Annotated in this window: 51 protein-coding genes and 2 pseudogenes (1 of these 53 running past the window's edge); 20 read left to right on the forward strand and 33 right to left on the reverse strand. The window is 61.8% G+C overall.

Annotated elements, in window-relative coordinates:
* Window positions 1-59 precede the first annotated feature (59 nt).
* The 11 genes and pseudogenes from hisG to WC026_RS02525 form a co-directional block, all read right to left on the reverse strand.
* Window positions 60-749: pseudogene (gene hisG / locus WC026_RS02475) on the reverse strand (ATP phosphoribosyltransferase); the annotation flags it as partial.
* Window positions 746-1924, reverse strand: a complete 1179-nt coding sequence (locus tag WC026_RS02480; RefSeq protein WP_372709222.1) for an ATP phosphoribosyltransferase regulatory subunit — start codon at window positions 1922-1924, stop codon at window positions 746-748. The pseudogene hisG and the gene WC026_RS02480, both read right to left, overlap by 4 nt.
* A gap of 193 nt (window positions 1925-2117) precedes the next feature.
* Entirely contained in the window at window positions 2118-3707 is a 1590-nt protein-coding gene (hisS, locus tag WC026_RS02485) for a histidine--tRNA ligase (protein WP_372709223.1), read from the reverse strand.
* A gap of 116 nt (window positions 3708-3823) precedes the next feature.
* The gene (locus tag WC026_RS02490; protein ID WP_372709224.1) at window positions 3824-4990 is read right to left on the reverse strand and encodes a GNAT family N-acetyltransferase; all 1167 of its coding nucleotides are present in this window, start codon (window positions 4988-4990) and stop codon (window positions 3824-3826) included.
* Between the two features lie 190 nt (window positions 4991-5180).
* On the reverse strand, window positions 5181-5948 hold the full coding sequence (gene cobS / locus WC026_RS02495; protein WP_372709225.1) for an adenosylcobinamide-GDP ribazoletransferase: 768 nt from the start codon (window positions 5946-5948) through the stop codon (window positions 5181-5183).
* A complete protein-coding gene (gene cobT / locus WC026_RS02500) occupies window positions 5945-6994 on the reverse strand; it encodes a nicotinate-nucleotide--dimethylbenzimidazole phosphoribosyltransferase (protein WP_372709226.1) in 1050 nt (349 codons plus the stop codon). Before cobT ends, cobS begins: the two co-directional genes overlap by 4 nt.
* Window positions 6991-8355, reverse strand: coding sequence for a glycolate oxidase subunit GlcF (gene glcF, locus WC026_RS02505; RefSeq protein ID WP_372709227.1), 1365 nt, complete (start codon window positions 8353-8355; stop codon window positions 6991-6993). The genes cobT and glcF overlap by 4 nt, the downstream gene beginning before the upstream one ends.
* Before the next feature lie 26 nt (window positions 8356-8381).
* The gene (locus WC026_RS02510; RefSeq protein WP_372709228.1) at window positions 8382-9605 is read right to left on the reverse strand and encodes an FAD-binding protein; all 1224 of its coding nucleotides are present in this window, start codon (window positions 9603-9605) and stop codon (window positions 8382-8384) included.
* A 14-nt stretch (window positions 9606-9619) separates the two neighbouring features.
* A complete protein-coding gene (locus tag WC026_RS02515) occupies window positions 9620-11092 on the reverse strand; it encodes an FAD-binding oxidoreductase (protein ID WP_372709229.1) in 1473 nt (490 codons plus the stop codon).
* Window positions 11093-11752: 660 nt separating this feature from the next.
* Entirely contained in the window at window positions 11753-13135 is a 1383-nt protein-coding gene (locus tag WC026_RS02520; RefSeq protein ID WP_372709230.1) for a glutamate--cysteine ligase, read from the reverse strand.
* A 109-nt stretch (window positions 13136-13244) separates the two neighbouring features.
* Entirely contained in the window at window positions 13245-13991 is a 747-nt protein-coding gene (locus WC026_RS02525) for a 16S rRNA (uracil(1498)-N(3))-methyltransferase (RefSeq protein WP_372709231.1), read from the reverse strand.
* Between the two features lie 114 nt (window positions 13992-14105).
* On the opposite strand from WC026_RS02525, the gene ubiA reads away from it, so the two are divergent.
* Both ubiA and WC026_RS02535 read left to right on the forward strand, forming a co-directional pair.
* Entirely contained in the window at window positions 14106-15068 is a 963-nt protein-coding gene (ubiA, locus tag WC026_RS02530) for a 4-hydroxybenzoate octaprenyltransferase (protein WP_372709232.1), read from the forward strand.
* 263 nt (window positions 15069-15331) lie between these two features.
* Window positions 15332-15610, forward strand: a complete 279-nt coding sequence (locus tag WC026_RS02535; RefSeq protein WP_372709233.1) for a DUF4170 domain-containing protein — start codon at window positions 15332-15334, stop codon at window positions 15608-15610.
* 25 nt (window positions 15611-15635) lie between these two features.
* Here the strand turns inward: WC026_RS02535 and WC026_RS02540 are convergent, their stop codons facing one another.
* On the reverse strand, window positions 15636-16373 hold the full coding sequence (locus WC026_RS02540; RefSeq protein WP_372709234.1) for a tyrosine-protein phosphatase: 738 nt from the start codon (window positions 16371-16373) through the stop codon (window positions 15636-15638).
* Between the two features lie 202 nt (window positions 16374-16575).
* Between WC026_RS02540 and WC026_RS02545 the strand changes: the two genes are divergently transcribed.
* Window positions 16576-18579: a glycosyltransferase N-terminal domain-containing protein gene (locus tag WC026_RS02545; protein ID WP_372709235.1), complete on the forward strand. Its 2004-nt coding sequence runs from the start codon at window positions 16576-16578 to the stop codon at window positions 18577-18579.
* A 3-nt stretch (window positions 18580-18582) separates the two neighbouring features.
* Entirely contained in the window at window positions 18583-19611 is a 1029-nt protein-coding gene (gene lpxK / locus WC026_RS02550; protein WP_372709236.1) for a tetraacyldisaccharide 4'-kinase, read from the forward strand.
* Here the strand turns inward: lpxK and WC026_RS02555 are convergent.
* Both WC026_RS02555 and xseA read right to left on the reverse strand, forming a co-directional pair.
* Window positions 19608-19844, reverse strand: coding sequence for a DUF2093 domain-containing protein (locus WC026_RS02555; protein WP_372709237.1), 237 nt, complete (start codon window positions 19842-19844; stop codon window positions 19608-19610). The genes lpxK and WC026_RS02555 overlap by 4 nt on opposite strands.
* Before the next feature lie 112 nt (window positions 19845-19956).
* Window positions 19957-21423, reverse strand: a complete 1467-nt coding sequence (xseA, locus tag WC026_RS02560) for an exodeoxyribonuclease VII large subunit (protein ID WP_372709238.1) — start codon at window positions 21421-21423, stop codon at window positions 19957-19959.
* 68 nt (window positions 21424-21491) lie between these two features.
* Here xseA and purD point away from each other — a divergent pair, with 68 nt between their 5' ends.
* The gene (purD, locus tag WC026_RS02565) at window positions 21492-22766 is read left to right on the forward strand and encodes a phosphoribosylamine--glycine ligase (RefSeq protein ID WP_372709239.1); all 1275 of its coding nucleotides are present in this window, start codon (window positions 21492-21494) and stop codon (window positions 22764-22766) included.
* Between the two features lie 78 nt (window positions 22767-22844).
* Entirely contained in the window at window positions 22845-23783 is a 939-nt protein-coding gene (locus WC026_RS02570; protein ID WP_372709240.1) for a patatin-like phospholipase family protein, read from the forward strand.
* A gap of 453 nt (window positions 23784-24236) precedes the next feature.
* Here WC026_RS02570 and WC026_RS02575 read toward each other — a convergent pair whose 3' ends face one another.
* A complete protein-coding gene (locus WC026_RS02575) occupies window positions 24237-24710 on the reverse strand; it encodes a nucleoside deaminase (RefSeq protein ID WP_372709241.1) in 474 nt (157 codons plus the stop codon).
* A gap of 36 nt (window positions 24711-24746) precedes the next feature.
* Here WC026_RS02575 and WC026_RS02580 point away from each other — a divergent pair, with 36 nt between their 5' ends.
* From WC026_RS02580 to WC026_RS02590, 3 genes are all read left to right on the forward strand, one after another.
* Window positions 24747-25592: a pseudouridine synthase gene (locus tag WC026_RS02580; RefSeq protein ID WP_372709242.1), complete on the forward strand. Its 846-nt coding sequence runs from the start codon at window positions 24747-24749 to the stop codon at window positions 25590-25592.
* Complete coding sequence (gene rsmD, locus WC026_RS02585) at window positions 25589-26146, forward strand: 16S rRNA (guanine(966)-N(2))-methyltransferase RsmD (protein WP_372709243.1); 558 nt, start codon at window positions 25589-25591, stop codon at window positions 26144-26146. Before WC026_RS02580 ends, rsmD begins: the two co-directional genes overlap by 4 nt.
* Before the next feature lie 142 nt (window positions 26147-26288).
* Window positions 26289-27245: an alpha/beta fold hydrolase gene (locus WC026_RS02590; RefSeq protein WP_372709244.1), complete on the forward strand. Its 957-nt coding sequence runs from the start codon at window positions 26289-26291 to the stop codon at window positions 27243-27245.
* Here the strand turns inward: WC026_RS02590 and WC026_RS02595 are convergent.
* A complete protein-coding gene (locus WC026_RS02595; protein WP_372709245.1) occupies window positions 27200-27760 on the reverse strand; it encodes a DUF2239 family protein in 561 nt (186 codons plus the stop codon). The genes WC026_RS02590 and WC026_RS02595 overlap by 46 nt on opposite strands.
* 72 nt (window positions 27761-27832) lie before the next feature.
* On the reverse strand, window positions 27833-29113 hold the full coding sequence (locus WC026_RS02600; RefSeq protein ID WP_372709246.1) for a sugar MFS transporter: 1281 nt from the start codon (window positions 29111-29113) through the stop codon (window positions 27833-27835).
* A gap of 383 nt (window positions 29114-29496) precedes the next feature.
* Between WC026_RS02600 and WC026_RS02605 the strand changes: the two genes are divergently transcribed.
* Together WC026_RS02605 and bfr are read left to right on the forward strand one after the other, a co-directional pair.
* A complete protein-coding gene (locus WC026_RS02605) occupies window positions 29497-29832 on the forward strand; it encodes a bacterioferritin-associated ferredoxin (protein WP_372709247.1) in 336 nt (111 codons plus the stop codon).
* Between the two features lie 141 nt (window positions 29833-29973).
* Window positions 29974-30465: a bacterioferritin gene (gene bfr, locus WC026_RS02610; RefSeq protein ID WP_372709248.1), complete on the forward strand. Its 492-nt coding sequence runs from the start codon at window positions 29974-29976 to the stop codon at window positions 30463-30465.
* Between the two features lie 96 nt (window positions 30466-30561).
* Here the strand turns inward: bfr and mutL are convergent, their stop codons facing one another.
* The 9 genes and pseudogenes from mutL to WC026_RS02655 all read right to left on the reverse strand — a co-directional run bounded on the left by mutL (window position 30562) and on the right by WC026_RS02655 (window position 43034).
* Entirely contained in the window at window positions 30562-32343 is a 1782-nt protein-coding gene (gene mutL / locus WC026_RS02615; RefSeq protein WP_372709249.1) for a DNA mismatch repair endonuclease MutL, read from the reverse strand.
* 29 nt (window positions 32344-32372) lie between these two features.
* Window positions 32373-33725: a glucose-6-phosphate isomerase gene (locus WC026_RS02620; protein ID WP_372709250.1), complete on the reverse strand. Its 1353-nt coding sequence runs from the start codon at window positions 33723-33725 to the stop codon at window positions 32373-32375.
* Between the two features lie 106 nt (window positions 33726-33831).
* Entirely contained in the window at window positions 33832-35247 is a 1416-nt protein-coding gene (locus WC026_RS02625; RefSeq protein WP_372709251.1) for a M16 family metallopeptidase, read from the reverse strand.
* 4 nt (window positions 35248-35251) lie between these two features.
* Window positions 35252-36667 carry a M16 family metallopeptidase gene (locus WC026_RS02630; protein WP_372709252.1) on the reverse strand — a complete coding sequence of 472 codons (1416 nt, stop codon included), beginning with the start codon at window positions 36665-36667 and terminating at the stop codon, window positions 35252-35254.
* A gap of 254 nt (window positions 36668-36921) precedes the next feature.
* On the reverse strand, window positions 36922-37395 hold the full coding sequence (locus WC026_RS02635) for a hypothetical protein (protein ID WP_372709253.1): 474 nt from the start codon (window positions 37393-37395) through the stop codon (window positions 36922-36924).
* Between the two features lie 63 nt (window positions 37396-37458).
* Entirely contained in the window at window positions 37459-37983 is a 525-nt protein-coding gene (lspA, locus tag WC026_RS02640) for a signal peptidase II (RefSeq protein ID WP_372709254.1), read from the reverse strand.
* Window positions 37984-38083: 100 nt separating this feature from the next.
* On the reverse strand, window positions 38084-41278 hold the full coding sequence (ileS, locus tag WC026_RS02645; RefSeq protein ID WP_372709255.1) for an isoleucine--tRNA ligase: 3195 nt from the start codon (window positions 41276-41278) through the stop codon (window positions 38084-38086).
* A 332-nt stretch (window positions 41279-41610) separates the two neighbouring features.
* Complete coding sequence (locus WC026_RS02650) at window positions 41611-42537, reverse strand: bifunctional riboflavin kinase/FAD synthetase (protein WP_372709256.1); 927 nt, start codon at window positions 42535-42537, stop codon at window positions 41611-41613.
* A 59-nt stretch (window positions 42538-42596) separates the two neighbouring features.
* Window positions 42597-43034: pseudogene (locus WC026_RS02655) on the reverse strand (MaoC family dehydratase).
* Window positions 43035-43278: 244 nt separating this feature from the next.
* On the opposite strand from WC026_RS02655, the gene WC026_RS02660 reads away from it, so the two are divergent.
* Entirely contained in the window at window positions 43279-44079 is an 801-nt protein-coding gene (locus WC026_RS02660) for a DUF1013 domain-containing protein (protein ID WP_372709257.1), read from the forward strand.
* Between the two features lie 11 nt (window positions 44080-44090).
* Here WC026_RS02660 and WC026_RS02665 read toward each other — a convergent pair whose 3' ends face one another.
* Together WC026_RS02665 and WC026_RS02670 are read right to left on the reverse strand one after the other, a co-directional pair.
* Complete coding sequence (locus WC026_RS02665) at window positions 44091-45806, reverse strand: SulP family inorganic anion transporter (RefSeq protein WP_372709258.1); 1716 nt, start codon at window positions 45804-45806, stop codon at window positions 44091-44093.
* Between the two features lie 54 nt (window positions 45807-45860).
* The gene (locus WC026_RS02670) at window positions 45861-46181 is read right to left on the reverse strand and encodes a helix-turn-helix domain-containing protein (protein ID WP_372709259.1); all 321 of its coding nucleotides are present in this window, start codon (window positions 46179-46181) and stop codon (window positions 45861-45863) included.
* Window positions 46182-46491: 310 nt separating this feature from the next.
* On the opposite strand from WC026_RS02670, the gene WC026_RS02675 reads away from it, so the two are divergent.
* The gene (locus WC026_RS02675) at window positions 46492-48117 is read left to right on the forward strand and encodes an acyl-CoA synthetase (protein ID WP_372709344.1); all 1626 of its coding nucleotides are present in this window, start codon (window positions 46492-46494) and stop codon (window positions 48115-48117) included.
* A 54-nt stretch (window positions 48118-48171) separates the two neighbouring features.
* On the opposite strand, the gene WC026_RS02680 is transcribed toward WC026_RS02675, so the two are convergent.
* The gene (locus WC026_RS02680; RefSeq protein ID WP_372709260.1) at window positions 48172-48444 is read right to left on the reverse strand and encodes a hypothetical protein; all 273 of its coding nucleotides are present in this window, start codon (window positions 48442-48444) and stop codon (window positions 48172-48174) included.
* Window positions 48445-48740: 296 nt separating this feature from the next.
* Here WC026_RS02680 and zigA point away from each other — a divergent pair, with 296 nt between their 5' ends.
* The gene (gene zigA / locus WC026_RS02685) at window positions 48741-50000 is read left to right on the forward strand and encodes a zinc metallochaperone GTPase ZigA (RefSeq protein ID WP_372709261.1); all 1260 of its coding nucleotides are present in this window, start codon (window positions 48741-48743) and stop codon (window positions 49998-50000) included.
* A 193-nt stretch (window positions 50001-50193) separates the two neighbouring features.
* A complete protein-coding gene (locus WC026_RS02690; protein ID WP_372709262.1) occupies window positions 50194-51174 on the forward strand; it encodes a catalase family peroxidase in 981 nt (326 codons plus the stop codon).
* A 55-nt stretch (window positions 51175-51229) separates the two neighbouring features.
* Here the strand turns inward: WC026_RS02690 and WC026_RS02695 are convergent, their stop codons facing one another.
* The 4 genes from WC026_RS02695 to WC026_RS02710 all read right to left on the reverse strand — a co-directional run bounded on the left by WC026_RS02695 (window position 51230) and on the right by WC026_RS02710 (window position 53202).
* Window positions 51230-51760, reverse strand: a complete 531-nt coding sequence (locus WC026_RS02695; protein ID WP_372709263.1) for an SRPBCC domain-containing protein — start codon at window positions 51758-51760, stop codon at window positions 51230-51232.
* A 58-nt stretch (window positions 51761-51818) separates the two neighbouring features.
* Window positions 51819-52325, reverse strand: coding sequence for an SRPBCC domain-containing protein (locus WC026_RS02700; protein WP_372709264.1), 507 nt, complete (start codon window positions 52323-52325; stop codon window positions 51819-51821).
* A complete protein-coding gene (locus tag WC026_RS02705; RefSeq protein WP_372709265.1) occupies window positions 52303-52659 on the reverse strand; it encodes an ArsR/SmtB family transcription factor in 357 nt (118 codons plus the stop codon). The genes WC026_RS02700 and WC026_RS02705 overlap by 23 nt, the downstream gene beginning before the upstream one ends.
* Before the next feature lie 267 nt (window positions 52660-52926).
* On the reverse strand, window positions 52927-53202 hold the full coding sequence (locus WC026_RS02710; protein ID WP_372709266.1) for a YdcH family protein: 276 nt from the start codon (window positions 53200-53202) through the stop codon (window positions 52927-52929).
* A 152-nt stretch (window positions 53203-53354) separates the two neighbouring features.
* Between WC026_RS02710 and WC026_RS02715 the strand changes: the two genes are divergently transcribed.
* From WC026_RS02715 to WC026_RS02735, 5 genes are all read left to right on the forward strand, one after another.
* Window positions 53355-53561, forward strand: coding sequence for a DUF465 domain-containing protein (locus WC026_RS02715; protein WP_372709267.1), 207 nt, complete (start codon window positions 53355-53357; stop codon window positions 53559-53561).
* A gap of 56 nt (window positions 53562-53617) precedes the next feature.
* Window positions 53618-54637 (forward strand): ligase-associated DNA damage response exonuclease, encoded by a 1020-nt coding sequence (locus WC026_RS02720; protein ID WP_372709268.1) that lies wholly within the window; start codon window positions 53618-53620, stop codon window positions 54635-54637.
* Between the two features lie 2 nt (window positions 54638-54639).
* Window positions 54640-56646, forward strand: a complete 2007-nt coding sequence (locus tag WC026_RS02725; protein WP_372709269.1) for a cisplatin damage response ATP-dependent DNA ligase — start codon at window positions 54640-54642, stop codon at window positions 56644-56646.
* Window positions 56647-56976: 330 nt separating this feature from the next.
* On the forward strand, window positions 56977-57471 hold the full coding sequence (gene purE, locus WC026_RS02730; protein WP_372709270.1) for a 5-(carboxyamino)imidazole ribonucleotide mutase: 495 nt from the start codon (window positions 56977-56979) through the stop codon (window positions 57469-57471).
* An 11-nt stretch (window positions 57472-57482) separates the two neighbouring features.
* Window positions 57483-57671 carry the 5' end (the start) of a 5-(carboxyamino)imidazole ribonucleotide synthase gene (locus WC026_RS02735; protein WP_372709271.1) on the forward strand. The gene runs 906 nt beyond the window's last position, so 189 of the gene's 1095 nt are visible here — the first part of the coding sequence; the start codon lies at window positions 57483-57485; its stop codon lies off the right edge, out of view.

Consider the following 57671-nt stretch of genomic DNA (forward strand, 5'->3'; position numbering starts at 1 on the left):
CTTCTTATCGGAAAACCGGTGCCCACTTTTCCGGAAGCACTCTAGGCGCTCGGCGCACGTGCGAGGCGTTCGCCGATTCCATCGCAGAGAGAGCGCAGTTCCGGCGTCCAGGCCGCCACGTTCGACGCGAAGAGGTTCGCCTCGGATTTCAGGATCACGCCATCGTCGAGAATGCGCAGTCCGTTGGCGCGCAGCGTTTCACCCGTTGTCGTAATATCGACGATCAGCTCGGCCGTGCCCGCGGCGGGTGCCCCCTCGGTCGCTCCGGCGCTTTCGACGATGCGATAGTCGCCGAACCCCTTCGATGCCAAGAAACGGCGCGTGAGGTTCATATATTTGGTGGCGACGCGCGGCCAGCGGCCGTGCCGCCTGCGGAACGGCATCGCGATGTCTTCGAGATCAGCAACCGTCGAGACGTCGATCCAGCACGCGGGCACCGCAACGACGACGTCGGCAAAGCCGAAGCCGAGCTTGTGCACGAAACCGATGCGCGTCGCGGCGTCCGAGATGTTTTCACGGATCAGATCCTCGCCGGTGATACCGAGGTGAATGCTGCCCGCCTTCAACGCTTCCGCAATTTCCGACGACGACACATAGGCGACGTCGACCTCGGGCAGGCCGTCGATCTCGCCGCGATAACCGCGCGCATGTCCGACCTTGCGGACGATCAGCCCGGCGCGGGCGAACATATCGGTCGTCCGCTCCATCAGACGGCCCTTGGAGGGAATAGCCAGCGTCAGCCTGCTCATGGTGAGCCTCCCTGAAGGGCTGCTAAAAGACGCTCGGTGTGGATCGCGGCGCCGACGGCGGCCACGTCGATGCCCGCGCCTGCGGCCCGCATCAGTCCGTCGTAACGGCCGCCCGTCGCGAGCGGGCTCTGCGGTCCGAGCGTCGTGGCGCGAACTTCGAATACGAGGCCGGAGTAGTATTCCAGCGTGCGTCCGAACTCAGCCGAGAAGGTCACGCGGTCGAGATCAATGCCGGCGTTTGCGAGCAGCGCGAGGCGACGATCGTAGGTTTCCAAAGCCGCGCTCGAACCCACCGGCGCTCCATTGACGAGTTCGGCGATCTTTGCGCCCGCCGTGCGTGCCGGGCCTGAGATTTCGGTATAACGGCCGATAAGCGCTGCGGCGGCCGGAGCGAGAGGCTTTTCCTCGCCGCTCTCCTTGATGCCGATCAGGTGCTCGGTGATATCGGCAAGCGTGCGCGTGCCGATCAGTTCGATCGCGTTGTCGTCGAGATACGTCGCAACAGCCGTTTCGCTGGCCGCAAGATCGGCGCCATTGAGTGACGCCAGCAGCGCGCCGGGTACGGACAGACGCGGCGCGGCGCTTCCAGCAGCGAATGCCTTCAATGCTTCTCGAAACGACTGCGGTTTCAGGAACGCGTCATCGAGGCGCTTCTTCCAGCGCGGTGAAATTCCGGCGACATCGAGGATGCTCGAAAAGAGTCCGAGGTCGCCGAGACGCAGCGTCCAGTCTTTCAATCCGACTTTCTCGATCGCGCTGATGACGATAGCGATGACGTCGGCTTCGGCCGCCTCGCGTTCGGTATCGCCGAAACGCTCGACGCCAGCCTGGCGAAACTCGCGCGGGTGCGAGGCATCGACGCCCTGCGGTTGGAACCGGAACGCGGCGCCGCGATAGCAGTAGCGCGCGGGCGTCGCCGGATCGGGGTGACGCGCGAGGTGCAGCCGGCACGTCGGCACGGTGATGTCGGGCCGGAGGCAAAGCTCAGCGCCATCCGGATCGGTGAAGACATACGTGCGCGCGCGCAGGCTTTCGCCGATGACGTCGAGGAAGACATCAGCAGGCTGAATGATCGCTGGCGCGACGGCTTCATAACGGGCCTTGGTGAAGACCGACATCAGCGTCTGCGCCTGCGCTTCCAGCGCTTCAAACTCTCGCGTCGTTTCCGCGGTCATGGGCTGATCCCTTCTCGCGCTACGTGTCCGCCCGAGAAATCGCACACGCGCGGCCCCCCCACCCCTAACCTCTTCCCGCATTGAGGGAGGGGAAGAGCGGAAGATGCTACCGCATTCCTTGCGACGCGTTGGGGGAGGGAAAAAAGTGGGAGCGTGCGCATTTCGTTCGAAAGGTTAGGAGACGGCATCGCGATCAATCCTGATGCCGCGCGACGAGCTTTTTGACTTCGTCGATCAGGTCCGATTCCGAAACGGAGAACTGCGCCGGGCGCGCTGCCTTCCATTCCTTGTTGTCCTTGATCGCGGCTGCCGCCTTCGCCCCTTCGATCAGGTCCTTGATCGTGACCTCGCCCTTGGCGCGTTCGTCGGAGCCTTGAATAATCGCGCACGGCGCGTTGCGCTTGTCGGCGTATTTCATCTGCGCCTTCATGCCCGACGAGCCGAGATACATTTCGGCGCGAACTCCGGCGTTGCGGAGCGCTTGCGTCATTTTCTGATAGGTCGCGACCTCGCCCTTATCCATCACGAGCACGACGACGGGGCCGAGGGCTTCCGCCTTCTTGTCGCCGATGAGCGACAACGCAGCCTGCAGGCGCGAGACGCCGATCGAGAAGCCGGTCGCGGGAACCTTGTCGCCGGTGAAACGCGCGACGAGGTCGTCGTAACGGCCGCCGCCGCCGACGGAGCCGAAGCGCACCGGCTTGCCGTCGTCGCCCTTGACCTCGAACGTCAGCTCGGCCTCGAGGACGGGGCCGGTATAATATTCGAGGCCGCGCACGACCGTCGCATCAACGCGTATACGATCTGCCCCAAAATTAGCGAATCTGCATAGATCAATAATTTGCTGCAATTCCGCGACACCGGCTTTTCCGATCTCATTGTTTTCAAACAGCGCAAACCAATCATTCAACTTAGCGTCGTCATCAACAGCAAGTGTCCCAGAAACACCTGTAAATACTTTAGCTAGCGATCCTGGACCTCCAGTGAAGTTCTTATTGCTGAGCTTCCGGACTTTGCCCTGAAGAAATGCTGCAATAGTCTCAATCTGATCAACACCAAGCCCAGCACCCTTGGTGAAATCGCCGCTCTCGTCCTCTCTGCCAGGCCCTAGCAACTGGCGCACGCCGTCTAAACCAAGACGGTCGAGTTTATCAATTGCGCGCAGCACTATTAGTCGCCGCGCCGCATTCTCAGGTCCGGCAAGATTCGCTGCTTCCATTACGCCATCAAGGATTTTACGGTTATTGACCTTGATGACGTACTTGCCTTTCAGCCCCAGCGCTTCCAGCGTATCGGCGGCGAGCATGCACATTTCGGCGTCGGCGGCGACGCTTTCGGCTCCGACGGTGTCGGCGTCGAACTGCATGAACTGGCGGAAGCGGCCGGGGCCGGGCTTCTCATTACGATAAACGTTGCCGAACGCATAGCGGCGGAACGGCTTCGGCAGTCCTTGGAAATTCTGCGCGACGTAACGCGCGAGCGGCGCGGTCAGATCGTAGCGCAAGCTCATCCATTGCTCGTCCTCGTCCTGGAACGAGAAGACGCCCGCATTCGGCCGGTCCTGGTCGGGGAGAAATTTTCCGAGCGCATCAGTGTATTCGATCGCGGGCGTTTCGAGCGCCTGGAATCCATAGCGCTCGTAGACGTCGCGGATTTTCGCGATCATCTCATTCAGGCCGCGCAACTCCGCCGCCTCGATATCGCGGAAGCCTTTCGCGAGACGCGGTGACGGTGCGGTTTGCGCCTGCGGCGTGGGACGCGCGCTGGTAGGATCTTTGGACATGAGGGCTATGGGAACCGTGATTATAATAGTTGCCGTATCATCTTAAACGCCCGGCGGGCGAGCCCGCCTTATATCGGATCGCCCGAGCGGGCGAAAGTCAGGTTCAACGCCTGGAATTAACGGGAAAAACGCGACCTCAGATTGCGATACACCGACTTGAGGCGGGCACTCGCGGGCAGACGGCCCTTCAGGCGGTGGTATATCGCGTGCGGCGCCGACGCGAGATCGCAGGCAACGATCAGATCGTAGATCGGCACAGGCTCGACGCCGAAGCCGTGCTTGAACGGATGATCGCCGAGCCCAAGGTCGAATCGCCGGACATCGCGGGCGAAAAAATACTTCATCGCCTCGATCATCGCGAGGCGGCCGGGCGAGAGATGGCTCCATGCCTCGCTTGTGCCGAGATGCAGCAACGTGAACGTGTTCTCGTGGACGATGCCAAACAGCGTGGCTGCGATCTCGCCGTTGGCTTCGAGCGCAAACAGCGATGCCAGTCCCGCCTCGGAGCCGTCGATGGCGAGCCGCTCGCTGAACGCGCGGTAAGCCGCATCATCGAACGTGCGCTTGCTTCCCGTCGTGCCGTGACGCGGGGCCAGCTGCTCTTCGAGCACGGCATGGATATGCGCCGCGGCCTCCGGTGTCTCGGCGCGATAGAAGCGCGGCGTCCCCTGCTTTTCCCAAAGGCGAAAACAACGCTCGACCTCCTTACGATACTTCTTGCCGAGCCCGTTCAGATACGCATCGACGCTTTCCGGAATGGTCAGCAGGCTGGCGGAGCACCGCGCGTTCGCAATGCCCCATCGGGTCAGAAGCGGGTTGGGCCGGTCACCGATTTCGGCGGGCATGCGCTCAAGCCGAATGAGATCGACATCGGGCATCGCGCGAAGAGCCGAGCGCCAGACGCGCCGTATCGATCGCCGCCCTTCGGTATGCGCCGGCCCAAGGATCGGGCCGCCATAGCCGCCGACGCCGAGATTGGCGAAGCGCGCGACCGTCTGCCTACGTTTCTTCTGAATGAGCAACGGCAGAATGAGCGCGACCTCGCCGCTACGGCGATCCGTGACAACGACGAGGCGCGGCATCGCTCGTTGCGATGACGCCATCTCCTCGTAAAAAACAGTCAGCCAGTCGAGCGTCTGGAAACCGGTCGAGACAAGTCCGCCCTGCACGGCATCGAGCGCGGCCAGAGCTTCATCGGCTCCGTCGAAAACTTCCGCTATGTAGCGAGGTGCGGGCCATAGCGACAAACGCGCGTCAGCGCGTTGTGCGGCTACAAAAGCCACGCCGTTCCCCACATCAGCCGTCGCCATACGCATTACACTCAATAGGCGATTTCTGATTACCCTCTGCCCAGTCGCATCCGCCGCGAGGCAATCATTGCATCGTTTCGCTTGAGATCAAGTCTCAAGATGACCCGATAAGTGCTTTGATATTTGGCAAATGCGGCGCGGATTTTCTTCGCAGCCGCACGCGTCAATGCGGTCCGGCGATGAGGGCCGCGGCGGCGACGAAGAATACGGCTTCGAAAACCTGCTCGACCGCGCCGAGGACGTCGCCTGTGTAGCCGGAGATTTTACGGCGTGCGATCAAGGCGATAAGGCCCGCCGCAGCAAACGCCAACAACGCAGCAGCGATGAATGTCGTTGCGCCCAAGACGAGCGATCCCGGGATTAACCCTAAAGCGAGTACGACGGCGATCTCGGACGGCGTCAGTTCCGAGATCTTCTGGCTGACCTTGGCGACGCCGCCACCGGCGTGGGGCAACCTCGCCATCGTGACGATCGCGGCGAGGCGGGCCCCCGCATGTCCGGCGATCATGACGAACGCTGCATTCCACGGGGCCAGCGCAACGAGCGCCGCGCCCTTCAGCGCGAGCACAGAAATCAGCGCAAGGGTGCCATACGTCCCGATGCGGCTGTCACGCATGATTTCGAGACGTCGCTCGCGCGTGCGGCCGCCACCGAAGGCGTCCGTCGTATCGGCGAGGCCATCCTCGTGCAGTGCGCCGGTTATCGCGACGGCGACGATCAAGCCGATGACCGTCGGCAACGGGACCGGAAGAAAGACGGCGCTGAGGATAATCGAAGCGCCCGCGATGGCGCCGACGATAGCGCCAACGAGCGGCATGTATTTCGCGGAGCGCGCCAGCCAGTCCGGCGGACAATCGTGAATTGAACCGACCGGCAATTGCGTCAGGAATTGCAGCGCGATCTTGAAGAGCCATATCTCGCGGGCGATCATGCCGGATGCTCGCCCGGCAGATCGGCCATGTCGCGCAACATCAATTCAGCCGCGCGGACGAGCGGGATCGCCAGCGCCGCGCCCGTGCCTTCTCCGAGCCGCATATCGAGCGCGAGGAGCGGTCGTGCGCCAAGGTACTCAAGAAGCGCCTTGTGCCCCGGTTCGGCGGAGCAATGCGCAAAGACGCAGCACGCGCGCGTTTCAGGGCGGAGCGCGATCGCCGCAAGAGCCGCCACCGTCGAGATGAAGCCGTCGACGACGATGATCCGGCGTGCTGCGGCGGCAGCCGTCATGGCTCCCGCCATCATCGCGATTTCGAAGCCGCCGAATTGCCGCAGCGCTTCGCGGGCGCGCTGGCGCGGATCGCCGTCGCGAAGATTTGCGCGAGCGAGAACGGCTTCGAGAACCTTGCGTTTGTGGTCGATGCCAAGGGCGGGTGCGCCCGCGCCGGGGCCGACGAGCAAGGCTAGATCGATCCCGGTCACCGCGTGCGCGATGAGCGCCGCTGCACTGGTGTTGCCGATGCCGATCTCGCCATATCCGACGATGCCGACGCCCGAAAGCTCTGCGTCGATCGCCCGCCCGGCTTCGAGCGCCTGTGTGCACTCGTCAGGAGTTATGGCCGGTTCGACGTTGGAATTTTTTGTCCCCGCCGCGATGCGGCGGTCGATCAGAAAGTCATGCGGCGGCAGCGGTTCGAGCATTCCGGCGTCGACGAGCACGACATCAATAGCGGAAGCGCGCGCAAAGACATTGATGCCCGCGCTGCCCGCGAGAACCATTTTCGCAATCTCGCGCGTGACGACCGAGGGATACGCCGTCACGCCCTCCGCCGTCAGGCCATGATCGCCCGCGAAGACAAGAATTTTCGCGCTGCCGAGATCGGGCCGCAGCGTACCGCTCACCATTCCGACTTGCAGCGCGAGGTCTTCGATGCGGCCGAGCGAGCCGACGGGTTTGGCCTTGCCGCGAATACGTGCGCGAAGCCCAGCCTCAAGCTCCGTGTGCGCCGTGTGCGCCGCGGTTTCCTTATCGATGACGTTCATGCTCCGATATAGTCCTCAACGCTGCGCTTGGGTTGCGGAACATCCGTCGAATATTGCGCGAGACCTTCAAGGCCGGTGGGCACGGGACCGCCGTGCGCCCAGTCCAGCAGCTCGATGGTATGGACGACCGGGATGTCCAACCCCGATTGCAATTGCTGAATGCATCCGATGTTTCCTGCTGCCACGACATCGGGGCGCAGCGACTTGATATTTCCCGCCTTGCGATCACGTAGCGCACCCGCGATCTCGGGCTGCACGATGTTGTAAATGCCCGCCGAGCCGCAGCAGAGATGGCTTTCCGGAATATCGAGCACCGTGAAACCGGCTTTTTTCAACAGCGCCTTCGGCTGCGACGTGACGCGCTGGCCGTGCTGCAGCGAGCAGGCCGAATGATAGGCGACCTTGAGACTCGACCAGCGTTTCGGTGCGCCGAAATCGTGGCCGTCGAGAAATTCGGTCACGTCCTTCGCCATGGCCGCGATGTCTTTGGCGCGCTTGGCGAACTCGGTTTCGTGGCGCAGCAGGTGGCCGTAGTCCTTGACCGTCGTGCCGCAGCCCGACGTGTTGATGATGACGGCATCGACGCCGCCCTTGGCAATTTCCTTGCTCCAGGCCGCGACGTTGGCGCGCGCGAATTTCACGGCCTCGTCCTCACGTCCGATGTGCTGGCTCAAGGCGCCGCAACATCCGGCGCCGTTCGCGACGATGACGTCGATGCCGCCGCGCGCGAAAAGCCGGATCGTCGCGTCGTTGATCTGAGGTCTGAGAACCTGCTGCGCGCAGCCTGCAAGCAGGAGAACGCGGCCCGTGCGCACTCCGGTCGGCGACGCTGTTCCAGGCCCGCGAAAGCGCGCGTTGTGCGGCGCATTGGCCGGCGCGAGGTCGACCATCGCGGCCAGCTCCGGCATTTTCAACGCGCGAAAAACCGGCGCCATTCGGCGTCCCAACGGAGCGGCACGCATTGCCCAGCGGAAGCGGCGCGGATATGGAATGATTTCCGCGAGCGCCCGGCGGATCAGGCGATCTTTCAGGCTGCGGTTACCTGTCTTTTCAATATGGCCGCGTGCGATTTCGACGAGGTGCATATAGTCGACGCCTGACGGACACGTCGTCATGCAGGACAGGCACGTCAGGCAGCGATCGATATGCTTCGAGACTTCGGGTTTTGCCTCGATGCCCTTTTCGAGCATGTCCTTGATCGCGTAGATGCGCCCGCGCGGACTATCGCGCTCGTCTCCGAGGACGACATAGGTCGGGCACGTCGCCGTGCAGAGCCCGCAATGGACGCAGCGGCGCAGGATGCGATCCGCGCGCGCGATTTCGGGATTCTCGAGTTGTGCTTTTGAAAAGCTGGTGTGCATTGCGCCTGACTGTCAGACAGAAGAACCTATAGATTAGCGTACATGCGCCCGCGATTGAGAAGCCCGTCAGGATCGAACGCGGACTTTATCCCGCGTGTCAATCGTTCGATTTCCGGCTTCAGCGGTTCGAAGACGTCGACGCTGGCGCGGACTTCCGGTTGCGCGCGAATGAGCGTCGCGTGACCGCCACGGACCGACACCGCGCGACGGACGTCGGCGGCACCGGCATCGGCGGCGGCAGGAACCTCAAGCCAGATCAACGCACCGCCCCAATCATAAAATGCCGTGGCGTCCATGAATTTTTCAATCGCAAACACGATCTCGGCGGCCTTCGTCGGCAGCGCCGAAATGCGCCAAAGGCTTGTTTCGGTCGAGAACGGCATGACGGAGAGCGTGCGGAATTCGCTCCACAGACTCCAGGTTTCCTCGGCGTCGAGTTCGATCGGCGTACCATACACCTTCAACGCAGCTTTGAGCTTTTCCTTGCGGCCCTCGATCGCGGTCGAGAACGTCTCGAGCCGCAACAGCGTGACCGGCTGATCGATACCCTTCAGTTTCGCCTGCTTGAGACGCGCGGCACTGCCCTTCGGCAGATGCACGGCGCCGGAGACTTCGAGCGGCGTCGCCATTGTCGTTGTCAGCGCTTCGATCGCGAGGTCATCCGGCAAGCCGGTATAAGCGAGGGTCAGCATCGTCTGCGGCAAGGGCGCGACCTTGAACGTCACTTCCGTCATCACCGCGAGGGTGCCCCAACTGCCGGTCAATCCGCGTGCAACATCGAGACCGGTGACGTTCTTCATCACACGGCCGCCCGACTTGAAGAGTTCGCCCCGGCCGTTGACGGCGCGAATGCCAAGAAGATTATCGCGGGCGCTTCCAGCGAGAATGCGGCGGGAGCCGGAGAAATTTGTCGAGAAAACACCACCGATCGACAATGCTCCGCCCGGGGCGCCGGTCGCCGGTCCGAGATCGATCGGCTCGAAGGCGAGCATTTGCCCGCGCGCGGCGAGCAGCGCTTCAAGCTCATAAACCGGCGTTCCGGCCCGCGCCGACATTACGATCTCTGTCGGCTCGTAAAGCGTGACGCCTTTGAGGCCCGCCGTCGACAGGACGACGTCGGATCGCGCGACGCGGCCGGCGTTACGCAGCGCGCCGTGGCCGACGATCTCGACTCGCCGCTTCTGCGCGGCGAGCTTGGCGATCATCGACTGCAACTCCCACTCGGCGGCGGGTCGCAAGAGTTCGGTCACGAACGCACCATGTGCTAGGCGGCCTCGGGCGTGCTCGCGGCGCGGCCGGAGCGCATCGTCTCTGTCGCCGCCAACGGGAAAACTTTTGCCGGGTTCAAACGCCACGTCGGATCGAACACGGTTTTGATGCGCATCTGCACGACAAGATCGGTGGCGGAGAATTGCGACGCCATCAGCTCGCGCTTTTCGATGCCGACGCCATGCTCGCCTGTGAGGCAGCCTCCGAGTTCGACGCAGAGCTTCAGGATCGCTTCGCCCGCCGCTTCCGCGCGATCTGCCTGGCTGTCGTCGTTGGCATCATAGAGGATCAATGGGTGCAGGTTGCCGTCGCCAGCATGGAAGATGTTCGCGACCTTCAGATCGTGCTCGGCGCAAATCTGGCCGATGCGTGTCAGCGCGTGCGGAAGCTGCGCGAGCGGGATCGTGCCGTCCATGCACAGGTAATCCGAGATGCGGCCGATGGCGCCGAAGGCTGCCTTGCGGCCCGCCCAGATGCGCGCGCTCTGCTCTGGCCCGGAGCTCATGACGACGGTTTTCGGATCGTGCGCGGCCGCAATCTGCGCAATGCGGCCGAGCAGAACGGCGATCTCGCTTTCCGAGCCTTCGACCTCGACGATCAGCAAGGCTTCGACATCGAGTGGATATCCCGCGCCCGCGAACGCCTCGCAGACTTCGATCGCGGCCCGGTCCATGTATTCGATCGCAACCGGGATGATGCCGGCCGCGATGATGGCGGAAACGCAACTGCCAGCGGCCTCCGGCGAGCGGAAGCCGATCATCAGAGGGCGCGCGCCCTCCGCGGAGGGAAGAATCTTGACGGTTGCTTCGGTGACGACGCCGAGTTGGCCTTCCGAGCCGATCACGAAGCTCAAAAGGTCGTAGCCGTTGCGTTCCAGCGAGGTGCCGCCGATGTCGACGATCGTGCCGTCGATCAGCACCATCCTGACACCGAGCACATTGTGAGTCGTCACACCATATTTGAGGCAATGGGCGCCGCCGGAATTCATCGCGAGGTTGCCGGCGATCGTGCAGGCGAGCTGCGACGACGGATCGGGTGCGTAGAAGAAGCCCTTCGACGCGACGCGCGACGTAATTTCAAGATTGGTGATGCCGGCTTCCACGCGGGCGAAGCGATTGACATAATCGATCTCGATCACGCGGTTCATTTTCGAGACGCAGAGAACGATCGCGTCTTCCGTCGGCAGCGCGCCTCCGCAGAGCGACGTGCCAGCGCCGCGCGGAATGACCTTGATGTCGTTCTCGTGGCAAAACTTCAGGATTTTCGAAACGTCTTCGGTCGTACGCGGCAGAACGACGAGCATCGGGACGTTACGATACGCCGTGAAGGCGTCGGTTTCGTAGGCGCGGCGTCCGTCCTCATCGAGAATGAGAAGGTCCTCGCCGACACGGCTTTTCAAACCTTCGATCAAAATCGGACGGCGGCGGATGACTGCGGCATCCGGCTCTGGCAGCTCGATATGTGGCATCGCCAAACATCTCCTCAGCGACCACCCCGAAACCGGCCGTGCGCCACGTCGTCTTTCAAAAGCTTCTTGCGGCGGCTGTTAAGCATCCTCGCACGCGGCGGTGTGGCGAGCAATATCCGGTTGCATCATGTTGTAGAGATAGACTTTTCGGCGAGCATTCAATGATGCTCGTTGCGGCCTGGGAATCGCGGCGCGCGGAACTCGGGGGGACCGCGAAACTCCGGCGGACCCCGCAACTCTTTCGGCGCGCGCCCCTCGCGTTCGTGGCCACTAAACCGGTCCTTGGCAAAGCATCCGCTCAAGCACGATTGAAGCGCGGAGTCGCAACGCGGCGAATACAGGAGCTTGGTGTTCATGCGGCAGGCGTTATGCTGAGAGCGGCAGCCGTCGGCGCATGGGTCGGCGAAGGCCGGACCAGACACGGTCGCAAGCATCAGGGTCGCAAGCATGAGGGCCGCAAGCATCTGGCCCGGCAAGACGACAGCGCGCGCCAATCCTTTTACGCTCCCTGAGGTTTGAACCATACGACCGTCCCCTCGTCCCATGCCACGATACGGGTCAGCGGGCCGAAACAAACGAGGGAATTTAAGTCCACAACCCTGAACAACGGCTGAACTGCGGTTTCAGTATCCGCCGGCGAGCCCATAGCGCCGCGAAATCCTAGAACGCAAACTCCTCAAAAATATGGTCAATGTTCTGCCGCCAGCGGCCCGCGTAGCGGTGCAGCAGGTCGTCCGACACGGTGCGGCCCTCTCCGGCGATACGCTCCAGCGGAGCCAGATAGATTCTTTCGTCCTCGCTCATCGCGTTGATGCGCTGGCGATTCTTCAGACCCATGCGAGAGATGTACAGCGCCTGCCGCGCGAGATCGCCGACGCTTGTCGAGCGGAACGGCGTTGCGAGCGCCAGCTTCGGCACATCCGTTCGCAACTGCTCACGCTCCTCCGCCGTCCAGTCACGAACCATTTGCCAGGCATGCTCGAGCGCGACCTCGTCGTAAAGGATGCCAGCCCAGAAGGCAGAAAGCGCTGTGATCGTGCCCCAGCGCCCACCGTCGGCGCCGCGCATTTCGAGAAAGCGCTTCAGCCGGACCTCAGGAAACAACGTCGTCAGATGATCGGACCAATCGTCGATCGTCGGATACTCACCTTCGAAGCCGCGCAGTCGGCCCGCCATGAAATCACGGAACGACGATCCGGCGACGTCGATGTAGTTGCCGTCGCGGTAGACGAAGTACATCGGTACATCGAGCGCGTATTCGACGTAGCGCTCGTAACCCATGCCGTCCTCGAACGCGAACGGCAGCATGCCGGTGCGCTTTCTGTCGGTATCGCGCCAGATTTCGCTGCGCAGCGACTGGAAACCGTTCGGCTTGCCTTCGGTGAACGGCGAGGCTGCAAACAGCGCCGTCGCGATCGGCTGCAGCGCGAGCGAAACGCGCAGCTTCTTGACCATGTCGGCTTCCGAGCCGAAGTCCAGGTTCACCTGAACCGTCGCCGTCCGGTACATCATGTCGAGGCCGTGACTGCCGACGGTCGGCATGTAGCGCGTCATGACCTGATAGCGCTTCTTCGGCATCTGCGGGACTTCGTCGAGGCGCCACTTCGGCGAAAACCCGACACCGAGAAACCCGATCGCAAGGTCCTCGCCGACATCGAGGACTTCGCGCAGATGCCCGTCCGTCTCGGCAGCGGTTTCATGTACGTTGTCGAGCGGGGCTCCGGACAATTCGAACTGGCCGCCGGGTTCGAGGCTGATCGTGCCGCCCTTTTCGCCATCCGGCCGCTTCAAAGCGATGACGTTATCGCCTTCGTTGATGGCGACCCAGCCGTAGCGAACGATGAGCTCGTCCATCAGGGCGCGAATGCCATCGTCGCCGCCGTAGGGCACGGGTGCCAGCGACACGGTGCGGAAGACGAATTTCTCGTGCTCGGTGCCGATGCGCCAGTCGGACTTCGGCTTCTCGCCCGCCGCGACCCAGCGCACGAGATCGTCACGCGATTCGATCCGTGCGCTTTCGGCAATCTGTTCCCGCGTCGACATATCCGAATAGCCTGGCTCAAATCCTGAAATAGGCGCGAAGCGGACTCCGCACAGCTGGAGCCTTATGGAGGGGCGGAATGGGAACGGCAAGGTGGCGCGACCGCCGGACTTAAATCCCCCGCCAGTCGCCTAGAACGGCATTGACGAGCGTCAAGGCTGCCACAGCGGCCGTGTCGGCCCGCATGATGCGCGGCCCGAGCGGCAACGGCACGACATAGGGCTTCGCCAGGAGCCGGCTTCGTTCACCATCCGAGAACCCGCCCTCGGGGCCGATCAGGACTGCGACCGGGCCGGGTGGAACCTGCCGGAGCGTCGCAATCGGATCGGCGACCGTCTCGTGTTCGTCGCAGTAGATCAGTGCTCGCGCCGGGTCCCAGGCGGCGAGCGCGCTGTCGAGCGAAACCGGCCGTTCGACTTCGGGCACGCGGAGGATGCCGCATTGCTCGGCCGCCTCGATGACGTTGGCGAGCATGCGCTCGCTATTCACCCGCTCGGCGATCGTCCGCTCGGTGATGACGGGCCGCAGCCTGCGGACGCCCATCTCGGTTGCCTTCTGGACCATGTAGTCGAGGCGCGTCCGCTTGAGGGGGGCAAAAAGGTAATCGATGTCCGGACCCTGCTCCTGCGGACGGGTCTGGTGCTCGATCGCAAGGACGGCCGTGCGTTTCCGGCTTTCGAGAAGCGCGGCTTGCCATTCTCCGTCGCGGCCGTTGAACACCAGGAGCTTCGTGCCGGGCTTAAGCCTCAGAACGTTGGTCAGATAATGTGCCTGCTGCTGGGAAAGCTCGACGGACAATCCGGCGGCGAGGTCGTCGGCGATGAAAAGCCGCTCGGATGTCAGGTCGCGAATTGCCATGTTGCGGTCTTAACCGGGCCTCGAATTGCGTCAAACAGCGGGAGCGCAAGGCCTTGCTGCCGCATGGCCCTGGGCTCTATAGCGTCGAACAGGCTGTCGGAGAACGAGCATACTATGGGAGCCGAAGTTTCCACCAATTCCGATTCGCGCGTTGCCGATGCAGCGCCGTCCAACTGGGTCGACCGCTGGGCGCCGGTGTCGTGGCGGCCTTATCTCCGACTCGGACGGTTCGATCGCCCTATCGGGGCGTGGCTTCTGCTTTTTCCGTGCTGGTGGTCGCAAACGCTGGCGCAGGTTGCGTCGCGCGAACCGTTTCCGGATTTCCGAGCTATCGTGCTCTTCGCCATCGGCGCGTTCGCCATGCGGGCGTCGGGCTGCGCCTATAACGACTATGTCGACCGTTTCATCGACGCAAAGGTGCAACGCACGGCAAGCCGCCCCATTCCGTCCGGGCAGGTCACGCCCGCCGCGGCGTTGAAATTCGTCGTCGTCATGGCGCTGGTCGGGCTCGCCGTCCTTCTTCAATTCAACTGGTTTACGGTCTGGCTCGGCATTGGCTCGCTGCTTATCGTCGCAGTTTATCCGTTCGCCAAGCGCGTGACCTCCTATCCGCAGGTCGTTCTTGGGCTCGCGTTCAACTGGGGCGCGCTCGTCGGCTGGGCGGCCGAAAAGGGCTCGCTCGATTGGCCAGCGGTGGCGCTCTATGCCGGGTGCGTCCTCTGGACCGTCGGCTACGACACGATCTATGCGCATCAGGACAAAGAGGACGACGCGCTTCTGGGATTGGGTTCAACGGCGCTGCATTTCGGAGAGAATACGGTTTCCTATGTCGGCGCCTTCTATGGTCTCTCCGTCATTCTGTGGCTGACGGCCGGTGCGCTGGCCGGAGCGCACCTCGTCTTCTTCCTGTCCGTAACGCTGGTTTTTCTGCAGATGTCGTGGCAGGTCGCGACGCTCGATATCGACGATCCCGCCAACTGCCTAAGGCGATTCAAATCCAATCGCGACGTCGGTGTCGCGGTGCTGCTCGGCCTCACTGCCGACATGTCGTTATCGTGGTTCGCCGGGCTCAGCTGACCGCCGCGTAGTCCACGCACGACAACGGCGCGAAAGACCTGCTTTCGCGCCGCGCCGTTGTGCCTCACTGTCGTCTTTTCGAGCGGCCGGTGTTCCCGGCTATTTTCTGATTTTCTAGCAGAATTGCGTTCCGATACGCTTAACGCAGGCCTTAAAATCGGCTTCCGGACGTATCAAATCCATACGCCGCGATTGACGCCGAACGTCGCTTGCGCTTTTTGCGAACTTCAGCCCTTCACTTTTCAGGACCATCACGTTCGCCCATGACCCAGAGCGCACACGCCACGCATAAACAACCCCAGCTCCTGCATCTCGTTTTTGGCGGCGAGCTCAAGGATCTCGACAGCCATGAATTTCACGACCTCACCACGCTCGATATCGTCGGCATCTTTCCGAATTATCAATCGGCTTACGTGGCTTGGAAGGGCGCGGCGCAGCGTTCGGTCGACAATGCCTTGATGCGCTATTTCATCGTGCACCTGCATCGGCTGCTCGAGCCGAAGGGGCTGAGCGCGCTGCAGAAGACGATCCCGTCGTCGTAATTGCAGTTCAAGCGTGCGAGTGGCGCTACTCGCGGTGCAGAAGGCCGTCGACCAATCTGTTCGCCCAGCCGCGCGCCCTGAACGAGCGGCGAATCTGATCCGGATCGTAAACGGTGTCGACCCAGTCCCAGAACTCAATTCCGGTTTTCGCCCTGTCGTCCAGATAGCGCTGAAATACGGCATCGAGCACGCCGGTATCGGCACTACGGATATGACCGTAGCGCAAGGACAGCTGCTTCCTGGCCTCCTCGATGGGCACGCCGTCGCGTTCATGGCGAACGATCACGCTCATGATCCCGGCGCGATCGGCGCCCGACTTGCAATGCAAGAGAATGGGATACTCGACGTTTCGCAGCACATCCCGGATTGCGCGCAGATGCGCCGCCGTCGGTGGTGCGCGGGATTTCAATGCGAGATCGACGAGGGTGATGCCGTGGCGTGCGCACGCCTGCTGCTCGAGCCAGCGCGTTCCGAAGGATTGCTCGCCGCGCAAGTTGATGATTGTCTTGACGCCACGGCGCGCGAGCCAGCTGACATGGTGCGGCGCAGGCTGCGCGGACCGCCAGACATCCTTCGAGATGCGATGCCGATTATTATATGCTATTCGAGCAATTCCATAATCGACGAAGAGCATTTCCGCGTAGCATAATGCCGGCGCAAACTTGGAATTCAGCCAGCCTGGGGACGCGTTCGTCGCACTTTCGAGCAGTGCGCCGCTTCCCCGCCGCAACCGGCGTTTTGCTCGTTTGAGAAGGCTCGCCATCAGATCGCGGAGGAATGACCGATTTTCAACACCGGATGCATGCTCCCGCGATTGGATCCATGAATTTGTTCGTTCAGAGAGGGCCGAGACCGTTCTCGATTGAACTTGCTAGTTATTAGCTATAGCTACGACCCGCAAGGGGCTTAACAGCTACCGGCTTGAAGAGCTTTCGCCACAGAATTGCAAGGGGCAGCCGCGCCGCATGGCCGAGACGAAGAAGACACTTGTGCGACTTGGCGGAAGCACCCTTGCCAGATTCATTCAGTTCGTCGAGCGGACATCCAAGAAGACCTACGAGCCTGAAGACCTTCTGAAAAGACTGGCGGAGGTCCATCCCTGCATTGTCGCGTGCTGGCATGGCCAGTTCATGATGGTCGCGGGCTTTCGGCCTGAAAACGTCAAAGTCGCCGCGATGGTCGCGAAACATGGTGACGCGGAACTCATCGGCGAGGCCATGCGCGCGCTCGACGTCGAATTGATTCGTGGGGCGGGCGCCGGCTCGCGACGGCGCGACCGGGGCGGCGCATCAGCGTTACGCGCTTCTCTCAACGCGCTTGCAGATGGCTCTTCGCTGGTCATGACCGCCGACATTCCGCCCGGACCGGCACGCGTCGCCGGAGGCGGCATCATCGCCATAGCCCGGATGTCGGGACGGCCTATCGTTCCCGTGGCGGTCGCATCGAAACGTTTTGCCTCCTTCGATACGTGGAGCCGTCTGACGCTCAATCTACCCTACTCGCCGCTGGCGTTCGTCGCGGGCGATCCCATCGAGGTTCCAGCCGGCGCCGACGCCGACGTGCTCGAGTCAAAGCGGCTCGAACTCGAAACAACGCTCAATGCGGCGACGATCCGAGCTTACGAACTCGCAGGCGGCGATATCGATCGCGCGACGCCGCTCGAAGTTCTCGCCGCCGCTTCGCCGCCGGCGCCCGGGCCGGTGCTCAACATCTATCGCGCAAGCACGTCTCTTCTCCGTCCCGCCGTGCCCATGTTTCTCAATATGCGCGGCCGGCAAGGCAAAGAAGATGCGCCGCGCCGCGGCGAGCGTCTCGGTTTTGCAGGGCGGCCGCGTCAAGAGGGCGATGTCGTCTGGGTGCACGCGGCGAGCGTCGGCGAGACGAACGCGGTAATGCCCCTCATCGAGCGTATCCTCAGCAACAATCCGCACGTAAAGGTTCTACTGACGACCGGAACGACAACGTCGGCGGAGGTTGCCGCACGCCGCCTTCCGGAGCGCGCGATCCACCAATACGTGCCGCTCGACGTGCCGCAGTATGTTGCCCGGTTCCTCGATCACTGGAAGCCGACGGTCGCGATTTTCACCGAGTCCGACATCTGGCCGAATCTCGTGCTGGCGACAGCGGACCGGGGCATTCCCCTCGTGCTCGTCAACGCGCGCATGTCGCCGCGAAGCATCAGTCGCTGGCGCCGCTTCGCCCGTGTCGGACGACCGCTATTCTCACGCTTCGCCGCCATCCTCACGCAAAACGACGTCATCGGACGAGCGATCAAACGCCTCGGCGCTCCGAACGTCATCACGGCAGGAAACCTCAAGATCGATTCGCCGCCGCCGCATGTCGACGCCGATGCGGAAGCAGCTCTGCGAACATCCATCGGGGAGCGCCCCGTCTTCCTCGCCGCCAGCACGCATCCCGGCGAAGACACCATCATCGCGGCGGCGCATTCGCTGATGCGCCGCGACATCGCAGGATTACTGACGATCATCGTGCCGCGTCATCCCGAGCGCGGCGCGGGTCTCGCGGCATCACTCGGCGGCCTCGGCCTCAAGACGCAACTACGCAGCCGCTCTCCGAACATCCTGCCGGAAACGGAAATCTACATTGCCGATACGATCGGCGAACTCGGCACGTTCTACGCGATCTCCGACGTCGCCCTGGTCGGCGGATCACTCGTCAAGCACGGTGGCCAAAACCCAATCGAGGCCATCCGTCTCGACGCGTGCGTGCTGACCGGTCCTTATACGCACAATTTCAAAGATGCTTATCGCACGCTCATCCGTGAGGGTGGCGCGATCGAAGTCCGGTCTTCCGATGACATTGCGCGCCACGTCACCCGGCTGCACGCGGACAGACAAGCTGCCGGAAGCATGCGCTCGAAAGCCAATCATGCGCTCGCCTCGATGAGCGGGGCCCTCGACAAAACCCTCGGCGCGATCCAACCGTTTCTCGAGAAGCAGAGGGTGTGAGCCTTGCCCGGTCGTGAGCCGCGTTGGTGGTATGGCGCCGGTCCGCATTGGCAAGCGACGCTGCTTTCTCCGCTAGGGCGCATTATCGGAAACGTGGCCGCCGCACGGCTTCGCAAGAAAAATTCATATGCTTCGCGTTTGCCGGTCATCTGCATCGGCAATTTCACGGCCGGCGGATCGGGCAAGACGCCGCTGGCGCTGCTCGTCGCGCACCTGGTTGCCAACGAGGGACGCGAGCCCTGGTTTCTGTCGCGCGGATACGGCGGACGCCTGCCTGGTCCGATCCAGGTCGATCCTGACGTGCACGGCAGCGCCGACGTCGGCGACGAACCGCTCTTGCTGGCGCGCCGCGCGCCGACCGTCATCTCGCGCAACCGCGCCGCCGGCGCTCAATTCATCGAGGCGACGGCCTCCGCAAACGCCGTCATCATCATGGATGACGGGTTGCAAAATCGGTTCCTCGCCAAGAACCTGGTGATTGCCGTCGTCTCGGGCGATCGCGGCCTGGGAAATGGCCGTGTGATTCCGGCCGGGCCGCTGCGTGCGCCGCTGGCGACGCAGATCGGCCTCGTGGATGCCATCGTCGTGACGGGGCAAGAGAGCGAGGCAAATCGTGCTTTGCGCGATTCCTTGAGCGCACTAACGCAAGCGCCGCTTCTGTCGGCGACGACGCGCGCTTCGGAAGATGCCGCAAGCCTGCGCGGACGGCGTGTCGTCGCCTATGCCGGCATCGCCAATCCGGAGCGCTTTTTCGCGATGCTCGAAAGTCTCGGCGCGACGGTCGTTGCGCGCCGCGCGTTCGGAGATCATCACGCATTCAGTAACAGCGAGGCGCGCGATCTCATCGATACCGCACGGCGGATGAGCGCCGATCTCGTCACAACGGAAAAAGATTTGGCGCGGTTCTCCCGTGCAAGCGGCGTCAGCACGGAGCTTCGCGATCGCTCGGGCGTGCTCAAAATCGAAACTGTGATTGAAAGCGAAGATCTCGCGATCCTCAAAGCGAAGATCCGCGAGGCAATCAGGATTTAAGAGCGCGTCTCGTCTTGCGCCTTGAGTTCAAGGTAGCGCTGCACCGAAATTTCAGCAGAGGCGTAGGGCTCTTGAGCATCGACGCTCCAATAGCGGAGATCGGCGAGCGAGATCGGCTGGCCCGTCATCGCGCAGCGCACGAATTCGCCGGGCGACAGCACCTCGAACTCTCCATCCAGATACCGGAGCTTCGCTTCGTTGCGGATGCCAAAGAATTTCTCAATACGGTTCATTCTGTACCGATGTGCGGTTTCGACAATTCATAAATCATCATGAGCGGGCGTGTTCCGCTGGCGCATTCAATCAATCCGGCGTGCATCATCTTTTTAGCTTACTTCAGGCCAGTTAAAAAAGAGAGCCCTGTCCTCCGCGGGGACGGCTCTTTTGACGCGGCGCCTTCGCTTCGGCGGACACGTCTCCCCCTAAGTCCTTCGTCGGCCCGCCATCGGCAATAACCCCCACCCGGCCGTCTGAAAACTGAACGGAGAGTGCTGCACCGGGAGAAACCGATCGCGCCTGCCGGACGGCTACGCCGGTTTCGTCGCGAACCAGCGCAAAACCTCGCGACAATACGCTCTGGTAGCCCAAGGACTTGAGCAGGGCGCCTTTACCATCAAGATCCCTGCGACGGACGGCCACGCGATTGAGCAGCGCCTGCCCGGCGCGGCGTTCCAGAACCTCTAATCTTTCGCGACATCTGGAATGTTTCTGAATAATCGGCGCGGCACTCAAGCGGCCGCTGATGCGCGCCAGCCGGGTGCCGTGAGCGCGGGTGTTGGCAAGTAGTGCGCGCGACAGGCGGCGGTCGACGGCGTCGAACCTCTGGCGCGGCAATGCGATCAGATCCTGCAGCTTCGGCAGGCCGCGCGACGATGCCTTGAGATGCGTTCTGATATCGGCGAGGACGCGGCGAATGGCCGTGCGCTTGCGCATTCGAAACTTGTCGAGAGCTTCGATCAGCTCGGAGTATTTTGGAACTGCCCACTCGGCGGCTTTGGTCGGCGTCGGCGCGCGCGCGTCGGCGACGAGATCGATCAGCGTCCAATCCGTCTCGTGGCCGACGGCGGAGATCAACGGGATGCGGCTGTCGGCGGCTGCGCGCACGACGATTTCCTCGTTGAAGCTCCAGAGGTCTTCGAGACTGCCGCCGCCGCGCGCTACGATCAGCACGTCGGGGCGCGGAATTTTTCCATCTGCTTCGAGCGCATTGAAACCACGTATGGCGGCCGCCACCTCGGCGGCGCTGCCTTCGCCTTGTACGCGCACCGGCCACAGCAGCACACACGTTGGAAAGCGTTCGTTGAAGCCGTGCAGCATGTCGCGGATGACGGCGCCGGTCGGCGAGGTGACGATGCCAACGACCTTCGGCAGAAACGGGAGCGGCTTCTTGCGCGCTTCCTCGAACAGGCCTTCGGCTGCGAATTTACGCTTTCGTTCTTCGAGCAGCGCCATCAATGCGCCGGCACCCGCAGGCTCAAGCTGTTCGATGACAATCTGATACTTGGACGAGCCCGGGAAGGTCGTGATCTTGCCCTGGGCGACGACCTCCATCCCTTCCTCGGGTTTGAAGCGCAGCCGCCCGAAGTTGCCCTTCCAGATGACGGCCTCGATCTTGGCCCGCTCGTCCTTCAGCGCGAAATAGCAATGGCCGGAGGCATGCGGGCCGCGATAGCCGGAAATCTCGCCGCGCAGCCGGACGTAGCCGAATCCCTCTTCGAGAGCGCGCTTGATAGCGCCCGAAAGCTCTGAAACCGAGAATTCCGGCGCATTGGCGCCGGGGCGGGCATCGCTGGCGGAGGATGTCGAGGTCAATTGTCTGCCGTCTTGTCTGTTTGTGGTTCGATGATACACCAGGGCCCGAATTGCAACAGGGCTACCTGATGAACGTCTTACTTATCGGCTCCGGCGGCCGGGAACATGCGATTGCCTGGGCTTTGCGCTCCAGCCCGCAACTCGACAAGCTCTTTTGTGCTCCCGGCAATGCGGGAATCGCGGACGTCGCCGAGTGCGTACGGCTCGATCCGGCCGATCATGAGGCGGTGATCCGGTTTTGCGGAGAGCATAACGTCGAACTCGTCGTGATCGGTCCGGAAGCGCCGCTTGTCGCGGGGCTTGGCGACGCGCTCGGCGCAGCGGGCGTCCGTTATTTCGGACCGACGAAGGCCGCGGCGCAGCTTGAGGGTTCGAAGGGCTTCACCAAGGATCTTTGCCGCGAGGCCAACATTCCGACGGCCGCTTACGGACGCTTCGGCGATGCGGCATCGGCGAAAACATATCTCGCCTCGCAAGCTTTGCCTATCGTCGTCAAGGCCGACGGGCTCGCGGCAGGCAAGGGCGTCATCATCGCGACGACGCGCGACGAAGCCGAGGCTGCGATCGACGCATGCTTTTCCGGCGCATTCGGCGCGGCGGGAAGCGAGGTCGTGATCGAAGACTTTCTCGACGGCGAGGAAGCAAGCTTCTTTGCCTTGTGCGACGGCGTAACGGCGCTGCCGCTGGTATCGGCGCAGGATCATAAGCGCGTCGGCGAGGGCGACACCGGCCCTAACACCGGCGGCATGGGGGCCTATTCGCCCGCTCCGGTGATGACGCAGGACATCACAGACCGCGTCATGCGAGAGATCATCGTGCCGACCGTCGAGGCGATGGCCAAGCGCGGCACACCTTTCAAAGGCGTGCTGTTCGCGGGCCTCATGATTACGACCTCGGGACCGCAGCTCATCGAATACAACGTGCGTTTCGGCGATCCCGAGACGCAGGTGCTGATGATGCGGCTCAAATCCGATCTGCTGGCCGCGCTTCTCGCGACGGCGGACGGCGTTCTCAAAGACTTCGATCTGCGCTGGAGCGAGGATGCCGCGCTGACCGTTGTCATGGCAGCTAACGGCTACCCCGGCACACCCGTCAAAGGCACCGAGATCAAGGGCCTTGAAGCCGCCAGGCTCGTTCCCAATGTGGAGATCTTCCACGCCGGAACGCGGTGCGATGGCGATCGCCTTCTTGCCGATGGCGGCCGTGTGCTAAACGTCACCGGGCGCGGCCGGACCGTCGCGGAAGCGCGAGACGCGGCTTATGCCGCCATCGCAAAGATCGACTGGCCCGGCGGCTTCTTTCGCAGCGATATTGGCTGGCGGGCCCTGCAAAGGCGCGATTAGAGTGTAGCGGAGGTTTTCGGATTGGATGAGCCTATCACCACCCCGAACTCCCATGCCCCGCCGATTCACGGGAAACAATTGGCGCGCACACCGAAAATCGGCCTGGCGCTCGGCGGCGGTGGAGCGCGCGGCCTCGCGCATATCGCGATGCTCGAAGCCTTCGATGAATTAGGTGTCCGCCCGAGCATCATCGCAGGGACTTCGATCGGGGCGCTCTATGGGGCCGCCTATGCGTCGGGCATCTCAGGCAAGGATCTGCGCGATCATACGCGCTTCATCCTGGCCCAGCGGTTCGGATTGATCCGCGATCTTTTCATCGCGACGGCGCAGCCTTTTTCGCGACTGATCGGCGTCTTCGGGCGGCGTAACGCGATCCTCGATCCGCTAACGATGCTCGAGGTCATCCTGCCGAAGGATGTGAAATCCGATTTCGCGGAGTGCGAGATTCCGATCAAGATCGTCGCGTCGGATTTCTACGACCAGGAGCCGAGGATTTTCACGGAAGGTCCGCTGCGGCCGGCGGTGGCGGCCAGCATGGCGCTGCCTGTCATCTTTCAGCCCGTCATGGCGGGCGGCAGGGCGCTGATCGACGGCGGATTGACGAACCCGCTGCCGTTCGACCTTCTCATGGGCGAAGCGGACATCGTGGTCGCGATCGACGTCTCGGGTGTGCCTGTTCCGAATTCGCGCAGGCCGGACCCGACCGCGTTCGAAGCGTTATTTTCCAGCGCATTTCTGTTCGAGCATACGATCATCAAGGAAAAGCTGAAATCGGCACAGCCCGATATTCTGATCAATGCCGGAACGAGCCATTATCAAGTGCTCGACTTTTTGAAGTTCGATCAAATCCTGGAAGCGGCGGCGCCGGCCAAGGAAAAGCTGAAGCAGCAGCTGACGCGCGTGCTTTCGGTCGAGACGCTGCCGGAGCTAGCGGCGCCGAGCGAGCCAACGCGCATTGCTATCGAAACGCCAAAGCGCCGCGGCCTGCTTTCGCGCACTAGAAGGACGCGCGAATAGAGGCAGAAGCGATTTGCTGCAGAAGGTCTGCTTGTCCCCTCCCTTCAGGGGAGGGGCTAGGGGATGGATGAAGCAGCAGACGGATCAGCGAGGTTTCGAGCGCTTGTCCCCTCCCCGCCCCTGCCCCCTCCCCGCTGGGGAGGGGAAATCGGAAGGTCGTCTCATAAATTAAGCGTCCCTCATCTGGGTTTCGTCCACCTTCTCCCAGAGGGAGAAGGAAAGATTACTCACCGACACTTGGATGCATGCCTATCCCGCTATCCTAACGTCATGGCCGCGAAGGCGGCCATCCACGAGAGGTTCTTCACTCCCGGATTGCGCATCCGCTCTCGTCCACGGCAACAGTGAAAATAGGCCGAACGCAAATGCGAGCTAGTCTCGCTCGGCGTGGATGGCCGCCTTCGCGGCCATGACGTCAACGAGATGCTTGGGTCGTCGCAATTTGCGCAATAATCAGGTGCTGGAGCCGTCACGTTTCGCGACGAAGAAGGATTTGAGGAGAGCGCCCGATTCGGCTTCAGCCAGGCCCGGATAGACCTCGGGCACATGATGGCAGGTCGGCTGGCTGAAAATGCGAGGTCCGTGCTCGACGCCACCGCCTTTCGGGTCGCCCGCCCCGTAATAGAGCCGCCGGATGCGGGCGAAGGAGATCGCGGCGGCGCACATCGGGCAGGGTTCCAGCGTCACGTAGAGATCGCAGTCGACCAGGCGTTCACTTTCCAACACCGTGCAAGCGGCGCGAATCGCGAGGATTTCGGCATGTGCCGTCGGGTCGTGAAGCTCGCGGGTGCGGTTCCCGGCCAGGACCAAAACATCGCCCGAGGCAGACACGATGACCGCCCCGACGGGCACTTCGCCGCGTTCAGCCGCCGCCCGCGCCTCATCGAGCGCTAACGACATATGGCTTCGCACGCCGGTCGATGTCATAAGCTCGCGTTCTTCGCTCACATCGAATCCATCGAAATGGCCAAACCCATCACATCCAATACCGCAGACACGCGCGACGGTCCCATGCGTATCGCCAAGGCGATGGCGCGCGCCGGCCTTTGTTCTCGCCGCGAGGCCGAACGCTGGATCGCCGATGGGCGGGTCAGCGTCAACGGCAAGCTTCTCAAGACCCCGGCATGCGAGGTCGGAGCGGGCGACAAAGTCATCGTCGACGGCAAACCGCTACCGGCCGCCTCGATGCCGCAGCTCTGGCGCTATCACAAGCCAAAGGGCGTCGTCACCACCCATTCGGACCCGCAAGGGCGTCCGACCGTGTTTGAAAAGCTGCCGCCCGAGATGCCGCGCGTGATTTCCATCGGCCGCCTCGACTTCAATACGGAAGGGCTATTGCTGCTGACGACGGACGGGGCACTGGCGCGGCACTTCGAGCTTCCCGTGAATGGCTGGGTTCGCCGTTACCGCGTGCGCGCCAAGGGCCGCGTCACGGCCGCCGACCTCGCCAAGCTCAAGGAGGGCATCGAGATCGACGGCGTCAGCTATGGGCCGATCGAAGCCACGGTCGACACCGTGCAAGGCGCGAATTCGTGGCTGTCGATCTCGATCCGCGAAGGCAAGAACCGCGAGGTTCGCAATGTGCTGGAGCACCTCGGGCTTACCGTCAACAGGCTGATCCGCGTATCGTTCGGGCCGTTCCAGTTGCTCGATCTCGCGCCGGGTGCGGTCGAAGCGGTGCGCCACCGCGTGCTCGTCGCGCAGCTCGGTCCGAAAGCCGCCGCGAGCCTCGGACTTTCCGAGAGCCAGGAGGAGCGCAAGGAACGCCATGCGCGCGGCAAGGCGGCGAGCGGGCGCGACAAAGCATGAGAGTTGTTGCGGGACGATTTCGCGGCCGCGCTCTCGTGGCGCCGGACGACATGGGCATTCGTCCGACATCCGATCGCGTGCGCGAAAGCGTGTTCAACATCCTGATGCACGGCATGGAGGATTTCACGCTCGACGGTACACGCGTCATCGATCTTTTCGCCGGAACGGGTGCGCTCGGCATCGAGGCTGTTTCGCGCGGCGCGGCCTATTGTCTTTTCGTGGAAGAGGCCGCCGAGGCGCGCGCGCTGATCCGGCGCAACGTCGAAGCTTTCGGGCTTACGGGCGAGACGCGCATTTTCCGTCGTGATGCGACCGATCTCGGACCGGCCGGAAACATGGGGCCCTATGGGCTCGCATTTCTCGACCCGCCGTATGGCAAGGGCTTGGGCGAAAAGGCGCTTGCGGGTCTCTCGGACGGGAACTGGCTGAAGCCCGGCGCGGTCTGTGTGCTCGAGGAGAAGGCGGGAGCGCCAATCGCATTGCCTCAGGGCCTGCAACAGATCGACGCGCGGAGCTGGGGCGACACCGAAGTCCGGTTTCTACGGTTCAACTAACGCTGAGAATGCAGCGGAATTTGATCCATCGCATCGCGACGTGGTTAAGGACAGATTACCCATCCGGCCTATCTTGAACGAACAATTTCCGATCCATTTGTGTCTCGCTTGCGGAACTTGGGACGTGGTCGGATGATAGGTCATGGTCTGGCTACCGAGCAAAATCTGGAGTGAAAGGCGCTTCAACGGACTTCCGTCCGCTGTCGCGGGAGACGCTGCGTTTCGCGTTTTCTGCACGCCGTCGATTTCGGAGCGGCGCGCGGCGAACCATCGTCAGCTTACGGAGCGTGCGCGCTATCATTTGCGCAATGCGCATTGGGAGCGTCTCGATACGCCCGTCGGCGACGTGCAGACGTATGTCTTCGAGCCCGACCAGCAGATCGCGCCCGGCATCGTCCTCATCGTGCATGGGTGGACGGGCGAATCCTCATTCATGACCGCGATAGCCGAAGCCATACGGCGCAGCGGTTTCCGCGTCGCGCTGTTCGATCTCCCTGCGCATGGCTTGAGCAGCGGCCGCTCGACAAACCTCATCGATTGCGCACGGGCGACGGTTTCGGTTGCCGAGCAGCTTGGGCCGGTTCATGCGCTCGTCACGCATTCGTTCGGCGGCTTGATCTCACTCGTCGCCGCCGAGGGCCACGCGCCGATGCCGGGAAAGTTGCGAACGAAGCATATCGCGCTGATCGCGAGCCCCAATTATCTCTCCGATGTCACAGAGCATTTCTCGCGGCATTGGGGACTTGATGTCGTCGGCCGCCGCGCCTTCGAGCATCGGCTTGAACGGCTCGGCGGACGGACGCTCGATTGTTTTGCGGCGGCCAAGCTTCTTCCCGCGAGCGGTATTCGCGGTCTCGTCGTTCACGCGCCGGACGACGCGGATGTACCGTTCCGGTGCGCGGAGGAAATCGTTGCGGGTGTACCCGGTATGGAACTCCATTCCTTCAACGGGCTTGGCCATCGTAACATTCTGTTTGCGTCGCCCGCGACACGGGCCGTGACGTCGTACCTGAAACGAACGGTGCAGCCGCAGCCGGTCGAGAGCCGCGTCTATCAGCCGGTAGCTTCGAATGCTCCGTTCGCGAGCGTATCGGCATAGTCTCGGATGCTGCGCGGCCAGTCGCGAATCAGCGTTTCGAACATCTCGCGGTCTTTTGCGAATAGCGCGCGCGTCGCCTCTTCGAAACCGGGCAGGTTCCCCGCCATCGCCGACATGAAACGGTAAGCGCGTTCCTGCGCGTCGCGCGCATCCGCGCTGCCCGGGTTGGCACGGCGAGCTTCCTCGACGAGCCTGCGCAACGTCACCGACGCGCCGCCCGGCTGCTTCGCAAGCCAATCCCAATGACGCGGCAACAACGTTACTTCGCGCGCGGTGACGCCGAGCTTCGGACGCCCAGGTCCGCGTGGCTCGTCGGCCGTGGATCGCGGAGCTGGATGTCCGGTGTCTCGCAGATCGAAATCGACCTGGACACCGGTTGCATCATCAAAGATCAGGATTGCCGCATCAGGCTGGCGAGACAGGCGTGCGTTGATCGCGGCCACGAGTTCCGCCCGCGAGCCGGCGGCCAAATTGCGGTCGCCGTCGAAGGCTGTGAATTTTGCATCGGTCGTCAATGTTGCGCTCCAGCGTTTGTTTGAGCGCTTATTATCCGGGTAAAACCAGACTTACAATATACCCGGGTAAAATTATTTCGTGGCGGATCCGGGTACGCTCCGGTGACCGCTCAGGCCGTAATACAGAATGTACAGATAGCTCGGGATGGCGAGGACCAGATAAGCGAGCTGGAAATCGATGTGCTGTTTCAGGAGCGCGAAGGCGTAAGGCATCAGCGCGCCGCCGACGACGCCCATGATCAGCAGCGCTGAACCCGTCTCGGTCTGGCGGCCGAGATCCCTGATCGCCAGCGGGAAGATCGCCGGCCACATCATGGCGTTGGCGAAGCCGAGGCTGGCGATGAAGGCGACCGATACATAACCGCTCGTGACGTAGGCTCCGATCGCAAGCACGACGCCGAGCGCCGCCGAGATCGCGAGGTAAGCCTGCTGTGACGCGAACCGCGGGATCAGCAGCAGACCGGCGACGTAGCCGACGAGCATCGCGAACAGCGTGTAGGACGTGAACAGCCGCGTCGCGTCAAGCGGAAGGTCGAAGCCTGCGCCGTAGATGCCAATGGCGTCGCCTGCCATCACCTCGAGGCCGACGTAGAGGAACAGGCACAGCACGCCGAGCCAGAGATGCGGAAAGCGGAAGATGCTCCGAGCCTCTGTGTCGTCATCCGTCCGACTTGCCGCGCGGACGTCCGGCAAACCGGAGCGCGCAATCCAGACCGCCAGCGCCGCGAGCAGCGCCGCCATGATCATGTAAGGCCCGTGCACTTGCGCGGCGAAGGCATCGAGCAGCGCTTCACGGGCGGCCGGCGTCGGCGCGGCTTTCACCCGCGCATCGAAATGATCGAGGCCATGCAGAACAAGCGCTCCAAAAACGAGCGGCGCGAGAACGCCTGCAAACTTGTTGCAAATTCCCATGACGGCGATGCGCCGGGCGGCGCTTTCGCTTGGGCCTAGAATGTAGACGTAGGGATTGGACGCCGTCTGCAGCAGCGACAGTCCGGCGCCGATCACGAACAGGCCGGTGAGCGTTCCGGGGTATTGCCGCGCGGTGGTGAAATGACCGAAGACGAGCGCGCCCGCCGCCATGACGAAAAGCCCGAGCGCCATGCCCTTCTTCATGCCCGTCCGGCGCAACACGGCGGACGATGGCAGCGCCAGGAAGAAATACGAAAGATAGAACGCCATCGGCACGAGGAAGGCATTCACGTCATCGAGGTCGAACGCGAGCTTGACGAACGTGATCAGCGGCCCGTTCAGCCAGGTCACGAATCCAAAGATGAAAAACAGGATGCCGATTGTGACAACGGGGCCAATGCGGCCGGTTTCGACGTCACGGCCGGTGGCGGGGAAGGTCACAGCGACGCGGGCCTTTCCAGCGGCTTGGGGCGTTGCCGGTACCGGCCGTTCGGAAGCGCCTGCGCAGCATAGCTCCGCGAATCATAACCACGGCCGTCGAGCGATGAATCCTGCAATAAATTCAATGCCGTTTCCGTCATTTGCGCTCGCTTCTCATCGTCCACGGGCAAAGTTAGGGCAACGGCCACTTCGTTGCATCCCCGCCGTGCGCAACAGCGTGGAGATCTTTTCGGATGGCTTTGATTTGGCCGCTTTTCGTACTATGTCAAAGGAGGCGAAAGGTGACTTGACTAAAGTATACTTTTTCGCGCAACTAACGTCCGAAGTTACCCTCGCGGGTATCCGATGCCGGGGCCTTGAACCCCGATTGATTGGAGCCGAACGTGATCATTTGCTCGTGCGCCGTTATCTCCGACAGGGATATCGAGCTTGCCGTCTCGGAAATCATGAGTTCGGATCCCGGACTGCTGCCGACGCCGGGCGTCGTTTTCCGCCATCTCAACAAGAAAATGAATTGCTGCCGCTGTGCGCCCGTGGCTGTCGGGACGATCTATGCCGCGATGGACCGGCTCGCCCAGAGTACGCGTGTCTGCCCGTTCGCGCTTGCCGAAGCCCGCGCCAAGCTTATTCTGATCGAAGAGCGCCGCGAACGCCGCCAGCGCCGCCTCGATGACGCCTACGCCAGCCGCAGGCCCTCCACGGCGACCGCTGCCGCCTAAATCTGACAAAGCCGGAAAAAAATGCATGGGCTGCGACACACGTTGCGGTCATGAATTTTTTTGTTCCAATCCGATAGTAGTCTAGTTTAGAATGGTTCTGGTTTAGCCAGAGCGGCGGCACATTTCGGCTTGGAGCGGCACATGAAGGGTAACAAAGAAGTCATCACGCGTCTCAACGAGGCATTGAAGCTCGAACTGGGCGCGATCAATCAGTATTGGTTGCATTACCGACTTCTGGACAACTGGGGATTTAAGAAGCTCGCAAAGAAAGAGCGCAAGGAATCGATCGAAGAAATGGAGCACGCCGACCGGCTCATCGATCGCATCGTCTTCCTCGACGGTCACCCCAACCTGCAGCACGTCGCGCCGCTGATGATCGGCGAGAACCTGAAAGAGGTTCTGGAGTGCGATCTCAAGGGTGAGAACATCGCGCGCGATCATTACAAAAAATCGCGCGAGATCTGTCGCGACCTCGGCGATTACGTGACGATGGACCTGTTCGAAAGCCTGCTGAAGGATGAGGAAGGCCACATCGACTTCCTCGAAACGCAGCTCGATCTGCTGTCGCGGATCGGCATCGAGAACTACGGCCAGCTCAACGCCGAAAGCGCGAACGACGGCGACGATCACTGATCGATCCACGGCATCCCTGAGCGGGCGCATATTGCGAGACCGCTCGGGGATTGCGCCCACACCGCGTTACAGCATCTATTTATGCCGCAAGCGCATCTAGCGTCTTCCGAACAATCGTTCGATGTCTGAGAGTTTGAGCGCGACGTAAGTCGGGCGGCCGTGATTGCATTGCCCTGAATAGGGCGTCGCTTCCATCTGGCGGAGCAGCGCGTTCATTTCCTCGACCGTCAGGCGCCGTCCCGATCGCACGCTGCCATGACACGCCATGCGCGATGCGACCGCCTCTAGCCGATCTTTCAAAGCGCGCGCTGTTCCGTCGGCGCGAAGCTCAGCGGCGAGGTCTTTCACGAGCCCATCGACATCGGTATCGCCGAGCAGCGCGGGCGTCTCACGAACGGCGATCGCGCCGTCTCCAAACCCTTCGAGCACCAGCCCAAGCTCGGCAAGCTCGGCGGCGCGGCTTTGCAACAGCTCGGCGTCATCGGGATCGAGCGTGACGATCGCCGGGATGAGCAGTCCCTGCGTCGCCACTCCGCCGTTCGTCAGCGCGGCTTTGAATTTCTCGTAGACCAGACGTTCGTGCGCGGCGTGCTGATCGACAATGACGAGGCCATCGCGCGTCTGCGCCACGATGTAGTTCTCGTGTACCTGGGCGCGGACGGCGCCGAGCGGCTTGTCGATCGATTGTTCCGACTTTTCGGCTTCCGGCACGCGCATGTCGGCGCTTGGCATATCGATGGCCGAGAATGCAGCCGGTGCGGATTCAGCGAACGCGACGGCCTGCGACGGCAGCGCGGGCGGCGCGCTCGGAAGCACGCCGGCGGAGAAGCTCTCGACCGTCAGCACACCGCCTTGCGCCGACGCCCGATGGCCTGCGGCTTCCAGCGCCTGTCGCATCGCTCCGATCATCAAGCCCCGGATACGGCCCGCGTCGCGAAATCGAACCTCGGCTTTTGCGGGATGCACATTCACGTCGACATCGGGCGGGGCGACGTCGAGAAAAATCGCCAGCAGCGGCGAGCGTCCGCGCGGAATTAAATCGCCATAGGCGGCGCGGATCGCACCGATCAGCAGCTTGTCCTTCACCGAGCGGCCGTTGACGAACAGAAATTGCTGCATGCTGTCGGGCCGGTGCAGCGTCGGCAAACCGATGAAGCCGAAGACGCGCATCGGTCCGAGCGCACCACTGCCGCCGCCCGAGATTTCGAGCGCATCGGCCATGAACTCATGGCCCATGATGGCGCCGATGCGTTCGAGCCATGCCGAGGACGAGCGCTCGCCGCGCGGGTAGACGACGGGCCGCTTCTCGCCGGTCTGCAGTGCGAAGCCGATCTCGGGATGCGCCATCGCAAGACGGCGAACGACATCGGTGACGGCCATCGTCTCTGCGCGTTCCGATTTCAGGAATTTTAGCCGCGCGGGTGTTGCGGAGAAAAGATCGCGGACTTCGACGACCGTTCCCGGATTGGCGGCTGCGGGCTTGATGGCCTCCTTCGCGCCGCGGATAACGCGAATTGCAAATCCCTGATCGGCGTCGCGCGGACGCGAGCGGATTTCAAGTTCGGCAATCGAACCGATCGACGGCAACGCTTCGCCGCGAAAGCCAAGCGAACGAATATCGAAAAGGTCTTCCTCATCGAGCTTCGAGGTGGCGTGACGTTCGACAGCGAGCGTGAGATCGTCCACGCTCATGCCGGAGCCGTCGTCGGTCACGCGGATCAGCGACAGCCCGCCGTCCGCAACGACGATCTCGATGTGCTTCGCACCGGAATCGATGGCATTCTCGACGAGCTCCTTGACGACGCTCGCCGGGCGCTCGATCACCTCGCCCGCCGCGATGCGGTTGACCGTCTCGGGGCTAAGCTGCCGGATCGCCACGGCGACCGTCTCCTCGTTTCAAAAGCGCGTCACGCGCCTTTGGCGAGGCGCTCCTTGGTCAGGACTTTGGCAAGCTCGACGGCGGGCTGATCGAACGGATCGAGCCCAAGCAGGCGGCCTGCGAGAATCGTTTCGATCATAAAGTGCATCAACAGCGCACCGAGCGTTTTTTCATCGAGTTTTGCAAGGTCGATTGTGCGCACGGGGCGGCCGGCGCGGGCAAGGGCTTCGGGCACGGCGTGCGCCTGCGCGGCGACAATATCGCCGATGGTGTGGCCGCCGAGCATGTCTGCGCAAGCGAGCTTCGCGAGGCCGGGATCAATTTTCGGGCCGACGCCCTGGCTCGCGACACGGATGATCGTCAGGTAGTGCTCGCGCGGCCCATCCATGAACAGTTGCAACTGGCTGTGCTGATCGAGCGGTCCGAGCGCACCGATGGGCGATGTCCCCTCGCCGCCCTTGCCGAGACTTTCCGCCCAGAGTTGCACGAACCAGGCGGCGAGACGGCCGAGCCGATCGGCATACGGCATCATGACAAGCGTCTTGATGCCTTTTTCCTTCGACAGCGCGACCGCCATTGCGGCGCCGACGGCTGGCGTAAAATCTTCCGCACTCTTCGATGCCTGTAAGGTGTCGACGACGGATTTTGCTCCGGCGCGGATCGCTCGTATGTCAAGGCCGCGTGCTATCGCGGGCATCATGCCGACGTTGGTCAGGCATGAGAAGCGGCCGCCGATGCCGGTATGATGCTCAAGCATCGGAATGTTGAATTCTGCGAACAGCGTGCGCAGGCCGTTCGCCTTGCCGGGCTTCTCGGGCTCGGTGATGCCGAGAAAAAGTTTCGGAATTTGCGCTTCGAGACCGGCTGCTTTCACGGCGGAGAGCGTCGCGATCGTCTGCGCCAGCGTTTCGGCCGTTCCACCCGATTTCGATGTCACGATGAAGCGCGTTTCGGCGAGGTCGAGCGTATTCAGAACGCCTGCGAGCGTTTCGCCGTCGAGGTTGTCGTAGAAGCGCGTGCGCGGCCGCGATTTCTGGCCCTCGGTCGCGACGCCCGGAATTTTCCAGCCTGCGATCTGCGCCAGCGTCTGCCCGCCAAGGCTCGATCCGCCCGTGCCGAAAAATACGAGAGTTTTCGCGCCGACACTCAAGCGCGCGAGCGCCGCTTCGGCGGCATCGATGTCGGCCGTATCCTCTACGATGCGGAGCAGCGCCAAGCGGTTCTCGCGATAATCGTCCTTCAGCGCCGCGACGTGCGGCTCGATGCGCGACAGCCAGGCGGCGTAAGCGGACGGCGCGAGGCCATGCTCTCCGATCGCCGCTTCAAGGCATCCGCTGATGTTGTGCTGGAAATTGCTTCCGTGGTGCTGCACGTCCTGCATGGCGCTTCAAACGCTCCCGGCTGAAAACCGATTCCCGCGTAGCCCATTTCACAGGCACGGCCAAGAGGCGGAAGGCCCCACCGGATTTATTCGGCGGGGCCTTAATTCAGCCGCGTGTCGGGGCTGCGACGCGACCTTGAGCAGCCGGGATTTCCGACTTCATGCCATCGGGCTTGCCAACGACCGTGACGATCAGATCATCGGATTTCAAAAGACGCGCGGCGACGCGCTTGGCATCCGCCATCGTCACCGCGTCGATCATCTTGTTGCGGTTCTCGACGTAGTCCGGTCCGAAACCTTCCTGCATCAACCCGAGGAGCTGAGAAGCGATCTTGGAGTTCGTATCGAAGCGCAGCGCATAGGAGCCGGTGAGATACGATTTCGCGGCATCGAGATCGGCTTCCGTCGGGCCGTTCTCGGCCATCTTCTTCATCTCCTTGCGGATGATGTCGAGACTTTCCGCCATCGATGCGTTCTTGGTGGCGACGCTGCCGACGAGGATCGAGGTATTTCGGTCAGGCTGAACGTAAGTGTAAACCGAGTAGGCGAGCCCACGCTTCTCGCGCACCTCCTCCATCAGCTTGGCGGAAAAACCGCCGCCGCCGAGGATGTGATTGATGATGAAAGCCGCCATGAAGTCGGGATCCTTGCGCGGCATTGCGCCGAGGCCGAAAATGGCGACCGACTGCGGCACGCCCATCTCGACGATGCGCTGGCTGCCGCCGCTCTGCGGTTCGGTCTTGGCGACGGGGAGCAACTCGGCTTTGGCGGGAAGGCTGCCGAACACGTCGTCGATCAGCTTTCCAAGCTCGGCAGGCGAGATGTCGCCGACGGCCACGACCTTCAGATTATCGCGCGCGAAAATGCGCTTGTGATAGGCGATGAGATCGTCGCGGTTTATTTTGGAAACGGTTTCCGCGGTCCCGCTCGACGGGCGCGCATAAGGATGGCCTGCGAAAGCCTGCGCGTACCATTCGCGCATCGCGACCTTGGTCGGGTCCTTATCGGAGTAGATGATATTCGCGACCAGCTGCTGGCGAATGCGTTGGACGGCATCGTCGTCGAAGCGCGGCTTCTGGACCGAAAGCTTCAGAAGCTCGACGGCCTTGTCGCGGTTGACCGTCAGCGTCTCGAACGAGCCGTAAAGCGAATCCTTGGTATCGTCGTAGCTCATGCGCATGGAGATATCTTCCACACGCTCCTGATACTCTTCCGACGTCAGGTCGCCCGCGCCTTCGTCCATCATCGCAGTGAGGAAATTGGCAACTCCAGGCTTGCCCTCGGGGTCCTGGCTGCTGCCGCCATCAAAGGCGTATCTGAGCGAGATGAGCGGAACGCCGTGTTCTTCTACGAGCCAGGCCTGAATGCCGCCCGGCGATGTGATCTGCTGAATGTTCATTGCTGCTGCCGGACGAGTGAAGGAGAGAAGCGCGACGGACGTCACCATCGCCAAAGCCAACGCGATGTTGTGACGTGCCACGGCGCGACCCGCCGTAGCAATCCCACGGGACAGGATCTGCATCAAATCACCTCAGTTCGCTATTTGCGGAGGGAGGAGGCACGTCTTGCGCCTGCGCGACGCCGCTTTGGTCGGGGATCAAGTAGCCCGTCACGGACGCCTTGAGATTGAGGTATTCGCCGGCGACCTTTTTGACATCTTCCGCCGTCACCTTGGAAATGGCGGCGGGCCAGCTCTCGACGTCGGCGACCGTGCGTCCGATCGCGAGGTTCCATCCGTAGCGGCGCGCAAGCGTCGCCTGGTTGTCGCTCTCGTAAATGTAATCGGCGAGATAGCCGCGCTTTGCACGCGCCAGCTCGGCGTCGGTGACGCCGTTCTTGGCGACGTCGGCGAGCACGTCATCGATCGCGGCTTCGACTTTCGGCAACGGGACGCCGTCGGCGGCCACTGCGTACAGCGAAATGCTGCCGCTATCGAGGTTGGAACCGGAATAGTCACCGCCGGCGCTCGTCGCGAGCTTCGATTCGACGACGAGTTTTTTATAGATGCGGCTGGTCGTGCCGGAGCCGGTGATCTTCATCAGCAGATCTAGGGCTTCGGCTTCGCCCGGCTTCGCCGTGACATAGCTCGGCGTCAGATAATAACGCTGCAGCGAATAATTGCCCGCACGCGGGTCTTTCAGTTCGAGACGGCGCGGTGCGAGCGGCGGCGGATCGCTCGGGCGATGACGAACGGTCGTGACGTCGGGGTTATTCGGGATCTTGCCGTAGGATGCTTCGGCGAGCGTTTTGACCTCATCGGGCGTGACGTCGCCGGAGACAATGAGGATGGCGTTATTCGGCGCGTAGTAATGCTTGTAGAACGTCAGTGCGTCCTGACGCGAAAGCTGCTGCATCTCGTGATACCAGCCGATGACCGGCGTGCCGTAGGGATCGTTCAGATACAGCGCGGCATTCATCTGCTCGTCGAGGAGCGCGGAGGGATTGTTGTCGATGCGCGAGCGACGCTCTTCGAGGATGACGTCGCGCTCGGTCAGGACTTCCTTTTCGTCGAGACGGAGGTTGACCATGCGGTCGGCTTCCATCTCCATCATCTTGCCGAGGCGATCCTTGGCGACGTGCTGGAAGTAGGCCGTCGTGTCGTGGCCGGTGAAAGCGTTGTCCTGACCACCGAGACGGCTGACGATTTTCGAAAACTCGCCGACCGGAATTTTATCCGTCGACTTGAACATCAGGTGTTCGAGAAAATGCGCGATGCCCGACTTGCCGCGCACTTCATCCGCGGCGCCGACGCGATACCAGACCATGTGCGTCACGACGGGAGAGCGATGATCGGGAATGACGACGACATCCATGCCGTTGGCGAGCTTGAATTCGGTCGCGCGGGTAGCCGTGTCGGCGGCGTAGGCTTCGGGTGTCAATGCGAGCATGGAGAGCGCCAAAATGGTTAAGAAGCGGAACCGGGGGAACGTCACAAGACGCATATCGTGGGTCCTTCGACGGTACGCAACGGCGTGCGGGTTGCCTACCTTTTTCGGATGATAGCGACGTCCCCACGCACGGGGACAACATTTCGCGACGTGCCATCCGATGACGGAAAGGACTGTCCGCGAAGCCGGGGCAATGAGCGCGTTCGGCAGTATAAAAGTCAAATGACAAGGCGTTCATCTGACGTGTGCAAGACGGGGATCGATCAGGGTTTTAAATCGGCAAATAATTTTTGATGACGACGCAGCGATTATTGCGTCTGCGTATCTTCGTCGTCGCTCTCGCCTTTGCCGGAGGCCATCCAGTTCTTGACGCCGGTCAAGATCGACGGGTGGCACGATCCAAGAGGTCCCGATGCCGAATCAGCCGTTGCGTCGCCTCTGGCTTTCGCGTCTTCGTAGTTGACCTTGCAGTAGGCCTCCTGCTGCCGTTGCAGTTCGGCTTTCGACACGCCTCTCTTGGCGTCGACGTCCTGAACCGCCAACTCTGGCTGATTGGGCTTGCCGCTTCCGGGCGGCGGCAGGGCTTCGAGGCCCGGCGGTACCACAAGTGGCTGACGGGCGGCCAATTTGGGCTCTTTCGGCGCAGAGGTGTCGTTCAGGCCGACGGCATCGAAAATCTTGCCGTTGAGCTGAACACCGTCGAATCCGCAGCCCGAAACCGCAAGCAGGGCCGCGCCAAACGGCGCAAGCAGCAATGCTTTTGCATATGATTTCAAAGGCATAAAATCCCCGTACCCCGGCGCCGCTAGGCCCCGACCTGCGGCAGTATCCCGACATTTGCGGCGCTAATGCGACTCGCCCCAGAAGGACTCATACAACAGGACCAGAACGCCAGCAACGATCGCCATATCTGCGATGTTGAAGACGTACCAGTAATACCCATAGGCATGCAGCGAGAAGAAGTCCGCGACGCCGCCAAGGCGCAGGCGGTCGATGGCGTTTCCAATCGCGCCTCCGATGATCAGGCCAAGGCCCGTCGCCATCAGCCGGCTGGCGCCCGAGCGGTTGAGCCAAAGCCAGAGACAGGCGCTTGCTAACAGCGCGAAGGCGGTCAGGAAATATTGGCCGATCGGACTTTCCTGATTGAACAGCGAATAGCTGATGCCGATGTTCTTGACGTAAGTGATGTCGAAGAACGGAAAAATCTGCACACGGCCTTTATTGGCGATGTCGTAGACCGACAGCATCCACCATTTGTGAACCTGATCGATGGCGACGGTCGCGACGATGATGGCGAACGCCAGCGGCGCCGTTCGACCCCAGAGAAAGCCATTGGGGCGCTGCACCTGCGGAACAGGCTCGACGTTCATGATGCTGCTCCGTGCTGGTCTGAACTGTATCCTCTCCCCAAAAATGGGGATGACAAGACTACCGGGAACGCAAAACGGCAAAAGTAAGAGGCAGCCGCCATCACGCGACGGCCTCCGCATCGATTTCGCGAACGGCGGCGGCATCGCGGGCGGAGAGATCGGGATAGGCCGAGTCTGAACCGATATCTTTTGTGATGCGCCAGGAGCGCGCGCACTTCTTGCCGTCCGCGCGCTTGACGATGACGCCGACGCCGTCCTCGTTCGGCAGCGTGAACGCTCCTGCGGGAACGGCTTTATCAGAGATCGAAATGTCCGACGTGATGCAGACTTCCGCCATGTCGACGCCTTCGAGACCCGACATCAGATCGGCGTCGGTGACGTAGACCTCTGGCGCCGCTTCGAGCGACGAGCCGATTTTCTTATGGGCGCGTTCGATTTCGAGCGCACCCGTCACGACGCTGCGGACTTCCTTCACGCGATCCCACTTGGCGGCGAGATTATCGTCGCGCCATTCGCGCGGGATTTTCGGGAACGGCAGCAGATGAATGCTCTCACCGTCGTTGGGGCGATATTGCAGCCACGCTTCCTCGGCCGTGAACGACAGGATCGGCGCCAGCCATTTGAGCAGCGTGTCGCAAAGTTTGTCGATGACCGTCAACGCCGCCTTGCGCTTCAGGCTCGAAGGCGGCTCGCAATAAAGCGTGTCCTTGCGAATATCGAAATAGAACGCGGAAAGCTCCGTATTCATGAACTGCGTGAGCAGACCGACGATCTTGCGATAATCATACGTCTCGTAGGCCTTGCGGATGTCGTGATCGAGCTCCGCAAGCCGGTGCAGCATCAGGCGTTCGAGTTCAAACGGCTTCATATCCTTGAACGACACGGCATCATTCGGCTTGAAATGCGCCAGCGCGCCAAGCATCCAGCGCAGCGTATTCCTGAGCTTGCGGTAGGTTTCCGAAAACGTCTTTAGGATTTCCGGACCGATGCGCAGATCGTCGGAATAATCGGACGCCGCCACCCAGAGACGCAGAATGTCGGCGCCGGATTTCGCGATCACGTCCTGCGGCGCGACGACGTTGCCCAAGGATTTCGACATCTTCTGCCCCTTCTCATCGAGGACGAAGCCGTGCGTCAGCACGACGTCGTAGGGAGCATCTCCGCGCGTACCGCAGCTTTCGAGCAGCGAAGAATGGAACCAGCCGCGATGCTGGTCCGAGCCTTCGAGATACATGACGCGGTCCTGGCCGCCGTCACGCTTGCGACGCAGGCCTTTAAATCCAGGGAACGCCACGGGGTCTTCGAGCGTGAAGGCGTGCGTCGAACCTGAATCGAACCAGACATCGAGCACGTCCTTGACCTGCTCCCACTTCGGCAAATCCTTCTCGGGGACGAGGCCTTTCAGGAAGCGGTCTTTCGCGCCTTCCTCGAACCAGACGTCGGCGCCTTTTTCGGCGAACGCTTTCTCGATGCGCGCCGCAAGTTCGTCCGACTTATCGAACTCGGGTCCCGGGATGACCTGATCGGTTTCGACGTTGCGGAACACGGTGATCGGCACGCCCCAGGCGCGTTGGCGCGAGACGACCCAATCGGGCCGGTTCTCGATCATGCCGGTGATGCGGTTCTCGCCCGCCGCGGGCACCCACTCGACGCGCTTGATTTCGTCGAGCGCGAGGTGGCGGAGGGTCGGTAGGTTATGCCCTTTTTTATTGGCGCTCGGCGACTCTCCTGCCGAGAGCCGGCCGCCGAGCGCGCGATCCATCGAGATGAACCACTGCGGCGTGTTGCGGAAGATGACCGGCTTCTTTGAGCGCCACGAATGCGGGTACTGATGCTTCAGGCGGCCACGCGCGATGATGTTGCCCGCGTCGGCCAGCGCCTTAATGACGGCGTCGTTGGCGTCGCCCTTGTCGCCGTTTTCCTTCAGCACGCGTTTGCCTTCGAAGCCCGGCGCTGCCTTGGTCAGCACGCCGTCGGCATCGACGGTGAACGGAACGGTTGTATCGATCCCGCGATTACGCAGCGCTTTCTGGTTCTTCGTCCAGATGATGTAGTCGTCTGCGCCGTGGCTGGGCGAGGTGTGGACGAAGCCCGTGCCAGTATCGTCGGTGACGTGATCGCCATCGAGAAGGGGAACGTCGAAGTTGTAGCCGAGAGATGCGAGCGGGTGGGCACAAATCATCGCCGACAAATCACTAGATTCAACGGTCGACCGGCGCGAATATGTTTCGACTTTCGCCGATTTCATCACATCTGCAGCAAGCTTGTCGGCAAGAATATATATATCGCCGATCTTCGCCCAATTGCCTTCTGGTGCATGAGTAACTTCGTACAGACCGTATGAGATTCGAGAGGAGAAGCTGATCGCACGGTTGCCGGGAATGGTCCACGGCGTGGTGGTCCAGATGACGACCGAGGCCCGGTTCAAGAGCACACCAGCGGCGCCTAGCTTCTCGCCTTCCTCAATACGCGGGGGGAGTATGTTTCCCGAAGGATCGACGTCAGCACTAACCCAACCGAGAGACGATGCGTGCTTCACCGGAAACTTCACCCAGATCATATCGGACTGGTGGTCCTGGTATTCGACCTCGGCTTCGGCGAGCGCCGTTTTTTCGACAACGCTCCACATCACCGGCTTCGAGCCGCGATAGAGCAATCCACTTTCGGCAAACTTCATCAGCTCGCGCGCGATGATCGCCTCGGCGTTGTAGGCCATCGTCGAATAGGGGTGCGCCCAGTCACCGACGACGCCGAGGCGCTTGAATTCCTCGCGCTGCACGTCGAGCCAGTGCGCGGCGAACTTGCGGCATTCGTCACGGAAGGCGTTGATTGCGACCGGATCGAGGAAGTTCGGCTTCTCCTTACCCTTGGCGCGATACTGCTCCTCGATCTTCCATTCGATCGGCAGGCCGTGGCAGTCCCAGCCGGGCACGTAGTTGGAATCGTGGCCGAGCATCTGCTGCGATTTGACGACGAGATCCTTCAGGATCTTGTTCAGCGCGTGCCCGATGTGGATGTTGCCGTTCGCATAAGGCGGGCCGTCATGCAGCGTGAACTTCACGCGGCCTTTCGACTCGGCGCGCAGTTTTTCGTAAAGGCCGATGTCGGCCCAGCGCTTCAGCAGCTTCGGCTCAAGCTCCGGCAATCCGGCGCGCATCGGAAACTCCGTCTGGGGCAGAAACAGCGTTTTGCTCCAGTCGCGGCCCGTGGCATCGGCGGCATGAGCCTCTGGCGCACTCCCGGCGCTGGATCTGGCTGCGCCCGGCTTGGCGGCGGCCTTTTGGTCTTTCGACATCAAGTGATCTTTCGTTTAAAATCAGCGGGCGTTCTAGCAACTGCGCCGCGCCTTAGCAAAGCGGCATCGGGAGCCTTTGCCACAGCGGAGGCCAACCATTTCGGGACGACAAACCGGCGCGGCCGGCGAAGATCGGTTTTTTCGTCTTTATCCGGGGGCCTTTTATGCTAGAGGCGGGGCGAACAACGGAGATTACCCATGCAGATGACAGATTCCCGCCGCCGCCAGATCCAGGCCCGGCAGCGCAAGGCCAAGAACGCAGCAAAGCGCACCGCGAAGATCGCAAAGCGCGAACGCAACGAAGCCTGACACAAACGCAGGCGGACGCGGGCTCAGTTGGCCGCCAACACCGCTTTCGCCTGCGCGATATCGGCTTCCATCTGCTCAACCAGTTCCTCGGGCGAGCGGAACCGGCGATCGGCGCGGATGAAGTCGATGAACTCGACTTCAATCTCGCGGCCGTAGATGTCGCCATTGAAGTCGAACAGGAAAACCTCGAGCACGGGATGGCCGTCGTCGAAGGTCGGACGTGTCCCGAGGTAGGCCGCCGCATCGTAAGTCCGGCCGTCGAGATGCGTGCGCACTGCGTAGATGCCGTGACCGAGCGTCGTGCCTTTCGGCATCGGAACGTTGGCGGTCGGAAAGCCCATGCCGGTTCCGCGTTTGGCGCCGCCTATGACGCGGCCCGAGACGCGCCACGGCTCGCCGAGCATGTGGGTCACGCCTTTGACGTCGCCCTGCGCCAGATGCAGGCGAACGCCGGAGGATGAAAAGACCGCGCCGTCCTCGGCAATCGGCGGCATGACGGTGACGCCGAAGCCAAGCTCTTCGCCCGACCGAAGCATCAGTTCCGGATTGCCGCTGCGCTTGTGGCCGAAATAAAAATCGTAGCCGATGACGACGTGCGTCGCGCCCAAGCCAGCAACGAGAACGCGCTCGATGAAGGCTTCCGCCGGAAGCGCCGCAAGTTCTGCATCGAAGGGTTCGACGAAAACCAAATCGAGACCCAGCTTCTCAAAAATCGCGAGCTTGCGCGTCAGTGTCGTCAGGCGAAACTGCACTTCGTTCGGCTGAAAGAACTCGCGCGGATGCGGTTCGAAGACCATCGCCGCCGACGGCGCGCCTTTGGCTCGCGCCTTGGCCTTCGCCTCGCGGATCAGCGCGCGATGACCGCGATGAACGCCATCGAAGTTGCCGATCGCAATCGACGCGCCGCGATGCTCCGGCGGCACATGCTTATGGCCGTGAATGACGTGCATGCGCTGCGCGTTCCTTCAATCCCGACGCTGCTTGAAGAATTTTCGCGCCTATCCTGCTCTCACTTCGGGCGCGAGGGAACCATCAGGACGGCTTCGCCGGTGAGTACGGGTTTGCCCGCGACCGTACAGACACAATCGAACCGCGCCCGCTTTTTCTCAGGAATAAGCTCGATGATGCGGACAAGCGATTCGACGCGATCATCGATCTTGACCGGCCCTTTGAAGAACAACGATTGCGACACGTAGATCGCGCCCGGGCCTGGCAACTTCATGCCGAAGAGGGCAGAGATGTAACCCGCCGACAAAATGCCGTGCGCGATGCGTTCCTTGAATATCGTCCCCGAGGCGTATTCGGCGTCGAGGTGCACCGTGTTCTAGTCCCCCGACAGCGCCGCGTAGGCAACGATGTCCGCGTCGCTGACGATGCGCGACATCGAGGCTTCCTGGCCGACCTCCAAGTCCTCAAAATATTTGGTCCGACCGGCTGTCGCGAGCATTCCATTAGTCCTCGTTGCATTGATCCAGCTCAGGTCGCCCCAAACTCGCCGGCGCGACACTAACGCCTCATAAACACCGCCCGCAACTGCGCGAGGGGCCTTCGGGCTGCGGCGTTCTTGCATTCTGGAGGCTATTCCAGCCTTGCGTCCGCTGGCTCGAAAGCGCTATAAGCGGCCATTCCCTTTAATTTACCTTTGTGCTGCCTTTCGCGGATGCCTGCGGAAGACCGAAAGAGGATTGTCCATGAGCGACCGCCGCCCCCTTATGCCGAAAGCCACCGCCGTCTGGCTGGTGGAAAATACGGCGTTGTCTTTCGACCAGATCGCTGAATTCTGCGGCTTGCATCCTCTCGAAGTCAAAGGCATCGCCGACGGCGAAGTCGCCCAGGGCATCAAGGGCATGGACCCGGTCACGAACGGCCAGCTGACGCGCGAAGAGATTGCGAAGGCGGAAAAGGACTCGTCGCACAAGCTGCAACTCGCGGAAAGCAAAGTGCAGCTGCCGCCGCTGCCGCAGACGCGCAAAGGCCCGCGCTATACGCCCGTGTCGCGCCGCCACGACCGGCCCAACGCCGTGCTCTGGCTGCTCAGGAATCATGCCGAACTCAAAGACAGCCAGATCATGCGCCTCGTCGGCACGACGAAGCCGACCATCGCGCAGATCCGCGACCGCACGCACTGGAACTCGGCGCAGCTGACGCCGCAGGACCCGGTGACGCTCGGACTTTGCTCGCAGATCGACCTCGATGCCGAGGTGAAGAAGGCGGCGAAGCGCACAGAGCGTGATCGCAAGGATTCAGGTCTCGATCATGAGAAGGCCGGGACGCTACTGCCCGCCTCCGAGACGACGGCGTCATCCACGACCGCTCAGATCCTGGCACCGAAGGCCGCCGAGGAAGCGCCAGAGGAAACCCCTGAACAGGAGCAGGCTCGCGTCTTCGCGAAGCTCAAGGGTATGAGTTCTCCCAAGGCGGAAGAAACCGACGAGGACGAGGACGCGGACGAGAGTAAGAAAGAAGAGAAGAAGGAGCCGGACGGCGAATAACCGGGCCGGACCTATTCTTCTTCGTGCGCGCCCTCGCGGATCGTGGCGAGCGCATCCTCGATTCCCACGGCGTAGTGGACTAGCGGCCGACGCAAACCGGCGTTCAGCAATGCACGGCGGATGTTTTTGCTCGTTGACGTAAAGTAGACCGTCGTACCCGCCCGCTTGAGCTTCTTCGCGAAGCCTTCCAGCGATTTGGCGGCGGTGCTGTCGACGAGCGGGACTTCGGAGAAGTCGAGCACGAACGTTTTCGGCTGGGCACCGATGCGGTCGAGCACGGCTCCAACGGTCGCCGTCGCGCCAAAGAAGAATGCGCCTGAAATCCGGTAAACCATAACGCCGTCGTCGGTGATGCGCGGCATCTCCCTTCCGTCGCCTTCGGCGCTATCGGCCTGGTCGTCGGCAATCAGCACGCCGCCGGTCTCGACTTCCACGGCTTCGGCCATGCGATGCAGAAAGAGGAATGCGCCGAGCGTAACGCCGACGGCAATGGCGGTTGTTAGGTCAACGAAGATCGTCAGCAGAAACGTCGCAAGCAAGACGGCCGCATCGCCACGCGACGCCCGCATCAGGCTCACGAATTCGCGTTTCTCGGCCATATTCCATGCGACGATGGCGAGGACGCCGCCGAGCCCGGCCAGCGGGATGTAGATCGCGAGCGGCGCCGCAATCAGCATGAACAACAGGACGAAGGCTGCGTGCAGTATTCCCGAAACCGGGCCGTGCGCTCCGGCGCGGATATTGGTGGCGGTGCGCGCGATCGTGCCTGTCACGCACATGCCTCCGAACATGACGGCGGCGCAATTGCTGACACCCTGGGCGACGAGCTCGCAATTCGAGCGATGCTTGCGGCCCGTCATGCCGTCTGCGACGACGGCGGAGAGAAGGCTTTCGATGGCGCCGAGGAGCGCGATCGAGAGGGCATCCGGGATCGCCGCCTGGATTTTCGCGAGACTGACGTCCGGGAAGTGCGGCGCGGGAAGCATGCGCGGGACGCCGCCAAAGCGTGAGCCGATGGTCGCGACATCAAGATGCATAAACGCCGTCAGGATTGCCGTTACGCCAACGGCGATGAGCATGCCCGGCCAATGCGGCCTGACGCGCCGGATGCCGAGAATGATGGCGATCGCGAGAAGCGATACGAATACGGTCGATGGCCGGATCGAGCCGATCGCGGCGCCAATTGCCTCGATTTTTGGGATGAGGGCGGCTGGCTCGTGCGCGATATCCAGGCCGAGCATGTCCTTCACCTGGCTGGCGAAGATGATCACGGCGATGCCCGTCGTGAAGCCGACCGTCACTGGAAAGGGAATGTATTTGATGTATGTCCCGATGCGCAGGAAACCGGCGGCGATCATGATGAGGCCGGCCATCGCCGTGGCGAGCACCAGACCGTCGTAGCCGGCGCGTTCCACGATCGACGCGATCAGGACGATGAAAGCACCAGCGGGGCCGCCAATCTGAAAACGGCTACCGCCAAGGGCCGAGATCAGGAAGCCACCGACGACGGCGGTGAACAATCCTTTCTCCGGCGACAATCCGGAGCCGATCGCGATGGCCATCGACAACGGCAATGCCACGATTGCAACGGTGAGACCGGCAACCGCGTCGGCCCGGAACGCGGCCATGCCGTAGCCTTCGCGCAGAACCGTTATGAGCTTTGGTGTAAAAAGCTCCGCAAGACTCGGCGTCGCGCGCTTCGTTCCGGCCATCGTGGACATAGACATCGTCGTTCTCTCGAATGGGTAGACCACCACGCCGTGCGGGGCGCGGTCTGGCGATCAATCGGGCGTGCGCAGCAAGCCCCGTTTTTTTCGAACCGGCTCAGGCGCGGGCATGGCCACCGTAACGGCAGCGCGCTCCTTCATGCGAACGCCGCGGCCCTGTCCGATGCTCGGCGTGCTCTCGCCGATGAGCTCGACGCCCCCGGCGTCGAAAGCTCCGACGACCTTCATCAGCGTGGCGACGACGCCGCGCACATTGCCTTCGCTTGCTTCCATGCGCTGGATCGTCGGCAACGAGACGCCCGCACGCTCGGCAAGCGTCTGCTGGTCGATGCCGAGAAGAGCCCTCGCGGCCCGCATCTGCGCTGCTGTGATCACCTACACCTCACCCTGTCCAAGCTTCAACACTAATATTTGATGTTTTATACATCAATATGCAATTTTGAAGCATGATACGAGAGTCGTATCTCGCAGCCCTGCAAAACGCTGCAAAAGGCGCTCGAAAAAACGATTGGCGCTCTCCGCCGCTGCGGGAGCGCACGAACCCAGGCGCTGGCGTTCAGGGTGGGAGAATCCAGGATTGATGCGACAGGGGGCATTCGCTAGCGTCGCATCGATGTCAAACCTGCGCGCGGTCAATGCGCCGGCAACGTCGGCGGTTGAATTGAAATTTTTCGGGGCAGCACACGTGTCGAACCCTTTCGAGCAAAACCTTGATAAGAATCCTGCCAACTACCAGCAGCTGACGCCGCTCTCATTCCTTGCCCGCACGGCGGTCGCCGCTCCCGAGCACATCGCGATCATCCACGGCAATGCGCGCATTTCTTATGCGGAGTTCTACAAGCGCTGCCGGCAGCTCGCGAGCGCGCTTTCGGCGCGCGGCATCGGCCGAGGCGATACGGTTTCCGTCATGCTCGCGAATACACCCGCGATGCTCGAAGCGCACTTCGGCGTGGCGATGACGGGCGCCGTTCTGCATACGATCAACACACGGCTCGATGCGGCGGTCGTCGCCTTTCAACTCGATCACGCGGCGACGAAGCTGCTCCTCACAGATCGCGAATTCTCCGCCACGATGAAGGCGGCCCTGGCGCTCGCAAAAGCGCAGCCGATCATCATCGATTACGATGATCCGGAATTTCCGCAGACGGGCGAAGCGCTTTCCGCCGACGACTATGAGGCCTTCGTTTCCAACGGCGATCCCAATTTCGAATGGCGCTGGCCGGAGGACGAGTGGGAGGCGATCTCGCTCAACTATACGTCCGGCACGACGGGCAATCCGAAAGGCGTCGTCTATCATCATCGCGGCGCGGCGCTGATGTGCTACGCGAACACGATCTCGACCGGCATGACGCGCTTTCCCGTGTATCTCTGGACGCTGCCGATGTTTCACTGCAACGGCTGGTGCTTCCCGTGGTCAGTGACGCTGGCGCAAGGCACGCACGTTTGCCTTCGCTGGGTGCGCGCCAAGGCGATGTATGATGCAATCGCCGATCATAAGGTTACGCATCTTTCCGGAGCACCGATCGTGATGGCGACGTTGCTCAACGCGGCGCCGGATGAGAAGCGTCAGATTTCGCATGTCGTGGCATTCAATCACGCCGCCGCGCCGCCGCCCGCAGCCGTCATTTCCGCGATGACCGATGCGGGTTTCGAGCTGACGCATCTTTATGGCCTGACCGAAACGTATGGGCCGGCGACGATCAACGAGTGGGACCCGTCGTGGAACGCCCTCCCCGCACCGGAGCGGAGCGCCAAGCGCATCCGACAAGGCATTCGCTATGTGGCGCTTGAAGCCCTGACCGTCATGGACCCGGAGACGATGACCGAAGTCCCGGCCGACGGCGAAACGCTCGGCGAAGTCATGTTCCGCGGCAACATCGTCATGAAAGGCTATCTCAAGAACGAGAAAGCGACGGACGAGGCTTTCGCCGGGGGCTGGTTTCATTCCGGCGACCTCGGCGTGCTGCATCCCGACGGCTACATTCAGCTCAAGGATCGCTCCAAGGACATCATCATTTCGGGTGGCGAGAACATCTCGTCGATCGAGGTCGAGGAGGTGCTTTACAAACACCCGAGCGTCGCGTTCTGCGCGGTGGTCGCCAAGCCCGACGAGAAATGGGGCGAGACGCCGTGCGCGTTCGTCGAACTTCGCTCCGGCACGACCGCAACGGAAGAGGAAATCCTCGAGTGGTGCCGGCAGGGGCTGGCGCGCTACAAGGTTCCGCGCCGCGTGGTGTTCGCCGAGGTGCCGAAGACATCGACCGGCAAGATTCAAAAATTCAAACTTCGGGAAATGGCCAAAGACGCTTGATCCGGGGCGGCGTCCGTTCGAGACGCCGCTCGCGGTATCAGCGTCAGTTGATCGCTACTTCACCAACACCCGCTTCTGGCATTCGAGCCAATGCGAAATCACGCTCCGGTCATGGAACTGGATCGCGCCGCAGTTCTGGCAAACGATCATCAGCACATTGACCGGCGCGGTGGACGATGGGTCAGCGCGCTGGCAGGTCAGCGTGTGAACATCCACATCGCATTGCGACCGAAACCGACCACAAACGGGACAGCCGGTAATGTGCTTACCGAACAGGAAGCGATCGACTTCAGCTTTTGAGATTGGCTGCGTGCAGGTTTCCGTCATCAGATTCACCGTGTGACAGGCCCTTATTCAATAAGGGTAAGATGCGTCGGCTCACGTGGCAAGGCGTGTAACCGACGACCTGCACGAATTGATTACGCCAAAGATTAAAAAAATTTGCCGCAGATCAATTGCTGCTCTGCAGATGTTGCGCCGCAAGATCTTTCTTGAAGCACAATCGTTCGCCCCGCGTGACCGTTCGCGCACGACGCATCCGCATCCCCAGCACTGGGAGCCGCACTTGACGGATATTATAACATACACTATTGAAGCCGCCTCGGTTTTTAGGAGACATGCTGATGGACGAGACAATCAACGCGCACTTGCGGGCCGAAGCTGCAACGAAGGACGAGCGTCTGCCGGTCACGGTCCTGTCCGGCTTTCTCGGCGCCGGAAAAACCACTCTGCTCAATCATGTTCTCAATAATCGCGAAGGCTTGAAAGTCGCGGTCATCGTCAATGATATGAGCGAGGTGAACATTGATGCCGACCTCGTCGCGAAGGGCGGAGCCGATCTCTCGCGCACGGATGAAACGCTGGTCGAGATGTCGAACGGCTGCATTTGCTGCACGCTGCGCGATGACCTGCTGAAGGAAGTTCATCGCCTGGCGGCAGAGCGCCGCTTCGATTACCTGCTGATCGAGTCGACAGGTATCGCCGAGCCGCTGCCCGTTGCCGCGACTTTCGAGTTCCGCGATGAAACCGGCAAGAGCTTGTCCGATGTCGCGCGTCTCGACACGATGGTGACCGTGGTCGACGCCGCGCATCTGCTCAAGGATTATTCATCCGTCGATTTTCTGCGTGATCGCGGAGACGCCGCGGGCGCGGATGACGGGCGTTCGCTGGTCGGCTTGCTCGTCGAGCAAATCGAGTTTGCCGATGTCGTCGTCATCAACAAGGTCGACATCGCCAACCGAAGCCAGGTTGCAGCGGCGCGGGCCATCGTTCGCGCGCTCAATGCCGACGCGCGGATCATCGAGACGAGCCATGCCAACGTCGCGGCGCGCGATATCCTCAATACCGGGCTATTCGATTTCGACCCGGCGCATCGGCATCCGACGTGGTTCAAGGAGTTGAACGGCTTCGCGAACCATTCGCCCGAGACGGAGGAATACGGAATTTCAAGCTTCGTCTATCGGGCGCGCGGACCGTTCGAGCCTGAAAAGCTGCACGCGTTTTTTAACACGGCGTGGCCCGGCGTCATTCGGGCAAAAGGCTTTTTCTGGCTGGCGACGCGGCCGCAGTGGGTCGGCGAAGTCAGTCAAGCGGGCGCACTCGTCCGGCACGAGGCGATCGGCTATTGGTGGGCGGCAGTGCCGAAGACGAACTGGCCGGAGGACGAACGCCTTCTCGATCGCATCAACAAGGGATGGCACAAGACGTGGGGCGACCGGCGCCAGGAAATCGTGTTCATCGGCTCGCGCGATATGAACAAAGCTTCCATTATCGCGGAGCTGGACGCGTGCCTGATGGCGACAGCAACCGGCGTTGCAATCGACACGACCTCATGGCGCAAACTTCCGGACCCGTTTCCGGAATGGCATCGCGACGCTGCCTGAGCGCGTGGCGCATCGTTTGCGAATGAAAATCTTCACCTTGCCGTTGGGAAACGTGCGTAGGAATACTGCTGCACGGCTCGCGCGGGATGTTCATTTGTAACAATTGAACATCCCGAAGCGAAGGCGCTATGACAGGAACTTCGGCGGCCCTGTCTATCTGCAGTTTCACCACAGCAACGTGAAGGATCGCACTATGATCTTCAAACGGCTCGTTCCCGCCGCGATTTTTGTCGCAGCTTTCTCTCTTTCACCTGCAGCACCGGCACATGCGGAAGCGGACGCGGAAAGTCTGGTCAATGCTCTCAACGCAGTCTTTGGAGCGCACGATGGTGTCCGCGCAGCGCACACGCATGGTTTCTGCGTCAAAGGCAGCTTTACGCCGACGGCGGACGCCGCGAGTCTCTCAAAGGCACCGCACTTCAATGCCAAGACGCCGGTCAATCTGATCGGACGCTTCTCGATGGGCGGCGGCAATCCAGCGGCTCCGAACTTTCAGAAGGACAACGTGCGCGGCATCGCGCTGCACTTCGACATCGGCAACGGCAATACGACCGATCTCCTGATGATTTCGGCGCCGGTTTTCGTCGCCAAGGATCCCGATCAATTCCTGTCGTTGCTCACGACCGTCGCAACGAAGGATAAGGAGAAGATCGGCGCATTCTTCCAGGCCAATCCGAATTCGACGCGACAAGCCCAATGGCTCAATGCGCGTCCGGTCCCGGCGAGCTTCGCGACCGTCAACTATTGGGGCATCCACGCTTTCACGTTCACGAACGCCGAAGGCAAGACGCAAGTCATCAAGTATAAAGCGCTGCCTGTCGGCGGTGAAGTCGGCCTAACGGACGAAGAGGCGAAAGCGAAAGATCCGGATTTCTACCGCCCGGAACTCAAGGAACGGCTGGCGAAGGGTCCGGCACAATTCACGCTCACCGCTATCCTTGGCGAGCCGGGCGATCCGGTCGACAATCCGACGGAGCTATGGCCGGAAGAGCAGCGCAAATCGGTGACGCTTGGAACGATCTCGATCGCAGGATTTGAAGACGACAAGACGTGCGACGCCGGGGTTTTCGATCCGACGAATGTGGTCGACGGCATCGACGGTCCGGCGAACGACACGATCTTTCCGATGCGCTCGGCCGCGTACGCCGTGTCGTTCGCGCGGCGGGCGAAATAATTCGAAAGCTGACTGCTGAAGACATCCTCGGCAACGCGCCCGAGGATGTCTTGCATTACACCTTACGATCGCCCGCTTGCACTTCGGCGAGATAGTGGTCGAGTTTTTCGAACGTGCCGCCCCAGCCTTGCGTCATGCTTTGGCGGCCCGCGTCGAAGGTTTTCCGTTCGACGGCGTTTTCGTTGATCGGGACCCACGAGAGAGTCACTTTGGTGCGGCCCGATCCCACGTCTTCAAAAGCGAGCGTCGATAGAATTTCGAGCGGCCATTCCTCGTGGAATACATGCCGCGCGAGGCCGCCTTTTTCATCGGAGAACGAATTGACGTAGTCGATGCGCTCGGGCGCGGCGATTTCGCGATAGGCGAAGCGGCCCCACATCGCCGTGCCGTCCGGCGCCTGGAGGCCATAGTGATAGAGGCCACCGGATCGAAAATCCATCGTCGCCGCGATGACCTTGAAGCCTTTCGGTCCCCACCACTGTCGCAGGTGCTCTACCTCGGTGAACGCTTTGAAGACCAGTTCTCGCGGCGCATCGAACACGCGGACCAGGACGAACGGTTCAATACTGTCTCTGATTTCCGTCATGGGTGGTCCTCGAGGTGTCGTGCTCTGCGGACGCTCATGGGCCCGCGAATCCACACCATTACGATCTGCTGCGTTCCGGTGGTCCGGCGATGTGCGCGAGCTGCTCGCCGAGTTGATCAAAGCATTCTTTCCACCCGCTGGCCATGCCGTCGCGCGAGACGACGGACTCGAAGCCCTCCTGCCGAAACGTCATCTTCGTTTTTTTGCCCTCGTCCTCGAAGCTGATGGTGATCAGCGTTTCGTGACCCGGCTTGCCCTTTTCGTCGAGCCAGGCATGCGTCAACACGATGCGGCTGCCTTCGATGATTTCGACGTACCGGCCCTGCAGGCGGTGATCGGCGCCGTCCAACGCGAGCATACGGGCATACCAGCTCCCGCCTTCGCGGAAATCGGTTCGCGCTGCGGGGATCGCGTACCCCCTCGGGGCCGACCATTTGGCGAGATTATTCGGTGTCGACCACATCTGATAGACGAGCATGCGCGGAGCGTCGAAGACGCGCACGATATCGACCGACAACGCCGGTCGTTGTTCCGCATGCCGATCACTTGCTCTTGGCTGAGCCACGCTTTTTCTCCGTTGCTTGCAGCTCGCGCCGATACGCATCGAGCCGATCGAAATCTTGTTCCCAGAGTTTCCGGTATTGCCCGACCCAGTCGTCGACATCCTTCAGGGCCGACGCTTCGAGACGGCACGGCCGCCATTGCGCCGAGCGCCCGCGCGCGATGAGCCCTGCTCGTTCGAGCACCTTGAGATGCTTCGAGACAGCCGGAAGGCTCATATCGAAAGGCTCTGCCAGCTCCGTGACCGACGTTTCTCCAATAGCGAGGCGCGCCAGAATGGCGCGCCGGGTCGGGTCTGCCAGCGCGGCGAACATATCGCTGAGACGATCGGGGGACATTTATATTTAGCCCTTTATTTAAATAACTTATAGGTTAAATACTGACGCACCTTTCAAGCGTCAACGTCCAAAATCCTGTTTCGAAGCGCAAAAAAACGACGACCCATAAGACTGGCAATATCGGGATCGAAAATTTTTAGCCAAGTGTTCAGACGACAAAACGAACGCACAATCGTGCGGCCGAAAATGCAAAAGCCCCGCTCGGCGGGCGTTCAAACGCTCCGCTGGCAGGGCTTTACATATGAAATGTCTGGGGTTTCCGGCAGTCTAGTGACGCGTTTCGCGTCTCAGCCGTTCGATCTCGTCTTTTAGTCTCAACTTCTCTTGCTTCATTCGCCGGATCTCGATGTCGTCCGATCCTGGACCCGAAACCACCCGATCGATCCGTTCTTCAAGGGCCCGGTGCTTTTCCGCGAGTTCTGCAAGATGAGCCGTAATCGCCATCATTTGCCTCCAAAAGAGATTGCAGATGTGAGAATGCTGCCACACGTTTCGCGAGTTGTCCAACGTCTCCGAACACCGGTTTGCAGATTTGATCTCCATTGCACCGCAATCGTCCGTGTGCGCGTTAGAGATTTATGAAATAGTTTCACGCGATTAGAGTCATCATTGAGGCATCTCGCGTTTGCCTGTTGCCAGATCAAAAGCAATCGCCCAAAACGCTGCGAGCGATTGGGCGGGGTAGGGCATTGGTGATGGAGCGGCGTGACGAACGCGAGCTCAGGGAAGAATTGGTGAACCTGCGGGCCGAGCACAGAAAGCTCGACTGCGAGATCGTGTCACTTGAAGATAACCCTCTGGCTGACCAACTTCTTGTCAAGCGGTTGAAGAAGAAGAAGCTCGTCCTCAAAGATCAGATCACGCAGATCGAAGACAAGCTGTTACCCGACATCATTGCCTAAGCGGCCGGATCGTCAGGCTGGCGAGGCATTTTCGAGGCCTTGCGCGTTAGCACGCCATGAGTTCGTCTTCTCCTCCGGTCGATACCTGGCTCTACCCGAGCGAGGCCGGTCTCTTTTGCGAGCCCGGAGGTTTTTATATCGATCCGCACCGATCGGTTGATCGCGCGATCATCACGCACGGTCATAGCGATCACGCGCGTGCGGGGCATGGCGCCGTGCTTGCGACGCGCGAGACCATCGAAATCATGAAGGTGCGTTACGGAGAGACCTGCGCCGGTTCGTTGCAAGCGCTGGCACTCGGAGAGCCGATCGCGATCAACGGCGTCAGCGTTCGCTTGGCGCCTGCCGGGCATATTCTCGGCTCCGCCCAGGTCGTCCTCGAATGGGCCGGCAAGCGCGCGGTCATCTCAGGCGATTATAAACGCGCCGTCGATCCGACATGTACGCCGTTCGAGCTGGTGCCGTGCGACGTTTTCGTCACCGAGGCGACGTTCGCGCTGCCTGTGTTCCGCCACGAAAAAGCGGCGCATGAAGTTGAAAAACTCTTGGGCTCGATGGCCGCGGAACCGGATCGCACGCATTTGATCGGCGCGTACAATCTCGGCAAGTGCCAGCGCATGATCCGCGTCATCCGCGATGCAGGTTACGATGCGCCGATCTATCTGCACGGCGCCGTCATCGCGCTGACCGAGCTTTACCAGAAGCTCGGCGTTGATCTCGACGATGTACGGCCGGCGACGACGGAAGATGCCAAGGAGTTCAGCGGCGGCATCGTCATGTGTCCGCCGTCGGCGCTCGGAGATCGCTGGTCGCGGCGCTTCGGCGATCCGGTCAACGCGTTTGCAAGCGGCTGGATGCGCGTGCGCGGCCGGGCGCGCCAGCACGGCGTCGAGCTGCCTCTCGTCGTTTCCGATCACGTCGATTGGCCGGAACTGATCGCGACCGTGACGGAGGTCGGCGCGGAGGAAATCTGGGTGACGCACGGCCGCGAAGACGCGCTTGTCCATTATCTCGCGACGCGCGGCATCAAGGCTCGTGCACTGGCACTGGTCGGGCGCGAGGAGGAGGCCGAATAGTCATGCGCGCTTTCGCCCGGCTGCTCGATTGCCTCGTCTATACGCAAAGCCGCAATCGCAAAACGGCGCTGCTCGGGCATTACTTCCGGTCGACACCCGATCCCGATCGCGGCTGGGCTTTAGCGGCGTTGACGGACGGTATTCCCGTGCGCTTGCCGTTGCGGCGCATGCTGAGCGATCTCACCGGGCGCTTCATCGATCCCGTTCTGTATCAGCTGTCGCGCGATTACGTCGGCGACACGGCCGAAACGGTCGCGCTGCTCTGGCCGGACGATCCGGTGGATTTGTCACGCCAAACGAATACCCCTACCCCCTCCCCGCAAGGGGGAGGGGAATGGAGTGAAGGCTCCCGCGCTCCCCTTGCCCACGGGCATGATTATCAGACGCAAGACGATATTCGCCGAACATCTCCCCTCTCCTCGACGGGAAAAAGCCGGGGACGGGGTGAGAAGCTCGGCGAGAAATCGCTGCAGTTGTCGCTGGATCTTATCCCCACCCCTAACCCCTCCCGGCAAGAGGGAGGGGAATTGAGCGGAGGCATCTTCGCTCATGTTGTGGATGTGGATATTCAACAGCAGGATGGTCCTCGCCCCACTTCTCCCCTCCCCTCGACGGGGATGGGTCGGGGGTGGGGTGATGCAGGGCATAATTCGGGAGCGGAGCCGGCTTATCTCTCGCTCGGCAACGTCATCGGCGCGATGGCGAGCGGAACGGCGGCGGAACGCACAGTGCGTCTCGGCCAATTCCTCAACGCGCTCGACGCGTCAGGCCGCTGGGCGCTGCTGAAATTGCTGGGCGGCGCACCACGTGTCGGCGTGTCGGCACGGCTCGCACGCACCGCACTTGCAGAAGCCTACGGGCGCGACGTCTCCGAGATCGAGGAAATCTGGCATGCGCTGGAGCCGCCGTATCTCGATCTTTTCGCATGGCTCGATGGCCGTGCGGAGCGTCCCGATCCGGGATCGAAGCCCGTGTTCCGCCCCGTTATGCTTGCGCACCCGGTCGAAGAGGGAGACTGGCCGAAGCTCGCGCCGGAGGATTTCGTCGCGGAATGGAAATGGGATGGCATCCGCGTGCAGGTTTCGGCGCGCGGCGGCGACGTGCGTATGTTCTCGCGCCAGGGCGACGACATTTCGCGCGCATTTCCGGAAATCCGGAGCGCGTTTCAGGGTCATGATTGCGTCGTCGACGGTGAACTGCTGATCATGCGCGACGGCGAGATCGCGCCATTCAACGACTTGCAGCAGCGCCTCAATCGCAAAGCCGTGACGGCGAAAATGATGGCGGCCTATCCGCCGCATGTGCGCCTCTACGACCTTCTGTTCGACGGGCAGGAAGATTTGCGCGCGCTGCCGTTTAGTGAGCGGCGCACGCGGCTCGAAACGTGGTATGCGTCGCATCATCCGCCGTCAACCGACGTGTCGCCGCTCGTCGCCTTCACGACGTTCGAGGATCTCAACGTGCTCTGGTCATCGTCGCGCGCCGAGGGCATCGAGGGCCTGATGCTGAAGCGTCGCGACAGCGCGTATCAAGCCGGGCGCATCAAGGGCCAGTGGTTCAAGTGGAAGCGCGCGGCGCTGACGCTCGATTGCGTGCTGATGTATGCCCAGCGCGGCTCCGGCAAGCGCTCGTCGTATTATTCCGACTATACGTTCGGCGTCTGGCAGGAGGATGCGGACGGCGGACGCCAGCTCGTTCCCGTCGGCAAGGCGTATTCGGGCTTCACCGACGAAGAGCTTTTGCTTCTCGACCGCTGGATCAGAAACAACACCGTCGAGACGTTCGGGCCGGTCCGCGCCGTCGATCCGGGCATCGTGTTCGAGGTGGCGTTCGACGCGGTACATGCCTCGACCCGGCATAAATCGGGCGTCGCGATGCGCTTTCCGCGTATCCATCGTATCCGCTGGGATAAACCGGCGGCCGAAGCCGATACGCTGGAGACGGTTCTTCGCCTGCTGAGCGGCGGTTCCGAAGTGACCGTCGATGACGCCGCACGTCCCACGAGATAAGAGCGGGATCACCAGGCCTACTCCCCTCGACGGGGAGGGGAATAAGGTGAAGCACGATCAACGCGCCGTCGACCTTAAGCTTTCCCCGCCAGGCGAAGGGCAAGGGGATACGATCAGCCCGGTGTTGGCCTTACACTTTCCGTAATAGAAACGGGATCAGGGGATTGAACCGGCTTATGACTCGCGACGGACCAAAAACCGAAAAATCCTTGTAAATACGGCTTTTCTCCTGTACCGACGCGCTTTCCCTTATTTACGGATTCCGTTATTTCCAATGCGTAATAACGATTACGTAATCGGATGCGAATTTCCCTTTGTGAGCCGGGACTTATGACCAAAGCCAAGCCACTCGTCGGAATCATCATGGGCAGCCAGTCGGACTGGCCGACGATGAAACACGCGGCCGACGTCCTGACCGAACTCGGCGTCGCCTTCGAGACCAAGATCGTGTCGGCGCACCGGACGCCCGAGCGGCTTTATTCGTTCGCGAAGGGCGCGAAGGCGGCGGGTCTCAAGGTCATCATCGCAGGTGCTGGCGGCGCGGCGCATCTGCCGGGCATGACCGCCTCGATGACGGCGCTTCCGGTGCTCGGCGTGCCGATCGAGAGCAAGGCGCTCAAGGGCCAGGACAGCCTCTATTCGATCGTGCAGATGCCGGCCGGCGTGCCGGTCGGGACGCTCGCGATCGGCGACGCAGGCGCGAAAAATGCAGGGCTTCTCGCGGCGCAGATTCTGGCGCTTTCCGACGATGCGCTGGCGGAGCGACTCGAGGCCTGGCGACGCCGGCATACCTCCGAAGTTGCCGAGACGCCGACGCAAGGATGACACCAAATTCCATGACTGCACTTCCTCCCGGCTCGACCATCGGAATTCTTGGCGGCGGACAGCTCGGCCGCATGCTGGCGATGGCGTCCGCTCGGCTCGGATTCAAGTCGCACATCTATGCCCCGGAGCCCGATAGCCCGGCGTTCGAGGTCGCGGCGGCGCACACGATTGCCGCTTACGAGGACGAAGCGCAGCTTGCG

The sequence above is a fragment of the Hyphomicrobium sp. genome (genome assembly GCF_041674905.1).
In the GTDB taxonomy this organism is placed as follows: domain Bacteria; phylum Pseudomonadota; class Alphaproteobacteria; order Rhizobiales; family Hyphomicrobiaceae; genus Hyphomicrobium_B.

Bases quoted from the DNA above. Each gene is read 5' to 3' on its own strand.
- WC026_RS02480 (WP_372709222.1), bottom strand. From the start codon at position 1,924: ATGACCGCGGAAACGACGCGAGAGTTTGAAGCGCTGGAAGCGCAGGCG.
- hisS (WP_372709223.1), bottom strand. From the start codon at position 3,707: ATGTCCAAAGATCCTACCAGCGCGCGTCCCACGCCGCAGGCGCAAACC.
- cobS (WP_372709225.1), bottom strand. From the start codon at position 5,948: ATGATCGCCCGCGAGATATGGCTCTTCAAGATCGCGCTGCAATTCCTG.
- cobT (WP_372709226.1), bottom strand. From the start codon at position 6,994: ATGAACGTCATCGATAAGGAAACCGCGGCGCACACGGCGCACACGGAG.
- glcF (WP_372709227.1), bottom strand. From the start codon at position 8,355: ATGCACACCAGCTTTTCAAAAGCACAACTCGAGAATCCCGAAATCGCG.
- WC026_RS02515 (WP_372709229.1), bottom strand. From the start codon at position 11,092: ATGCCACATATCGAGCTGCCAGAGCCGGATGCCGCAGTCATCCGCCGC.
- WC026_RS02520 (WP_372709230.1), bottom strand. From the start codon at position 13,135: ATGTCGACGCGGGAACAGATTGCCGAAAGCGCACGGATCGAATCGCGT.
- WC026_RS02525 (WP_372709231.1), bottom strand. From the start codon at position 13,991: ATGGCAATTCGCGACCTGACATCCGAGCGGCTTTTCATCGCCGACGAC.
- ubiA (WP_372709232.1), top strand. From the start codon at position 14,106: ATGGGAGCCGAAGTTTCCACCAATTCCGATTCGCGCGTTGCCGATGCA.
- WC026_RS02535 (WP_372709233.1), top strand. From the start codon at position 15,332: ATGACCCAGAGCGCACACGCCACGCATAAACAACCCCAGCTCCTGCAT.
- WC026_RS02540 (WP_372709234.1), bottom strand. From the start codon at position 16,373: ATGGCGAGCCTTCTCAAACGAGCAAAACGCCGGTTGCGGCGGGGAAGC.
- WC026_RS02545 (WP_372709235.1), top strand. From the start codon at position 16,576: ATGGCCGAGACGAAGAAGACACTTGTGCGACTTGGCGGAAGCACCCTT.
- WC026_RS02555 (WP_372709237.1), bottom strand. From the start codon at position 19,844: ATGAACCGTATTGAGAAATTCTTTGGCATCCGCAACGAAGCGAAGCTC.
- purD (WP_372709239.1), top strand. From the start codon at position 21,492: ATGAACGTCTTACTTATCGGCTCCGGCGGCCGGGAACATGCGATTGCC.
- WC026_RS02575 (WP_372709241.1), bottom strand. From the start codon at position 24,710: ATGACATCGACCGGCGTGCGAAGCCATATGTCGTTAGCGCTCGATGAG.
- WC026_RS02580 (WP_372709242.1), top strand. From the start codon at position 24,747: ATGGCCAAACCCATCACATCCAATACCGCAGACACGCGCGACGGTCCC.
- rsmD (WP_372709243.1), top strand. From the start codon at position 25,589: ATGAGAGTTGTTGCGGGACGATTTCGCGGCCGCGCTCTCGTGGCGCCG.
- WC026_RS02590 (WP_372709244.1), top strand. From the start codon at position 26,289: ATGGTCTGGCTACCGAGCAAAATCTGGAGTGAAAGGCGCTTCAACGGA.
- bfr (WP_372709248.1), top strand. From the start codon at position 29,974: ATGAAGGGTAACAAAGAAGTCATCACGCGTCTCAACGAGGCATTGAAG.
- WC026_RS02620 (WP_372709250.1), bottom strand. From the start codon at position 33,725: ATGCAGGACGTGCAGCACCACGGAAGCAATTTCCAGCACAACATCAGC.
- WC026_RS02625 (WP_372709251.1), bottom strand. From the start codon at position 35,247: ATGCAGATCCTGTCCCGTGGGATTGCTACGGCGGGTCGCGCCGTGGCA.
- WC026_RS02630 (WP_372709252.1), bottom strand. From the start codon at position 36,667: ATGCGTCTTGTGACGTTCCCCCGGTTCCGCTTCTTAACCATTTTGGCG.
- WC026_RS02635 (WP_372709253.1), bottom strand. From the start codon at position 37,395: ATGCCTTTGAAATCATATGCAAAAGCATTGCTGCTTGCGCCGTTTGGC.
- lspA (WP_372709254.1), bottom strand. From the start codon at position 37,983: ATGAACGTCGAGCCTGTTCCGCAGGTGCAGCGCCCCAATGGCTTTCTC.
- ileS (WP_372709255.1), bottom strand. From the start codon at position 41,278: ATGTCGAAAGACCAAAAGGCCGCCGCCAAGCCGGGCGCAGCCAGATCC.
- WC026_RS02650 (WP_372709256.1), bottom strand. From the start codon at position 42,537: ATGCACGTCATTCACGGCCATAAGCATGTGCCGCCGGAGCATCGCGGC.
- WC026_RS02660 (WP_372709257.1), top strand. From the start codon at position 43,279: ATGAGCGACCGCCGCCCCCTTATGCCGAAAGCCACCGCCGTCTGGCTG.
- WC026_RS02665 (WP_372709258.1), bottom strand. From the start codon at position 45,806: ATGTCTATGTCCACGATGGCCGGAACGAAGCGCGCGACGCCGAGTCTT.
- WC026_RS02680 (WP_372709260.1), bottom strand. From the start codon at position 48,444: ATGACGGAAACCTGCACGCAGCCAATCTCAAAAGCTGAAGTCGATCGC.
- zigA (WP_372709261.1), top strand. From the start codon at position 48,741: ATGGACGAGACAATCAACGCGCACTTGCGGGCCGAAGCTGCAACGAAG.
- WC026_RS02690 (WP_372709262.1), top strand. From the start codon at position 50,194: ATGATCTTCAAACGGCTCGTTCCCGCCGCGATTTTTGTCGCAGCTTTC.
- WC026_RS02695 (WP_372709263.1), bottom strand. From the start codon at position 51,760: ATGACGGAAATCAGAGACAGTATTGAACCGTTCGTCCTGGTCCGCGTG.
- WC026_RS02705 (WP_372709265.1), bottom strand. From the start codon at position 52,659: ATGTCCCCCGATCGTCTCAGCGATATGTTCGCCGCGCTGGCAGACCCG.
- WC026_RS02710 (WP_372709266.1), bottom strand. From the start codon at position 53,202: ATGGAGATCAAATCTGCAAACCGGTGTTCGGAGACGTTGGACAACTCG.
- WC026_RS02715 (WP_372709267.1), top strand. From the start codon at position 53,355: ATGGAGCGGCGTGACGAACGCGAGCTCAGGGAAGAATTGGTGAACCTG.
- WC026_RS02720 (WP_372709268.1), top strand. From the start codon at position 53,618: ATGAGTTCGTCTTCTCCTCCGGTCGATACCTGGCTCTACCCGAGCGAG.
- WC026_RS02725 (WP_372709269.1), top strand. From the start codon at position 54,640: ATGCGCGCTTTCGCCCGGCTGCTCGATTGCCTCGTCTATACGCAAAGC.
- purE (WP_372709270.1), top strand. From the start codon at position 56,977: ATGACCAAAGCCAAGCCACTCGTCGGAATCATCATGGGCAGCCAGTCG.